The organism is Amycolatopsis sp. 3B14, from assembly GCF_050958625.1.
GTDB lineage: Bacteria > Actinomycetota > Actinomycetes > Mycobacteriales > Pseudonocardiaceae > Amycolatopsis_E > Amycolatopsis_E thermoflava.
This window is the reverse complement of sequence record NZ_JBHZEN010000034.1, coordinates 1-55,366: the sequence shown is the minus strand read 5'-3', so window position 1 is coordinate 55,366 and position 55,366 is coordinate 1. Positions and strand designations below refer to the sequence as shown.

Annotated in this window: 55 protein-coding genes and 1 pseudogene (1 of these 56 cut by a window edge); 24 read left to right on the top strand and 32 right to left on the bottom strand. The window is 71.5% G+C overall.

Annotation, left to right across the window (positions count from 1 at the left end; genetic code table 11):
- The 4 genes from ACCP09_RS20225 to ACCP09_RS20210 form a co-directional block, all read left to right on the top strand.
- A protein-coding gene (locus tag ACCP09_RS20225; protein ID WP_433748864.1) for a peptidase C39 family protein crosses the window boundary here: on the top strand, positions 1-459 show its 3' portion. Its footprint begins 723 nt before the window's first position; the window shows 459 of its 1,182 coding nt (coding positions 724-1,182); the start codon falls outside the window, past its left edge; the stop codon is at positions 457-459.
- A 217-nt stretch (positions 460-676) separates the two neighbouring features.
- Positions 677-1,330: a TetR/AcrR family transcriptional regulator gene (locus ACCP09_RS20220; protein WP_027933889.1), complete on the top strand. Its 654-nt coding sequence runs from the start codon at positions 677-679 to the stop codon at positions 1,328-1,330.
- A gap of 8 nt (positions 1,331-1,338) precedes the next feature.
- Positions 1,339-2,241: an ABC transporter ATP-binding protein gene (locus tag ACCP09_RS20215; RefSeq protein WP_433748860.1), complete on the top strand. Its 903-nt coding sequence runs from the start codon at positions 1,339-1,341 to the stop codon at positions 2,239-2,241.
- A complete protein-coding gene (locus ACCP09_RS20210) occupies positions 2,238-3,425 on the top strand; it encodes an ABC transporter permease (RefSeq protein ID WP_433748857.1) in 1,188 nt (395 codons plus the stop codon). The genes ACCP09_RS20215 and ACCP09_RS20210 overlap by 4 nt, the downstream gene beginning before the upstream one ends.
- Positions 3,426-3,588: 163 nt before the next feature.
- On the opposite strand, the pseudogene ACCP09_RS20205 reads toward ACCP09_RS20210, so the two are convergent.
- The 3 genes and pseudogenes from ACCP09_RS20205 to ACCP09_RS20195 form a co-directional block, all read right to left on the bottom strand.
- Positions 3,589-4,005 (bottom strand): annotated as a pseudogene (locus tag ACCP09_RS20205) (transposase); the annotation flags it as partial.
- Between the two features lie 75 nt (positions 4,006-4,080).
- A complete protein-coding gene (locus tag ACCP09_RS20200) occupies positions 4,081-4,245 on the bottom strand; it encodes a transposase (RefSeq protein ID WP_433748889.1) in 165 nt (54 codons plus the stop codon).
- 192 nt (positions 4,246-4,437) lie between these two features.
- Positions 4,438-5,760 carry a cryptochrome/photolyase family protein gene (locus ACCP09_RS20195; RefSeq protein WP_433748854.1) on the bottom strand — a complete coding sequence of 441 codons (1,323 nt, stop codon included), beginning with the start codon at positions 5,758-5,760 and terminating at the stop codon, positions 4,438-4,440.
- 99 nt (positions 5,761-5,859) lie between these two features.
- On the opposite strand from ACCP09_RS20195, the gene ACCP09_RS20190 reads away from it, so the two are divergent.
- Positions 5,860-8,604 carry a hypothetical protein gene (locus tag ACCP09_RS20190; protein WP_123684761.1) on the top strand — a complete coding sequence of 915 codons (2,745 nt, stop codon included), beginning with the start codon at positions 5,860-5,862 and terminating at the stop codon, positions 8,602-8,604.
- A 147-nt stretch (positions 8,605-8,751) separates the two neighbouring features.
- Here ACCP09_RS20190 and ACCP09_RS20185 read toward each other — a convergent pair whose 3' ends face one another.
- From ACCP09_RS20185 to ACCP09_RS20175, 3 genes are all read right to left on the bottom strand, one after another.
- Positions 8,752-10,062: a citrate synthase gene (locus tag ACCP09_RS20185; RefSeq protein ID WP_020416854.1), complete on the bottom strand. Its 1,311-nt coding sequence runs from the start codon at positions 10,060-10,062 to the stop codon at positions 8,752-8,754.
- 193 nt (positions 10,063-10,255) lie between these two features.
- Positions 10,256-11,176 (bottom strand): carbohydrate kinase family protein, encoded by a 921-nt coding sequence (locus tag ACCP09_RS20180; RefSeq protein WP_400988820.1) that lies wholly within the window; start codon positions 11,174-11,176, stop codon positions 10,256-10,258.
- Positions 11,173-11,778 carry a TetR/AcrR family transcriptional regulator gene (locus tag ACCP09_RS20175; protein ID WP_027933881.1) on the bottom strand — a complete coding sequence of 202 codons (606 nt, stop codon included), beginning with the start codon at positions 11,776-11,778 and terminating at the stop codon, positions 11,173-11,175. Before ACCP09_RS20175 ends, ACCP09_RS20180 begins: the two co-directional genes overlap by 4 nt.
- A gap of 70 nt (positions 11,779-11,848) precedes the next feature.
- Between ACCP09_RS20175 and ACCP09_RS20170 the strand changes: the two genes are divergently transcribed.
- Positions 11,849-12,985 (top strand): acyl-CoA dehydrogenase family protein, encoded by a 1,137-nt coding sequence (locus ACCP09_RS20170; RefSeq protein ID WP_027933880.1) that lies wholly within the window; start codon positions 11,849-11,851, stop codon positions 12,983-12,985.
- Positions 12,986-13,055: 70 nt separating this feature from the next.
- Here ACCP09_RS20170 and ACCP09_RS20165 read toward each other — a convergent pair whose 3' ends face one another.
- The 3 genes from ACCP09_RS20165 to ACCP09_RS20155 are packed head-to-tail and all read right to left on the bottom strand — an operon-like array spanning position 13,056 to position 15,644.
- Positions 13,056-14,267 (bottom strand): amidohydrolase, encoded by a 1,212-nt coding sequence (locus ACCP09_RS20165; protein WP_027933879.1) that lies wholly within the window; start codon positions 14,265-14,267, stop codon positions 13,056-13,058.
- Positions 14,268-14,278: 11 nt separating this feature from the next.
- A complete protein-coding gene (locus ACCP09_RS20160; protein ID WP_433748849.1) occupies positions 14,279-14,743 on the bottom strand; it encodes a GNAT family N-acetyltransferase in 465 nt (154 codons plus the stop codon).
- Positions 14,736-15,644 carry an aldose 1-epimerase family protein gene (locus ACCP09_RS20155; protein WP_123687196.1) on the bottom strand — a complete coding sequence of 303 codons (909 nt, stop codon included), beginning with the start codon at positions 15,642-15,644 and terminating at the stop codon, positions 14,736-14,738. The genes ACCP09_RS20160 and ACCP09_RS20155 overlap by 8 nt, the downstream gene beginning before the upstream one ends.
- A gap of 67 nt (positions 15,645-15,711) precedes the next feature.
- On the opposite strand from ACCP09_RS20155, the gene ACCP09_RS20150 reads away from it, so the two are divergent.
- Both ACCP09_RS20150 and ACCP09_RS20145 read left to right on the top strand, forming a co-directional pair.
- Positions 15,712-16,287: a TetR/AcrR family transcriptional regulator gene (locus ACCP09_RS20150; RefSeq protein WP_027933876.1), complete on the top strand. Its 576-nt coding sequence runs from the start codon at positions 15,712-15,714 to the stop codon at positions 16,285-16,287.
- Positions 16,284-17,114 (top strand): MBL fold metallo-hydrolase, encoded by an 831-nt coding sequence (locus ACCP09_RS20145; RefSeq protein WP_433748844.1) that lies wholly within the window; start codon positions 16,284-16,286, stop codon positions 17,112-17,114. The genes ACCP09_RS20150 and ACCP09_RS20145 overlap by 4 nt, the downstream gene beginning before the upstream one ends.
- On the opposite strand, the gene ACCP09_RS20140 is transcribed toward ACCP09_RS20145, so the two are convergent.
- The 10 genes from ACCP09_RS20140 to ACCP09_RS20095 form a co-directional block, all read right to left on the bottom strand.
- Positions 17,056-18,411, bottom strand: a complete 1,356-nt coding sequence (locus ACCP09_RS20140) for an APC family permease (RefSeq protein ID WP_378364045.1) — start codon at positions 18,409-18,411, stop codon at positions 17,056-17,058. The genes ACCP09_RS20145 and ACCP09_RS20140 overlap by 59 nt on opposite strands.
- Before the next feature lie 307 nt (positions 18,412-18,718).
- The gene (locus ACCP09_RS20135) at positions 18,719-19,438 is read right to left on the bottom strand and encodes a VOC family protein (RefSeq protein ID WP_433748841.1); all 720 of its coding nucleotides are present in this window, start codon (positions 19,436-19,438) and stop codon (positions 18,719-18,721) included.
- Positions 19,439-19,476: 38 nt separating this feature from the next.
- Positions 19,477-20,763 carry an MFS transporter gene (locus ACCP09_RS20130; RefSeq protein ID WP_400988814.1) on the bottom strand — a complete coding sequence of 429 codons (1,287 nt, stop codon included), beginning with the start codon at positions 20,761-20,763 and terminating at the stop codon, positions 19,477-19,479.
- Positions 20,764-20,852: 89 nt separating this feature from the next.
- Positions 20,853-21,524 carry a pyridoxamine 5'-phosphate oxidase gene (gene pdxH / locus ACCP09_RS20125; RefSeq protein ID WP_027933871.1) on the bottom strand — a complete coding sequence of 224 codons (672 nt, stop codon included), beginning with the start codon at positions 21,522-21,524 and terminating at the stop codon, positions 20,853-20,855.
- A gap of 37 nt (positions 21,525-21,561) precedes the next feature.
- Positions 21,562-22,314, bottom strand: coding sequence for an urease accessory protein UreD (locus ACCP09_RS20120; protein ID WP_433748837.1), 753 nt, complete (start codon positions 22,312-22,314; stop codon positions 21,562-21,564).
- Positions 22,311-23,009: an urease accessory protein UreG gene (ureG, locus tag ACCP09_RS20115; protein ID WP_027933869.1), complete on the bottom strand. Its 699-nt coding sequence runs from the start codon at positions 23,007-23,009 to the stop codon at positions 22,311-22,313. The genes ACCP09_RS20120 and ureG overlap by 4 nt, the downstream gene beginning before the upstream one ends.
- Positions 22,999-23,664, bottom strand: coding sequence for an urease accessory protein UreF (locus tag ACCP09_RS20110; protein WP_433748833.1), 666 nt, complete (start codon positions 23,662-23,664; stop codon positions 22,999-23,001). The genes ureG and ACCP09_RS20110 overlap by 11 nt, the downstream gene beginning before the upstream one ends.
- The gene (locus tag ACCP09_RS20105) at positions 23,664-25,370 is read right to left on the bottom strand and encodes an urease subunit alpha (RefSeq protein ID WP_433748830.1); all 1,707 of its coding nucleotides are present in this window, start codon (positions 25,368-25,370) and stop codon (positions 23,664-23,666) included. Before ACCP09_RS20105 ends, ACCP09_RS20110 begins: the two co-directional genes overlap by 1 nt.
- On the bottom strand, positions 25,367-25,663 hold the full coding sequence (locus tag ACCP09_RS20100; RefSeq protein WP_433748827.1) for an urease subunit beta: 297 nt from the start codon (positions 25,661-25,663) through the stop codon (positions 25,367-25,369). Before ACCP09_RS20100 ends, ACCP09_RS20105 begins: the two co-directional genes overlap by 4 nt.
- Positions 25,664-25,673: 10 nt before the next feature.
- Positions 25,674-25,976, bottom strand: coding sequence for an urease subunit gamma (locus ACCP09_RS20095; protein ID WP_123684750.1), 303 nt, complete (start codon positions 25,974-25,976; stop codon positions 25,674-25,676).
- A 242-nt stretch (positions 25,977-26,218) separates the two neighbouring features.
- Here ACCP09_RS20095 and ACCP09_RS20090 point away from each other — a divergent pair, with 242 nt between their 5' ends.
- The gene (locus ACCP09_RS20090) at positions 26,219-27,361 is read left to right on the top strand and encodes a citrate synthase 2 (protein WP_433748823.1); all 1,143 of its coding nucleotides are present in this window, start codon (positions 26,219-26,221) and stop codon (positions 27,359-27,361) included.
- A 22-nt stretch (positions 27,362-27,383) separates the two neighbouring features.
- On the opposite strand, the gene ACCP09_RS20085 is transcribed toward ACCP09_RS20090, so the two are convergent.
- On the bottom strand, positions 27,384-28,583 hold the full coding sequence (locus ACCP09_RS20085; protein WP_433748820.1) for an MFS transporter: 1,200 nt from the start codon (positions 28,581-28,583) through the stop codon (positions 27,384-27,386).
- Between the two features lie 54 nt (positions 28,584-28,637).
- Here ACCP09_RS20085 and ACCP09_RS20080 point away from each other — a divergent pair, with 54 nt between their 5' ends.
- Genes ACCP09_RS20080 through serC form a run of 3 tightly spaced genes read left to right on the top strand, consistent with a single transcriptional unit; the run spans position 28,638 to position 31,788 of the window.
- Positions 28,638-29,252, top strand: coding sequence for a TetR/AcrR family transcriptional regulator (locus ACCP09_RS20080; RefSeq protein ID WP_027933863.1), 615 nt, complete (start codon positions 28,638-28,640; stop codon positions 29,250-29,252).
- Between the two features lie 4 nt (positions 29,253-29,256).
- A complete protein-coding gene (locus tag ACCP09_RS20075) occupies positions 29,257-30,609 on the top strand; it encodes a serine hydrolase domain-containing protein (RefSeq protein WP_123684748.1) in 1,353 nt (450 codons plus the stop codon).
- Between the two features lie 54 nt (positions 30,610-30,663).
- Complete coding sequence (gene serC, locus ACCP09_RS20070; RefSeq protein WP_020416879.1) at positions 30,664-31,788, top strand: phosphoserine transaminase; 1,125 nt, start codon at positions 30,664-30,666, stop codon at positions 31,786-31,788.
- Here the strand turns inward: serC and ACCP09_RS20065 are convergent.
- Positions 31,696-32,925, bottom strand: a complete 1,230-nt coding sequence (locus ACCP09_RS20065; protein WP_433748815.1) for a glycosyltransferase 87 family protein — start codon at positions 32,923-32,925, stop codon at positions 31,696-31,698. The genes serC and ACCP09_RS20065 overlap by 93 nt on opposite strands.
- Positions 32,926-33,009: 84 nt before the next feature.
- Between ACCP09_RS20065 and sepH the strand changes: the two genes are divergently transcribed.
- A complete protein-coding gene (gene sepH, locus ACCP09_RS20060; RefSeq protein WP_433748812.1) occupies positions 33,010-33,792 on the top strand; it encodes a septation protein SepH in 783 nt (260 codons plus the stop codon).
- Between the two features lie 125 nt (positions 33,793-33,917).
- On the opposite strand, the gene ACCP09_RS20055 is transcribed toward sepH, so the two are convergent.
- The 4 genes from ACCP09_RS20055 to ACCP09_RS20040 all read right to left on the bottom strand — a co-directional run bounded on the left by ACCP09_RS20055 (position 33,918) and on the right by ACCP09_RS20040 (position 36,745).
- Positions 33,918-34,439, bottom strand: a complete 522-nt coding sequence (locus tag ACCP09_RS20055; RefSeq protein WP_433748810.1) for a hypothetical protein — start codon at positions 34,437-34,439, stop codon at positions 33,918-33,920.
- Between the two features lie 511 nt (positions 34,440-34,950).
- Positions 34,951-35,304, bottom strand: coding sequence for an MmcQ/YjbR family DNA-binding protein (locus ACCP09_RS20050; RefSeq protein ID WP_378335063.1), 354 nt, complete (start codon positions 35,302-35,304; stop codon positions 34,951-34,953).
- Complete coding sequence (locus tag ACCP09_RS20045; RefSeq protein WP_433748806.1) at positions 35,304-35,900, bottom strand: DUF2537 domain-containing protein; 597 nt, start codon at positions 35,898-35,900, stop codon at positions 35,304-35,306. The genes ACCP09_RS20050 and ACCP09_RS20045 overlap by 1 nt, the downstream gene beginning before the upstream one ends.
- A gap of 35 nt (positions 35,901-35,935) precedes the next feature.
- Positions 35,936-36,745, bottom strand: a complete 810-nt coding sequence (locus ACCP09_RS20040) for a TrmH family RNA methyltransferase (RefSeq protein WP_433748803.1) — start codon at positions 36,743-36,745, stop codon at positions 35,936-35,938.
- Positions 36,746-36,972: 227 nt separating this feature from the next.
- Between ACCP09_RS20040 and ACCP09_RS20035 the strand changes: the two genes are divergently transcribed.
- The 4 genes from ACCP09_RS20035 (at position 36,973) to ACCP09_RS20020 (ending at position 40,883) form a co-directional block, all read left to right on the top strand.
- Entirely contained in the window at positions 36,973-38,475 is a 1,503-nt protein-coding gene (locus ACCP09_RS20035; RefSeq protein WP_123684745.1) for a glutamate-cysteine ligase family protein, read from the top strand.
- A 76-nt stretch (positions 38,476-38,551) separates the two neighbouring features.
- On the top strand, positions 38,552-39,211 hold the full coding sequence (locus ACCP09_RS20030) for a heme oxygenase (biliverdin-producing) (RefSeq protein ID WP_123684744.1): 660 nt from the start codon (positions 38,552-38,554) through the stop codon (positions 39,209-39,211).
- Between the two features lie 163 nt (positions 39,212-39,374).
- Positions 39,375-39,995 carry a superoxide dismutase gene (locus ACCP09_RS20025; protein WP_017985168.1) on the top strand — a complete coding sequence of 207 codons (621 nt, stop codon included), beginning with the start codon at positions 39,375-39,377 and terminating at the stop codon, positions 39,993-39,995.
- A gap of 99 nt (positions 39,996-40,094) precedes the next feature.
- Positions 40,095-40,883, top strand: coding sequence for an arylamine N-acetyltransferase family protein (locus ACCP09_RS20020; protein ID WP_378335062.1), 789 nt, complete (start codon positions 40,095-40,097; stop codon positions 40,881-40,883).
- 88 nt (positions 40,884-40,971) lie between these two features.
- Here the strand turns inward: ACCP09_RS20020 and ACCP09_RS20015 are convergent, their stop codons facing one another.
- Positions 40,972-41,403, bottom strand: coding sequence for a MarR family winged helix-turn-helix transcriptional regulator (locus ACCP09_RS20015; protein WP_433748796.1), 432 nt, complete (start codon positions 41,401-41,403; stop codon positions 40,972-40,974).
- 78 nt (positions 41,404-41,481) lie between these two features.
- Here ACCP09_RS20015 and ACCP09_RS20010 point away from each other — a divergent pair, with 78 nt between their 5' ends.
- Together ACCP09_RS20010 and ACCP09_RS20005 are read left to right on the top strand one after the other, a co-directional pair.
- Positions 41,482-42,351, top strand: coding sequence for an MBL fold metallo-hydrolase (locus tag ACCP09_RS20010; RefSeq protein WP_433748793.1), 870 nt, complete (start codon positions 41,482-41,484; stop codon positions 42,349-42,351).
- Between the two features lie 35 nt (positions 42,352-42,386).
- Positions 42,387-43,373: a hypothetical protein gene (locus ACCP09_RS20005; RefSeq protein WP_433748790.1), complete on the top strand. Its 987-nt coding sequence runs from the start codon at positions 42,387-42,389 to the stop codon at positions 43,371-43,373.
- A gap of 138 nt (positions 43,374-43,511) precedes the next feature.
- On the opposite strand, the gene ACCP09_RS20000 is transcribed toward ACCP09_RS20005, so the two are convergent.
- The 3 genes from ACCP09_RS20000 to ACCP09_RS19990 form a co-directional block, all read right to left on the bottom strand.
- Positions 43,512-44,786, bottom strand: coding sequence for an MFS transporter (locus tag ACCP09_RS20000; protein WP_433748885.1), 1,275 nt, complete (start codon positions 44,784-44,786; stop codon positions 43,512-43,514).
- A gap of 173 nt (positions 44,787-44,959) precedes the next feature.
- Positions 44,960-45,382: a MarR family winged helix-turn-helix transcriptional regulator gene (locus tag ACCP09_RS19995; protein ID WP_037322880.1), complete on the bottom strand. Its 423-nt coding sequence runs from the start codon at positions 45,380-45,382 to the stop codon at positions 44,960-44,962.
- A 63-nt stretch (positions 45,383-45,445) separates the two neighbouring features.
- Positions 45,446-46,033, bottom strand: coding sequence for a dihydrofolate reductase family protein (locus tag ACCP09_RS19990; RefSeq protein WP_433748787.1), 588 nt, complete (start codon positions 46,031-46,033; stop codon positions 45,446-45,448).
- A 67-nt stretch (positions 46,034-46,100) separates the two neighbouring features.
- Between ACCP09_RS19990 and ACCP09_RS19985 the strand changes: the two genes are divergently transcribed.
- Positions 46,101-46,676, top strand: a complete 576-nt coding sequence (locus ACCP09_RS19985; RefSeq protein ID WP_433748784.1) for a TetR/AcrR family transcriptional regulator — start codon at positions 46,101-46,103, stop codon at positions 46,674-46,676.
- 1 nt (position 46,677) lies between these two features.
- Here the strand turns inward: ACCP09_RS19985 and ACCP09_RS19980 are convergent, their stop codons facing one another.
- Positions 46,678-48,135 carry an NCS2 family permease gene (locus ACCP09_RS19980; protein WP_027933846.1) on the bottom strand — a complete coding sequence of 486 codons (1,458 nt, stop codon included), beginning with the start codon at positions 48,133-48,135 and terminating at the stop codon, positions 46,678-46,680.
- 53 nt (positions 48,136-48,188) lie between these two features.
- Here ACCP09_RS19980 and ACCP09_RS19975 point away from each other — a divergent pair, with 53 nt between their 5' ends.
- Positions 48,189-48,479, top strand: a complete 291-nt coding sequence (locus ACCP09_RS19975) for a DUF2530 domain-containing protein (protein WP_378335056.1) — start codon at positions 48,189-48,191, stop codon at positions 48,477-48,479.
- A 137-nt stretch (positions 48,480-48,616) separates the two neighbouring features.
- Here ACCP09_RS19975 and ACCP09_RS19970 read toward each other — a convergent pair whose 3' ends face one another.
- Both ACCP09_RS19970 and ACCP09_RS19965 read right to left on the bottom strand, forming a co-directional pair.
- Positions 48,617-51,367 (bottom strand): sacsin N-terminal ATP-binding-like domain-containing protein, encoded by a 2,751-nt coding sequence (locus ACCP09_RS19970; RefSeq protein ID WP_433748779.1) that lies wholly within the window; start codon positions 51,365-51,367, stop codon positions 48,617-48,619.
- Entirely contained in the window at positions 51,351-52,172 is an 822-nt protein-coding gene (locus tag ACCP09_RS19965; RefSeq protein ID WP_431909675.1) for a DUF3027 domain-containing protein, read from the bottom strand. The genes ACCP09_RS19970 and ACCP09_RS19965 overlap by 17 nt, the downstream gene beginning before the upstream one ends.
- 49 nt (positions 52,173-52,221) lie before the next feature.
- Between ACCP09_RS19965 and ACCP09_RS19960 the strand changes: the two genes are divergently transcribed.
- Genes ACCP09_RS19960 through ACCP09_RS19950 form a run of 3 tightly spaced genes read left to right on the top strand, consistent with a single transcriptional unit; the run spans position 52,222 to position 55,293 of the window.
- Positions 52,222-52,998, top strand: coding sequence for a glutaminyl-peptide cyclotransferase (locus ACCP09_RS19960; protein ID WP_433748776.1), 777 nt, complete (start codon positions 52,222-52,224; stop codon positions 52,996-52,998).
- A 41-nt stretch (positions 52,999-53,039) separates the two neighbouring features.
- Positions 53,040-54,770, top strand: a complete 1,731-nt coding sequence (locus tag ACCP09_RS19955; RefSeq protein ID WP_027933841.1) for an MFS transporter — start codon at positions 53,040-53,042, stop codon at positions 54,768-54,770.
- Between the two features lie 22 nt (positions 54,771-54,792).
- Positions 54,793-55,293: a DUF2771 family protein gene (locus tag ACCP09_RS19950; protein ID WP_431909669.1), complete on the top strand. Its 501-nt coding sequence runs from the start codon at positions 54,793-54,795 to the stop codon at positions 55,291-55,293.
- The last annotated feature ends 73 nt before the right edge of the window (positions 55,294-55,366 follow it).

The window sequence follows — 55,366 nt, the reverse complement described above, 5'->3', positions numbered from 1 at the left end:
GACATGACCTGGATCCCGGCCGGCTACCCGGACCGGACGGTCGACTACGCGGCCCGGCACACCTACGACCACTCCTACGAAGGCACCGGCAACTGGCCGTTCAACACCGCGTACGCGGCGACCTTCGGCCTGCGCGGGCACGTCACGCGCCTGCACTCGCTGACCGAGCTGGAGGACTACATCGCCCGGGGCATCCCGGTGATCACGTCGCAGTCCTTCCGCGCCGACGAACTGGACGGCGCGGGTTACGGCACAGCGGGGCACATCATGGTCGTCGTCGGGTTCACGGCGGACGGCGACGTCATCGCCAACGACCCGGCCGCGAACAGCAACGCGAACGTGCGCACGATCTACCCGCGGGCTCAGTTCGAGAACATCTGGCAGCGCACCAAGCGGCACACCGAGGACGGCTCCGTGGCGAGCGGCCCCGGCGGCGTCGTCTACCTGATCACCCCGTGACGACGCGGACGAGGACATCGAGGTCAGAGCGCTTACTGGTAACTGGTGAACCCGTTCGGGTCACGGCGATGACCTCGTCCGCGATCGTCTAATATCGCCCGCCTACAAAAGGCACCGCGCCTCACACCGGATTTCCCGATACCCTCGGTACCGGTGGGGGCAACGAACCACGAGGCATGGTGGTCAACAATGGCGGCAACGGGCTGCAGTGCGACAGATGGACGATGAGAGTCGCGCTGTGATCGGCGAGGCCCGGCCCTCCAGCGCGCTCGCGAACGCCCGCGGACGTCCCACGGCGGCACGCGTGTCCGACGACGTCCTGCTCGACGCCGCGCGCCGGTGCGTCCTCGCCTCCGGGCTGCGGCGCACCACGCTGGCCGAGATCGCGCGCACGGCGAAGGTCAGCCGGATGACGCTCTACCGGCGGTTCCCGGACGTGCGCAGCGTGCTGTCCGCGCTGATGACCCGCGAGTTCGGCGCGCTGCTGCACCAGGCGACGGTGAGCGGGGCCGACGCCCCGACCGCCCGCGCGCGCCTGGTGCGCAGTTCGGTGACCGCGGTGCGGCTGCTCAACGCCGATCCGCTCATGCGCACGGTCCTCGACGTCGACACCGCGCTGGTGGTGCCCTACGTCCTGGAGCGGATGGGCGGCACCCAGCGGCTCGGCGAGAAGTTCATCGTCGCGCTGCTGGAGGCGGGGCACCGGGACGGCTCGATCCGGCGCGCGGCCACGGCCGTGCAGGCGCGGTCGGTCCTGCTCGTGGTGCAGTCGTTCGTGCTGTCGCTGCGGCCGGCCACCGCGGACGTCGCGGCCGAGGCGCTGCTCGGCGAGCTGGCGCACCACCTCAACGCGGCCCTGCGGCCGCTGTGACCCCAGGGATGCCCGCACCGGCACTGAAAATTGACCGGTTGTCCAAACGCTACGGATCGGTGGTGGCCCTCGACGAGATCTCCTTCGAGGTCGCGCCGGGTGAGCTGTTCGGGTTCGTCGGCAGCAACGGCGCGGGCAAGACCACGACGATGCGCATCGTGCTGGGCGTGCTCGCGGCGGACAGCGGCGCGGTGCGGTTCGGCGGGGAGCCGGTCACGCACGCGACCCGCACCCGCATCGGGTACATGCCGGAGGAACGCGGCCTGTACCCGAAGATGCGGGTGCTCGACCAGCTCGTGTACCTCGCCGAGCTGCACGGGCTCGACAACACGCGGGCACACCAGGCGGCGGAGGTCTGGATCGAGCGGCTCGGGCTGCGTGAGCGGCGCCGGGACGAGGTGCAGAAGCTCAGCCTCGGCAACCAGCAGCGGGTGCAGCTGGCGGCCGCGCTCGTGCACGACCCGGCGGTGCTGGTGCTGGACGAGCCGTTCTCCGGGCTGGACCCGATCGCGGTCGACGTGATGAGCGAGGTGCTGCGCGAGAAGGCGGCGGCCGGGGTGCCGGTGGTGTTCTCCAGCCACCAGCTGGATCTGGTCGAGCGGCTGTGCGACCGCGTCGGCATCATCCAAAAGGGACGGATGGTGGCGTGCGGGACGGTGGCGGAGCTGACTTCCGCGGCGCTGCTGGTCGTGTCCGCGCCGGACGCGCCGTGCAGCTGGGCCGGGGAGCTGCCCGGGGTGCGGGTGGTGGCCGACGAGCCGGGCCGGACCGTGCTGGAGCTGGGTCCCGGGGTGGACGACCAGCGCGTGCTGTCGGCCGCGCTCGCGACCGGCGCGGTGCGAGAATTCCGGTGGCGGCGGCCGAGCCTGGCCGAGCTGTTCCGGAACGTGGTCACGGGGAGCGGGGAATGACGGTCTCACCCGTCAAGGGTGTCGTCCTGGTCGCGCGGCGGGAGCTGAACACCCGCCTGCGGACGCGGTCGTTCGTGGTCGGGACCGTGGTGATCCTGCTGGTGCTCGGCGGGTACCTGCTGCTGCAGGCGACGCTGATCAAGGACGCGGACACGTCGAAGGTCGGGCTGACCGGGCAGGCCACGGCCGTCGCGGAGCAGCTGCGGGAGGCGGCCGACGCGGCAGGCGCACAGGTCGAGACGGTGCCGGTGGCGAACCCGGAGCAGGGCGAACAGCAGGTGCGCGACGGCGACCTGGACGCGCTGGTCTCCGGCAGCGCGGCCGATCTGGGCGTGGTGGTGAAGGCGGAGCTGGACCAGCAGCTGCGGGCGGTGCTGAACGGGATCGCGCAGCAGCAGGTGCTGAACGCGAAGCTGCTGGAGGCCGATCTCGACCCGGCGCAGGTGATGCGCGAGGTGGGGCAGGCGCAGGTCCGGCTGACCGAGCTGGAGCCCCGCGACGCCGACAGCGGCCAGCGGCTGGCGATCGGGCTGGTGATCGTGTTCCTCATGTTCTTCGGCATCCAGGCTTACGGCGGCATGGTGGCGCAGGGCGTGGTCGAGGAGAAGGCCAGCCGGGTCGTGGAGATCCTGCTGTCGACGTTGCGGCCGTGGCAGCTGATGCTGGGCAAGGTGATCGGGCTCGGGCTGGTCGGCCTGGTGCAGCTGCTGATCCTGGCGGTGGCCGGGCTCGCGATGGCGGTCGGCAGCGGTGCCGTGACGCTGGGCGGGGTCGCGATCGGCACGGTCGCCTGGGGGCTGTTGTGGTACCTGCTGGGCTTCTTCCTGTACGCGACGGTCTACGCCGCGGCCGGCTCGCTGGTGTCGCGGCAGGAGGACACCGCGTCCGTGGTGACGCCGGTGAGCCTGACGCTCATGGTCGGGTTCGTGGCCGGGTTCAACATCCTGATCCAGGACCCGGATTCGGCCGGGGCCCAGGTGCTGTCGCTGATCCCGGTGTTCTCGCCGATCCTGATGCCGGGCCGGATCGCCGCCGGGGTGACCGCGTCGTGGGAGGTGGCCGCGGCGCTGGTGCTGACTGTCGTGTTCGGGGCGCTGCTGACCTGGGTGAGCGGCCGGGTGTACCGGAACGCGGTCCTGCACACCGGCAGCCGCATGCGGTTGCGAACCGCGCTGCGGTCCTAGGAAGTGTCCTGTAAGTCATCGGAGCCAGAGGATGATGGCGGCGATGGTGAGTTCGGCTTGGTAGTAGGCGGCGCGTTTGGCGTAGCGGGTGGCTAGGTCGCGGAACTGTTTGGGCCGGTTGAAGCAGCGTTCGACCACGTTGCGCCGCTTGTAGGTCTCGGCATCGAAGGCAGGTGGGCGTCCGCCGCGGGAACCTCTGGCGACGCGGCGAGCGATCTGATCCTCGCGCAGGACTGACGAACCGGATCCGCCGATCTCGCATCGCTTGCCGAGTTGAGGGGTGCGAGTAGGCCTTATCCGCGACCACCAGCGCGGGTCGGCATCGCGGTCTGCCTGGTCCGATCCGGGCGACCGCGATGCCATCGAGCAGCGGCAGCAGTTGCGGATTGTCCCCGGCCTGGCCCCCGGTGAGCAGCACCCGCATCGGCAGCCCGCGGCCGTCGACGGCGAGGTGGATTTTGGTGCTCAGTCCGCCGCGGGAGCGTCCGAGTCCTTCCCCGTCGACCGCGAGCGTCTCGACGCCGGGGCGCAGCCCCCCTTTTTTCCGGGCGCCCGCAGAATGCTGGTGCGCCCGGACCACGCTCGAATCAACCGAGATGACCCACTCGACGTCGCCGACCGAGTCGTCTTTGACGATCACCTCGTCCAGGATCTTCTACCAGGTGTCATCCGCGGTCCACAACCGCAACCGCTCGTGCGCGGTCTTCCACGGCCCATACCGTTCGGGCAGGTCACGCCACGGAGCGCCGGTGCGAAGCTTCCACAGAATCGCGTTGAGCACCTGCCGGTGATCCCGCCACCGCCGACCCCGACCCGACACCGGCAACAACGGCTCGATCCGCGCCCACGCCCGATCCGTCACCTCACCCCGACCCACCACAACCCAAGATCAAACCAGAACCGCAGCTAGATCAATTACAGGACAGGACCTAGGCGCCAGGCTCGAGGTCGAGGGGACCGTCGAGGTCGCGCAGGCAGGCCTCGAAGCTCAAAACCTCCGCCGCGGGGACAGCTAGGTGATGGCGTTGAAGCGGTCCAGCGCGACCTTGCGTTCCTGCGCGTGGTCGACCATCGGGGCCGGGTAGTCCTTCGGCGGGCGCGGCAGCTTCCACGGCTGGTGCACGGCCTTGCCGGGGATCTCGCGCAGTTCCGGGACGTACTTCCGCACGTAGGCGCCGTCCGGGTCGAACTTCTCGCCCTGGGTGGTGGGGTTGAAGACGCGGAAGAAGGGCGCCGGGTCGGTGCCGGTGCCCGCCACCCACTGCCAGTTCAGCTGGTTGGACGCCAGGTCGCCGTCCACGAGGTGGTTCATGAAGTGCCGGGCGCCGAGCCACCACGGCTGGTGCAGGTCCTTGACCAGGAAGCTCGCGACGATCATCCGGACGCGGTTGTGCATCCAGCCCTCCGCGAGCAGCTGACGCATCCCGGCGTCGACGATCGGGTACCCGGTGCGGCCGGCGCGCCAGCGGTCGAAGGACTCCCGGTCGGTGTCGTACTCCAGTTCGTCGAAGCGCTCGTCGTAGTTCTTGCGCGCGGTTTCGGGGCGGTGGTGGAGCACGTCGGCGTAGAACTCGCGCCAGGCCAGTTCGCTGCGCAGGGATTCGACGTCCTTGCCGTGCCGGGTGTCGAGGTCGGCCAGCAGGGTGCGGGGGTGGAGACAGCCCCAGCGCAGGTACGGCGAGAGGCGGGTGGTGGCCGGCCGGTCCGGGCGGTCGCGATTGGTCGCATAGCCGTCCAGGCCGCCGTCGAGGAACTCCTCCCACACCTCATGCGCGGCGGCTTCACCCGGCCGCGGCAGGGCCATCGGGCCGAGGTCGGGTTTTTCAGGGAGGCGGAAGGGTTTCCCCGGCTCGATCCAGTCCACTGTGGAGTGAGGCGCCGGCGCGCGCCAACCGTGCCGGCACCAGGCGCGGTAGAACGCGCTGAAGACCCGGTAGGGCTCGCCGTCGGGTTTCGTGACGCGTCCCGGGGTCACCGCGTAGGGCGAGCCGCATTCGACCCAGTCGATTTCGCCGAGCGCCTCGGCGACCGCCCGGTCCCTGCGGCTGCCGTAGGGGCCGGTGTCGGTGCTGACATGGACACTGCCCGCGCCGACCGCCCGCGCCACCCGGGGCACCTCGCGGACCGGGTCGCCGTGGACCAGCATGAGCCGCCCGTCGAGGCTGTCGGCGAGCGCTTCGAGGCACCCGTACAGGAACGCCTGCCGTGGCTTGCCCGCCGGCTTCAACAACGCGTCGTCGAGCACGTACAGCGCGAGCACCCGGGAGGCGCGCTCGGCCGCGCTCACCAGGGCGGGCAGGTCGGCGAGCCGCAAATCGCGCCGAAACCATAACAAGGCGGTACTCACGGTCGCCGACTCTAGGCGATCTGGGGTAATCCGGCTCAGCGACTACTCGATCGGGAACGCCGGTGACCCTGGGTACGTCTAGATCATGTGCGGCAGACACCGGAGGACCCCGTGTTCGAGGGCGCCCATGCCCTGGTCGACCTCGTCCGGACGCTGTACCGGCGCCCCGGCCTGAGCAGGCGGGATCCGGAGCTGCGCGTCCGCGGCGACGTGCCGCTCCCCCTGGTCTGCCTGCTGCGCAAGCCGGGCTCGGCGAAGTTCCTGCCGCGGCTGGGTGCCCAGCTCGACGTCGAACTCCGGCAGGTCCCGCACGCCTACCTCGACGCGAACGCGGTGCGCAACCCCGCGGTCCTGCCGCTGTTGGAGGAACTGCACGACCGCCTCGGCACGGACGCGTTCGGCCGCGGCCACCTCAAGCACTTCGACCACTACCGGCTAACGACCTGGCTGACCGAGCGCTCCCTGCCGCGCGCGGAGGGCAAGGGCGACCGGCCGATCGTGCGGTTGCTGCGCGACTGGACCGGCCAGCGCGGGCCGGGTGGCGCGGACGCGACGGTCGACCACGTGCCGGTCGGCGGGTGGAGCAAGGCCGCGCTGAGCGTGCTGTGGTGGATCCTGCGGTACTTCGGGTTCCGGTGGGGTCGTCACCGCGTGCCCGGGCTGGGCCGGGAGAGCCGCTGGTTCATGCGCCAGCCGTTCATGGTCCCGCGTCACTCGGCGGACTTCCTCGGGTTCGCCGAACGGCTGACCCGGGACCGGCTCGGATCGGAGAACCCCGAGCAGCTCAAGAAGCTGCTCGTGCACGCGTTCCTGCAGGACCTTCGCGAGGCGTACCGCCGCCGGAAGCTGCGGTTCCTGCCGCGGCGACGGGGCTGGCGGCGCACGGCGTACGTGACCGTGCTGCTCGACAACGTCACCGAGGCCAACGGCGGCTGGGAGCTGCTCCGGCTGATCAACGAGGTGCGCAACGAAACGGGTGACCTGGACCCGCTGCTGATCATCACCGCGAGCGACGAGCGCCCGCCGCCGGCCGCGGAGTCGGTCGCCGGGGCCGAGCCGGCCGCCCGCGCCACCCGGGCCTGGTCGACGTGGAAGCACCGGCTGCCGGGCAGGCGGCAGATGCTGGCCGGCGACGCGCGGTACCTGTTCATCGACCTGCCCAAGCCGTCGCCGGCGATCACGCCGGAGGACGCCGGCGTGTGGGAAGACCGGCAGGCCGGGCCGGTCGCGCCGCCGTGGATCGCGCGTCGCGGAGTGCTCGAACTGGCTGTGGCCGCCCTGTTGGTGGTGAGCCTCGCGCCGACCGCGGTGAAGGTGGACGAGTACTGGGGCGCGCACTGCTCGTTCTTCCGGGCCGGGTTGTCCTCGGGCGTGGCCACGAAGGTCGTGGACGGGCAGTGCGTCGGCTACAGCGACAACGCGCGCCAGGTCTTCGGGGAGAACGAACGCCTGCGGCAGGCGCAGTTGCTGGTGTTCGCGGAGAACGCGAAGGCCGAGGAGCTGCACCGCGCCAACCCGGGACGCGCGTACGTGAGCGTGGTGTACCTGGCGGGGCTGACGAACAACGAGCACTCGCCCGCGACCGCGCACGCCGTCGCCGAGGAGCTGGAAGGCGTGGTGATCCGGCAGCGCGAGCAGAACGACCCGTCGTCGAGCGTGAAGCCGCTGCTGCGAGTGGTCGTGGCCAACGGCGGGACCGGGATGTCGGCCGCGGACGTGGTGACCCGGGACATGCTGGTTCCGTTGATCGAGGGCGATCCAGGGATCCTCGGGGTGCTCGGGTTCGACCGGAGCGTCGCGCAGACCGAGCAGGCGATCGCGGAGCTGGGTGCGCACGGGATTCCCGCGCTGGGCACGACGTTGACGGCAGTGGGGCTGGCGGACCGGTCGCCGCTGTACTTCCAGCTGGTGCCGGACAACACCCAGCAGGCCGAGTTGCTCGCCGGGTACGCGCGGTACGTGGGGGCGCCGAAGGTGACGATCTACCACCCGCCGCTCGATCCGGGGAACAGTTACGTGAGCACCCTGGTCGAGGTGGTGCGGCAGCGGCTGGCCGGGATCGAGGTGGCGAGCCAGGGCTGGACCACGAGCGTCGGATCGCTGCCGTCGCTGTGCCGGGATCCGGCCGATCGGAGCCGCGAAATCGTGTTCTACGCGGGGCGGGAGACCGAGTTCGGTGATTTCCTGCGCACGGTGCGAAGCAATTGTGCCGAGCCGCGGAAACTGCCGCGAATCGTCGCCGACGACGCGGTGTCGCGGTTCGTGGCGCACGCGCCGGACCGGAATCGCAGCGAGCTGAACGGGATTCCCGTCTCCTACGTCGGGATGGGCAGCCCGGTGGTGCTCGGCGGGCAGGCGTGCGTGGACGGACGGCCCGGGGCGCTGCCCGGTGGCGGGCCCGCGCTGGACGCGTTCTGCGCCGGCTACGCCGATCTGTTGCGGGACTTGCGGAAGCTGCCCCCGGAGGAGGCGCCGACCACGCCGTGGGCCGGGGAGCGGGTGGGCGGCCTCTACGACGCGGCTGGATTCTTCCTGGACGCGGCCCGGCGGTTGCCGCTCCTCGGGGGTGGTGCGGGTGCGTCCGGTCCGGTTGCCCCGAACCGGGCGGCGGTGGCGCAGCAGTTCCGCGAGATGACCTTCCAGGGCGCGACGGGCGAGATCAGCTTCGAGAGGTCCCGGATCGCGAACGACCGGAGCCTGGCGATCCTGACGATCGCGAACATCTCCCGGCTCGACGGCCCGGACGGGGTGCCCACCTGCGCGTACCTGGTGGGCAAGCTGTACAGCGAAAGCGAGCCCCGCGAGGCGAACGGGTGCCCGGTGACGGGGTGAGGTGTTCGGTTCGGGGGTTGCTCGGGAGACATACCCACGAAATGGCCAACGGTGCCCGCATCAACGGACCAACCGCGCAAACGCCCCACCGACCAAAACAGAACGGCGCGCCCCGCCAGGGACGCGCCGTCAGGGAACGCAGCAGACTCAGCGCTCGGAGATCGCGGTGTACTCGCGCTCCTTCTCGCCGATGTAGATCTGCCTCGGGCGGCCGATCTTCGTCTGCGGGTCGTTGATCATCTCGCGCCAGTGCGCGATCCAGCCGGGCAGCCGGCCGAGCGCGAACAGCACAGTGAAGAACTGCGTCGGGAACCCGAGCGCGCGGTAGATCAACCCGGTGTAGAAGTCGACGTTCGGGTAGAGCTTGCGCTCGATGAAGTAGTCGTCCGAGAGCGCGGTCTCTTCCAGGCGCTTCGCGATGTCCAGGAGCTCGTCGTTCGGCGCGAGCTTGCCCAGGATCTGGTCCGCGGTGCGCTTGATGATCTTGGCGCGCGGGTCGTAGTTCTTGTACACCCGGTGGCCGAAGCCCATCAGGCGCACGCCCTTTTCCTTGTTCTTCACGCGGTTGACGAAGTTCGCCACGTCACCGCCCTCGGCCTTGATGCCGTTCAGCATCTCCAGCACGGCACTGTTGGCGCCACCGTGCAGCGGCCCGAACAGCGCCATGATCCCGGCCGAAATGCTCGCGAACAGGTTGGCCTCGGACGAGCCGACCAGCCGCACCGTCGACGTGGAGCAGTTCTGCTCGTGGTCGGCGTGCAGGATGAACAGCAGGTCCAGCGCCTTGGCGACCTCGGGGTCGACCTCGTACGGCTCGGCGGGCAGGCCGAACGTCATCCGCAGGAAGTTCTCCACCAGGCCCAGCGAGTTGTCCGGGTACAGGAACGGCTGGCCGATGGACTTCTTGTAGGCGTACGCCGCCAGCGTCGGCACCTTGGCCAGCAGCCGGACGGTGGACAGCTCCACGTTCGGTTCGTCGAACGGGTTGAGCGAGTCCTGGTAGAAGGTGGACAGCGCGGACACCGCGGAGGACAGCACCGGCATCGGGTGCGCGTCACGCGGGAAGCCGTCGAAGAAGCGCTTGAGGTCCTCGTGCAGCAGGGTGTGCCGGTTGATCTTCTGCGTGAAGTCGTCCAGCTGCGCCTGGGTCGGCAGGTTGCCGTAGATCAGCAGGTAGGAGACCTCGAGGAAGCTGGAGCGCTCGGCCAGCTGCTCGATGGGGTAGCCGCGGTAGCGGAGGATCCCGGCGTCACCGTCGATGTAGGTGATGGCCGAGGAACACGACCCGGTGTTGACGAACCCCGGGTCGTACGTGATGTACCCGGTCGACGCCAGCAGCTTCCCCAGCTCGATGCCGGGAGCACCCTCGACGGCATTGACAACCTTCAGCTCGTGCTCGCCAGTCGGTAGGCGCAGCGATACGGTGCCGCCACCGGTCGCCGCAGTCGCGTCGGACATGCAGGTCGTCCCTCTCACGGTCACACGGGCCGGCAGCTCCTGCAGGTCACACAGGCAGCTTCGTGAACGCGCGTGACCGGAAATCGTCCGCGCACACCGCCCCGCTGGGGTATTAATTCTCCCATTACGCTAGTCGAACAACGGGCCTTCGCGCAGCCATTGTGTTACCTAGAGCAAACCGTTGGGATCAGGTTCACACCATCTCGGCCGCGGTGGGCGGCTCGGCGCCACTCCGGGAGACGGTGATGGACGCAGCCTTGGCCGCGAAAGTCAAGGCCTCGCGCCAGCCGGACTCGCCCAGATCCGTGAGCGTGCCCACATTCCGATCGTGCAGCCACGACAGCAGCGCGCCCTGCACCGTGTCGCCGGCGCCGATCGTGTCCACCAGCTGCGCGGGCGCGGACGGTACCGAAACGGTCACGGATCCGGTGTGGACGGCCAGACCGTCGCCGCCGCGGGTCAGGACGACGGCGTCGACCCCGGCGTCCAGCCACGACTTGATCGCCGCGTCCAGCCCGGCGGCGCCGGCCAGCCACTCGCCGTCGTCGTCGGACAGCTTCAGCAGGCGCACGTCCGGCAGCCACGAGGTGAACCGGCGGCGGTAGGCGTCGGCGTCGGCGATGAGGTCGGCCCGGATGTTCGGGTCCAGCGCGGTCAGCACACCGCGGGCGGCTTCGCGGCGCAGCACCGTCTCGTAGCTGGTGGCGCCGGGCTCCAGGACCATGCCAAGCGTGCCGAGGCACAGCACGGTGACGTCGCCGGGCAGCGGGCCCGGGTCGGCGACGAGCCGATCGGCCGTGCCCTCGGTGTAGAAGGTGTAGCTCGCCGACCCGTTCGGCGCGAGCGCCACGACGGCGAGGGTCGTGTTTTCCGGACCCTCCTGCACCATCGATATGTCGACGTTCGAGGCCGTCAGCCGGTCCCGCAGGGCCTGCCCGAAGCGGTCGGTCGAGATCCGGGACAGGAACGCGGTCGGCGTGCCGAGCCGCCCGGCCGCGAGGGCCACGTTGTAGGGGCCGCCGCCGAGGCGCGGCACCAGGGACGTCAGGCCGTCGTTCGTCTTCTCGGCACCCGGCACCAGGTCGACCAGCGCCTCGCCACCCACCACGATCACGGGCGAGATGCTAGCCCGCCGAGCAACAACTCAGACAGAGCCGTGAACGCCTCCGCGTCCGACACCCCGGTCCGCGAGCCGACCACCCCGGTCTGGATGGCCTCGACGAGCACCGCGGCCATCTCCGCGATGAGCGTCGCGTGGACCTCGCGGAACACCCCGTCCGCGACGCCCTTGGCGATGAACGACCGGATCTTCGCCGCCGCGGCCCTGCTGTTCAGCTCGTAGGCCGCGCGGGCCGGGGCGAAGTCGTTGATGTCCCGCATGAACGCCGGGGACGCCCGGTTCAGGTACTCGGCGATGCCGCTCAGGTAGACGCCGATGATCTCGCGCGCGTCCTCGATGCCGGCGGTCCGCTCGTCGAGCAGGTCGGCGGCGCCCTTGAAGTAGTGCGCCACGACGCGGACGGCGAGCTGCTCCTTGCTCGGCGCCAGCGCGTACAGCGTCGACTTCGAGCAGTGCGTCTTCGCGGCCAGGTCGTCGAGCGTGAAGTGGACGAAGCCCTCGACCAGGAACAACTCCTCCAGCTCGGCGAGCAGCGCCCGCTGCCGGGCGGTCAGCGCCTTGCCACCCGGGGGTCGTAGCGCCTCGCGACTGGTCATCGGACCACCGTATGTGCTGTACTGGAGACGATTACAGAGTACTGCCGTGAGTACACCCCCGGAGGCGATGATGCCGGTCGACCGCCTGCTCCCCGGCCGCGAGTACGAGGACCTGCTCGCGCTGGCGACGGAACTGGCCCGCGACGAGCTCAAGCCGCTCGCCGCCGAGTACGAGGAGGCCGAGCGCTTCCCGCGCGAGCAGTTCCGGCTGCTCGGCAAGTCGGGCCTGCTCGGGCTGCCGTACTCCGAGCGCTGGGGCGGCGGCGAGGTGCCGTACGAGGTGTACCTGCAGGTGCTGGAGGAGATCGCGGCCGCGTGGATGTCGGTCGGCGTCGGGCTCTCGGTGCACACCATGTCCTGCTACGCGCTGGCCCACTACGGCACGGACGAGCAGCGCGACCGGTGGCTGCCGGACATGCTCGAGGGGCAGCTGCTAGGCGCGTACGCGCTGTCGGAGTCGCACGCCGGGTCCGACGCGGCGGCGCTGTCGACGCGGGCGCGGCTGGACGGCGACCAGTACGTCGTCAACGGCACGAAGGCGTGGATCACGCACGGCGGCGAGGCCGACTTCTACACGACGATGGTGCGCACCGGCGAGTCCGAGATCTCGTGCCTGCTGGTGGACGGCCGGACGCCGGGCCTGTCCGCGGCGCCGCCGGAGCGGAAGATGGGACTCACCGGGTCCACCACCGCACAGATGATCTTCGCCGACGCGCGGGTGGACGCCGACCGGCTGATCGGCCCGGCAGGCGCCGGGATGCGCATCGCACTGTCCTCATTGGACTCCGGGCGACTCGGGATCGCGGCCTGCGCGGTGGGTCTGGCGCAGGCCGCCCTCGACGAGGCCGTCGCGTACGCGAAGGGGCGCACGCAGTTCGGCAAGCCGATCATCGACTTCCAGGGCTTGGAGTTCCTGCTCGCCGACATGGCCGCCGCGGTCGACTCGGCCCGCGCGACGTACCTGGACGCCGCGCGGCGGCGCGACCGCGGGATGCCGTTCGGCCGCCAGGCGTCGGTCGCGAAGCTGATCGCGACCGACGCGGCGATGAAGGTGACCACCGACGCCGTCCAGGTCCTCGGCGGCGCCGGGTACACGCGCGACTTCCCGGTGGAGCGCTACATGCGCGAGGCGAAGGTGCCGCAGATCTTCGAGGGCACCAACCAGATCCAGCGCATGGTGATCGCGCGCCACCTGAAGCGCGCCTGAGCCATCGCAGCACCCCTGAACGCAGAACTCGCGCGGTCGGGCGCGAGTTCTGCGCTCGCGGGCGCGGGACCTACTCGGCGTAGCGGCGGGGCGTCACGACGCCCTCGCCGCTGGTGTCGTCGAAGCGGTAGACCTCCTGGCCGCGCACGAAGACCCGCATCGCGCGGTTCATCACGTCCAGCGGGTCGCCCGACCACAGCACGATGTCGGCGTCCAGGCCCGGCTTCAGCGAACCGATCCGGTCGTCCAGCGACAGCATCGCCGCCGGGTTGACCGTCAGCGCCCGCAGCGCGGTCTCCGGGTCCAGCCCGTCCTTCACGGCGAGCGCGGCCTGGTAGACGAGGAAGTTGATCGGCACCACCGGGTGGTCCGTGGTGATCGCGATCTTCACCCCGGCCCGCGCCAGGATGCCGGCCGACCGCAGCGTCCGGTTCCGCAGCTCGACCTTCGACCGCGTGGTGAACAGCGGCCCGAGGATCACCGGGACGTCCTTCTCCGCCAGCACATCCGCGATCAGATGCCCCTCGGTGCCGTGGTTGACGACCAGCTTGTAGCCGAACTCCTCGGCGAGCCGGATCGCGGTCACGATGTCGTCGGCGCGGTGGGTGTGCTGGTCCCAGTACAGCTCGCCGTCGAGGACCTTCGCCAGGGTCTCCAGCGTCAGGTCGACGTCGAACGGCTTGCCCTCGGCCCGCGCGTGGTCGCGCTGGGCGGCGTAGTTGCGGGCCTTCGTGAACGCCTCGCGGATGATCGCCGCGACACCGAGCCTGGTCGACGGCGTCTGCTGCTTGTCGCCGTACACGCGCTTCGGGTTCTCGCCCAGCGCGCTCTTCACGCTGACCGCCTCGTCGAAGACCATGTCGAGCGCGGTGCGGCCCCACGTCTTCACCGCGACGGTCTGCCCGCCGATCGGGTTGCCGGAGCCGGGCTTGATCACCACGCTGGTGACCCCGCCGGAGAGGGCGTCGTCGAAGCCGATCTCGAACGGGTCGATGCCGTCGATCGCGCGGAAGCGGGCGCCGTTCGGGTCGGTCATCTCGTTCGTGTCGTTGCCGGCCCAGCCCTCGCCCTCCTCGTGCACGCCGAGGTGGGTGTGGGCGTCGACGAACCCGGGCAGCACCCAGGTGCCCGAGGCGTCCACCAGCTCCGCGTCCTCCGGAACGTCGACCTCCGCGGCCGTGCCGACCGCGGTGATCCTGCCGTTTTCGACCAGAACCGTGCCGCCGTCGATCGGGTCACCCTCGACCGGCACCACGTATCCGCCAACAATCGCCTTCACCATGGTGAGCCACGCTAACGGAACCGCTTCGCCAGGTGCACGAGGTGGTAGTGCGCCTCGGGGGTTCGTCCGGTTTCGACGTATCCCAGCCGGGCGTACAAGCGCAGCGGGCCTTTGCTGAGCTCGCCGGTGAACAGCCGCAGCACCCGCACCTCCGGCGGCAGCCGGTCCTCCGCGGCCTTCATCAGCGCCGAGCCGAGTCCCGCGCCCTGACGATCAGGCGCGACCACCAGCCGTCCGACCTCGCCCACCTCACCCCGGAAACGGATCCGGACACTCGCGACCAACCGCCCCGACTCGCGGACGCCCCACGTGACCACGTCGGGATCGGACAACACGGCGCGCAGCTCGTCGAGGGTCTCGCGCAGCGGCGGCAGGTCGAAGTCGCGGTGGGCCCGCGCCTCGGTGAGGAACGCGGCGCGCTGCAGGGTGAGCAGCTCGCCCGCGTCCGCCGCGCCGAGCCGGACGGGGTCAGCCATGGACGCGGATGCCCCAGCTGCCGGTCCACGAGCCGCCCGGCTCCAGCTCGATCAGATCGGTGCCCGAGTTCAGCGCGTCGGCGGGGCACGTCATCGGCTCGATCGCGACGGCGCGGCCGCGGCCGACCAGGTCGGTGGGCGTGAACACCTGCACCCAGCCGAAGTCCGGCCCGGCCCACACGTCGACGCTGCGTTCGCCGTGGGACAGGACGTGGTGGAACCGGCCGTCCTCGGCCGCGACGAGACCGCCGAACGCCGTGTCCAGGTCGACCTCGGCGAGCACCCGGCCCGCGCGGAAGTCGTACTCGGTGCCCGCGGTGTCCTGCTCGTCGCCGTAGGGCAGCTGCTGGTCACCCACATAGGGGCGCACCCGGGTCGCCGGCAGGGTCAACGTCAGCTCGTCGGTCGGCACGTCGCCGATGCGGAAGTACGGGTGCGCGCCCACGCCGACCCCGATGGCGGATTCGCCCTCGTTGCGGATCTCGTGGGTGACGGTCAGCTCGCGCGGCGCCAGGTCGTAGGTGATCCGCGCCTGCAGCGGCACCGGCCAGCCCGGCTGCTTCCCGACCTCGATCTCGAACGTGATCGACGATTCGGCGTGCTCGACGAGCGTCCACTCGCGGTGCCGGGTCAGGCCGTGGATGGCGTTGCCGCGGGCCTCCTCGGTGACCTCCAGCTGCTGCTCCTCGCCCTGGTAGGTCCACCGCGCGGCCTTGGTCCGGTTGGGCCACGGCAGCAGAATCTGCCCGGCGCCCTTCGGCGGGTGCTCGTCCTCGGCGAAGGTCTCCAGGTAGGGCACGCCGCTGATCTCGAACGCCCGCAGGCCCGCACCGATCTCGGTGACGACGGCGCGCGCGTTGCCGCGGGTGATCTCGAACTGCTGTCCCGTGGGGTTGGCCATGCCGACGAACATAGCGCCCGAAGAACTAACTAGACCGGTCGTCATAGTTTGCGCTACGGTGATCGACATGGTCCGGAGAACCGACACCCGCAACCGCATGGTCGCCTCGGCCGCGGAGCTGTTCCACACGCAGGGCTACCACGCCACCGGGCTGAACCAGCTGGTCAGCGCCGGAGGTGCGCCGAAGGGTTCCCTCTACTTCCACTTCCCCGGCGGCAAGGAGCAGCTGGCCGCCGAGGCGGTCGCGTTCTCCAGCGAGAACATGGCGGCCCTGCTGCGCTCGACGCTCGACTCCGCGCCGGACGCCGCAACGGCCATCACGCGGGTGATCGACGCGCTGGGCCGCAACCTGGTCGACACCGGCTACCGGTCCGGCTGTCCGATCGCGACAGTCGCACTCGACGCAGGCGACAGCGAACCGATCCGGCAGGCGTGCACGGACGGGTACACGTCCTGGCACGCCGTCATCACCGAGTACCTCACCGGACAGGGCATCGCGGCGGAGAAGGCGGCGACGCTGGCGACCATCGCGCTCAGCGCCATCGAGGGCGCCCTGCTCCTGGCCAAGACCCAGCACGACCTCGCGCCGCTGCACGCCGTCGGCGAGCACCTGCGCGCCACCTTCGAACGGGAGCTGTCATGAAGGTCCACCACCTCAACTGCGGCACCATGCGCCCGCTCGGCGGGCGTCTGATCGACGGCCGCGGCGGGTTCCTGCACCGCGCCGAGCTGGTCTGCCACTGCCTGCTCGTCGACACCGGCGCCGAACTGGTCCTGATCGAGACCGGCATGGGGTCGCCTGCCGTCGACCGCGCCGACGAGTGGCTGGGTGCGAAGTTCGTGCGCATGGTCGGCGTGCGGACGTCGGTGGCGGAGACCGCCGCCGAGCAGGTCCGGCGGCTCGGCTACGACGTCGAGGACGTCCGGCACGTCGTCCTGACCCACCTCGACCTCGACCACGCCGGCGGCTTGGTCGACTTTCCGCACGCCACCGTGCACGTCTACGCCGAGGAGCTGCGTGCGCTGCAATCACCGCGTGACGCGAAGGAACGCCTGCGGTACAAGCAGGTCCACTTCGCGCACGGTCCACAGTGGAGCAGCTATCCGGACACCGGCGAGGAGTGGTTCGGCTTCGGTGCGGTGCGCGAGCTGAAGGGGCTGCCACCGGAGATCCTGCTGGTCCCGCTCGGCGGGCACACGCGCGGGCACGCCGGGGTCGCGGTGGACACCGGCGACGGCTGGCTGCTGCACGCCGGTGACGCGTTCTTCCACCACGGTCAGATCGATCCGTTTCGCGCGCACGCCACCCCGGGCCTCGCGTGGTTCGAGGCCCGGGTGGAGACCGTGCCGGGCGCGCGGCGGGAGAACCACCGGCGGTTGCGCGAGCTGGTGCGCGACCACGGCGACGAGGTCACGGTGCTGTCGGCGCACGATCCCTGGTTCCTGAAGCACGCATCGCGAACCAGTTGACCAGCCACAACAGGATGCCGACGCCGAGCAGGATCGCCGCGATCGTGTAGTCCCGAGCCGGGCGGCCGGACAGCGGGCTCACCAGGTACAGGCAGAACACCGCGGCCAGCGCCGGGATGATCGTCGGCGCGCGGAAGTGCGGGTGGTCCACCTTCTCCCGGCGCAGCACCAGCACCGCGACGTTGACGATGGCGAACACCACCAGCAGCAACAGCGCCGTCGTCCCGCCGAGCACGCTGATGTCCACCGTGGACACCAGCACGATCGCGATGAGGCTGGTGAACACGATCGACACCCACGGCGTGCGGCGCAGCGGGTGCACCCTGCCGAGCACCTTCGGGATGATCCGCTCGTTCGACATGCCGTAGAGCAGGCGGCTGGCCATCAGCATGTTGATCAGGGCCGAGTTGATGACCGCGAACAGGCCGATCGCGGAGAACACCTCGCGCGGGAAGCCGGGCGCGCCGACGTCGAGCACCTTCAGCAGGGCGTTGCTCTTCGCGGCGGCCAGCTCGTCGGCCGGTACCAGCAGGGAGGAGGTCAGCGACACCAGCACGTAGATGGTGGCCGCGACGACCATGCCCCACAGCATCGCCTTCGGGAAGATGCGCACCGGGTCGCGGCACTCCTCGGCCATGTTGACCGAGTCCTCGAACCCGACCATCGCGAAGAACGCCAGCGAGGTCGCCGAGGTGATGGCGACGAGCGCGGTCTGGTCGGCGGTGTCGATCTCGACCAGGCGGCCGGCGTCACCGGAGCCGTTGAGCACCGCCCACACCCCGACGCCGATGATGATCAGCAGACCGGACAGCTCGATGCAGGTGAGCACCACGTTGGTCTTCACCGACTCGCTCACGCCGCGGAAGTTGATGGCAGCCAGGCCGACGATGAACAGCGGCGCGATCAGCCAGCCCGGGAGGTCGACGAACTCCTTCAGGTAGGTGTCGGCGAACGCGATCGCGGCCGAGGACGCGGACGTGATGCCCGAGCACATCACCGCGAACGCGACCATGAACGTCAGGAACGGGATCCGGAAGGCGCGGTTGGTGTAGAGCGCGGCGCCTGCCGCTTTCGGGTACTTCCCGACGAGTTCCAGGTAGCTGAACGCGGTCATGAACGCGACCACGAACGCCAGGAGGAAGGGTAGCCACAGCGCGCCGCCGACGCGGCCGGCCACCTGCCCGGTCAGTGCGTAGACGCCGGTGCCGATGATGTCTCCGACCACGAAGAACAGCAGGAGCTTCGGGCCGATGACCCGTTTGAGGGCCGGTTCCTGAGTAGCGCTCACCTCAGCCATGCCCGAGAAGTGTGCCGCAATCCGATTTGCCGGGCCACGCTTTCGGGGGAATGCCCGCCGTTTGGATCAACGCTGGGAGGTAACACCGGTGCGTCGACGGCTTTCGACGGGAGACCGGGATGACACGCCTGCCGGAGATCTGTTGAACCACGGGCCGGAGGATGGCACCCCGAACGCCTCCGGCCCCGTGCCGGCTGCTCGACGAAGAGCAGCCCCTGCCGAATGGCCGAGCGCGTCCGCGCCGCGCCTGCCGCGGGGCCGGCGGTGTCCCGAGATCCGCCGGCCCCGGGGTGACCACACCGGACGGTCAGGCCCGCGCGATGACCCCGAACTCCACTCCGGACGGATCGGTGATCGTCGCCATGCGGCCGTACACGAAGTCCTCCGGTTCGGTGGACTTCCCGCCGGCCGCGAGCGCCCGCGCGATCGTCTCGTCCGTGTCGGCCACCTCGAACGTCGTCGCCCACCTGGAGTCCGCGGGGCCCGGCACGCCCATGATCCCGCCGACTTCGTGCCCGTCGGGCCGGCGGAGGAACGTGAAGTCCAGCTCGGGCAGGTCGGCGTTGCGGTCCAGCGTGAAGCCGAACACCTGCGGGTAGAAGGCGCGCGCGTGCTCGGGCCGGGCCGTGGTCAGGTCGTTGCGGACGAGCGAGCCGGGCTCGTTGACCACCTGGCAGCCGGGCAGCTCACGGCCCTGCCACAGCCCGAACCGGGCGCCGACCGGGTCCACCGCCAGCGCGATGCGGGCGCGGCCGCCGAATTCGGTGGGACCCTCGACGACCTGCCCGCCCGCGGCGCGCACCCGCTTGGCGGTGGCGTCGCAGTCGGCGGTCGCGAGGTACGTCGTCCAGGCCGGGGCGCCTTCGGCGAACCCGGCGGCCACGCGGTCGCCCAGCAGGAACAGGTCGTCGCGCGTGGTCCACCCGAACACGGCGCGGTAGAACGCGGCGGCGCGCGGCAGGTCGGGGGCGGTGAGGGCCATCCAGGTCGGGGTGCCCTCGGGCTGGTTGGTGTCGACGGAGCTCATACCGCGAACGGTAGGAGCCGAGCAGGTCAGTTCCCGTCCTACTTGGTGACCGCCGCGGCCCGGTAACGCCAGAACGCGGGCAGCAGCGCGACGGCGATCGCGATGAACACGATGACCAGCACGCCGCCACCGGTCGCGGCGGCGGCCGTACCGACCGCGGCCGCGGTCCAGCCGTGCGTGAGGTCGGCGATCCGGGGCCCGCCGGCGACGACGACCGTGAACGCGCCCTGCATCCGGCCACGCATCTCGTCGGTCGCGGCCATCACCAGGATCGCCTGCCGGTAGATCGCGCTGACCATGTCCGCGGCGCCGGCCAGGCACAGGAACACCACGGCGAGCCACAACGAGCTCGACAGCCCGAAGCCGACCACGGCCAGGCCCCACGCGCAGATCGCGATCGTGACGGCGACGCCCTGCCGGCGGACGCGGCCGAGCCAGCCGGAGAACAGCCCGATGACCACGGAGCCGATCGGGATCGCCGCGTACAGCCAGCCCAGGGCGAGGCCACCGCCGGGCGGGTCGCCGAACGTCCGCTCGGCCATCTCCGGGAACAACGCGCGCGGCATGCCGGCGACCATCGCGATGATGTCGACGACGAACGACGCGAGCAGGACCTTCTGGGTGCCCATGTAGCGGAAGCCGTCGAGGACGTCCTTCAGGCCGGCGGCCCGGACGGTGCCGGACAGCGGTGGCAGCGGGGGCAGCCGCCAGACCGCGTACAGCGCGATGACCAGGGCGATCGTGTCGATGAGGTAGAGCGTGGGCAGGCCGATCACCGGCATCAGGGCGCCGGCGGCCATCGGCCCGAACACCATGCCGAACGTGTTGACGGTGCCGGACAGCGCGGCCGCCGCGGGCAGCAGTTCCGGTTCGATCAGCCGGGCCACGATCGCGCTGCGGGTCGGCATGTTGATCGCGAAGAACGCCTGGTTGAAGGCCAGGAGCACGAAAACGAGCCACACCGAGCCGACGTCGAAGAACGCCTGCGCCCAGAGCAGGGCGGACACGACGGCGATGCCCGCGTTGCCGAAGATGAGCAGCTTCCGGCGGTCGACGGTGTCGGCGATCGCGCCGCCCCACAGCCCGAAGACGAGCAGCGGCACCAGCGCGACGATGCCGGTCAGGCCGACGTACCCGGACGAGCCGGTGAGGTCGAAGACCTGCTTCGGCACGGCGACGGTGGTGAGCTGACTGCCGATCGCGGTGATCGCGGTGCCGGTGAACAGGCGCCGGAAGGCGGGCGTGCGCAGCGGCCGCACGTCCACGACGACCGATTTCAGCAGTTTGCGCTTCTTACCCCGTTGCGACCCCGCCTCGACACTCACAACCGACCAGTTTAGCCGCGCTAACTAACTGCCGCCGGTGATTTAGCTCGCCGGCCGCAGGACGGGAACGTGGGACTCGCGCGCGGGGGTCAGGGGGCGACACGCTCGATGTGCCATCCGTCCGGGGTGCGCACGTAGCGGAGCCGGTCGTGCAGCCGGTTCTGCTGTCCCTGCCAGAACTCGACGATCTCGGGCCGGATGCGCCAGCCACCCCAGTGCGGCGGCAGCGGCACCTCCTCGACGTCGCCGAAGCGGCGCTCGATCGAGGACAGCGCGACGTCCAGGTCCCGGCGGCTCGTGACGACCTTCGACTGCGGCGACGCCCACGCCCCGAGCTGCGAGCCGCGCGGGCGCTGCTTCCAGTACTCGGCGGTCTCCTTGACGTTGACCTTCTCCACCTCGCCGCGCACGGTCACCTGCCGCTGCAGCGCGTACCAGGGGAAGGTCGCCGAGGCGTACCGGGTCACGGTCAGGTCGTGGCTCTTCTTCGAGGTGTAGTTCGTGTAGAACACGACACCGCGCTCGTCGAGGCCCTTGCAGAGCACGGTGCGGGAGGAAGGTCGTCCTTCGGCGTCGGCGGTCGCCAGCACCATGGCGTTGGCTTCGGCGACCCCGGCGGCGATGGCCTCGTTGAGCCAGTCCTGCAGCTGCTCGGTCCAGCTGCCGGCCAGGTCGGCCTCGTCCAGCGCCTCGCCGTCGTAGGCCACCCGCATGCCGGGAAGGCGTACCGCAACGTCGTCGATGTTTTCGACCTCTGGCATGTGCCAACCTCCGACCCGCTTACTCACCCGTAACAGCTCACGTTAGGGCCTGGGGGGCCACTCCGAAAGCCAGCGAACGGTGACACCTGCCACGGCCCAGCAGCTCCTCGGCGGTGACCGCGTCCGGGGCGAGCGCGGTGATCAGGCAGCCCGCGACCGGCAACGGCGTCACCGCCCACCAGTCGCCGCTCGACGGCTCCACCACCTCGTCGCCGACCAGCAGTTCGGTCGCCAGCACCCGGTGCCCGGCCAGGACGGCGACGCTGGCGTCGAGGGCCGGGTCGCCGACGGTGAGGGTCTGGTCCAGCACCGGCCTGGCGCCCGAGGTGACGCGCTGCGACGTGGTGAGCCGTCCGGGTGCTTCACCCGCGCGGCCGAGAACCAGCACCTCGCGCGTGCGGAAACGTGCGGTCTCGTCGAGCGTCGCGACCAGCTCCGCGGTGTGCCGCGCCCGCGCAGTGACCACGGTCGGCTCCGGCAGGTACGCGAGCGACCCACCGGCGCCGACCTCGACGCGCACGGACGACCGGCTGGCCGCCGCGGCAGGCCCGGGCAGCGCGAGCGTCGCGGCGACACCGGACAGCCGCAGGTCCGCGCCCGGCCCGACGAAGACCTCCAGCACCAGCTCGTCCCCGCCGAGCGGGGAGGTCGCCGAGTTGACCAGGTGGACCTGGGCCGCCGGACCGGACCTCCGCCGTGGCACCAGGGTCAGCGGCGCCATCGACTTCAGCTCCCGCAGCACCGTCCGCCCGCCGGCGACCTCGGCGACGAGCCGGGCGTGCGCCTTCACCCGGCCAGCTGCTTGCGCACCCAGGCCGCCACGTCGGGGGCGTCCGGCGTGCGCACCAGCGACTGGGTGATCACCGGCAGCTCCCCGCGCATGCGGTGGGCGTCGGAGGTCATCACGTCCATGTCGGCGTTCACCAGATGGGCGATGTCGATCTTGTTGATCACCAGCAGGTCCGCCGTCGTGACGCCCGGCCCGCCCTTGCGCGGCACCTTGTCCCCGCCCGCGACGTCGACCACGAAGATCTGGCTGTCCGCCAGCCCACGGCTGAACACCGCCGTCAGGTTGTCCCCGCCGCTTTCGATGATCACCAGCTCCAGGCCGGGGAACCGCTCCTCCAGCCGTTCCACCGCGTCCAGGTTGGCGGTGATGTCGTCGCGGATCGCGGTGTGCGGGCAGGCGCCGGTCTGCACGGCCTCGATGCGCGCGGGGTCGAGCACGCCGGCCTTGCGCAGGAAGTCGGCGTCCTCAGTGGTGTAGATGTCGTTGGTCACGACCGCGAGGTCGATCTCGTTCCCGAGCGCGCGGCACAGCGCGGCGGTCAGCGCGGTCTTGCCGCTGCCGACCGGCCCGCCGATGCCGATGCGGAAGGCCCGGCCGCGGGACGGCGGCGCCTCGTAGCGGTCGGGTTCGGTGGCCGTCGGGTCGAAGTTGACCGGGTGCACGTGGCCGTGCCCGTGTCCGTGTTCAGCTGGCAAAGAGACGCACCTCTTCCTGGTGGTGGCGCAGGTGTGCTTCGGCGAGCAGGTCCAGCGCCGGTGATCCCGGGGACGGCAGCCGCGCCGGATCGGTTCCGGCGCAGTCGGCCGCCTTGTCCGCCACGGCGTCCAGGTCGGGCGCGAGCGCCGCGACCACCGCGTTGACCGCGAACGGGTCGAACCCCAGCAGCCGCACCGCCGCGCTCGCCGGCCCGCTCACCGCGAGGTAGGCGACGGCCAGCGCCGCGTCCCGCGGTGTGCCGCCGGAAACAGCGGTGAGCGCGCCGGTGATGATCGGATGGTGCGGGCGCGGGGTGGCCGTCAGCAGCTCGTCGATCACCGGTGACGGCCAGGCGATCCGGCCGGCGCGCGCGGTGCCGCGGCCCTGGGCGCGCGAGGCCGCGCGCTGCGCCGGGGACGGCGTGCGCGCATCGAGTTCCTCGTCCAGCCGCGTCCACTGCCTGCACACCACGGACGCGGCGGCGAAGGCGGCGGCGAGGTACCCGGCCGTCCACAAGCGACCGTGCAGGAACCCCGGCAGGTCGCGCACCTCGCGGATCAGCCCGCGGGCCACGGCTTCCTCCAGGCCGCCGGAGTGCACGTGGCCGCCGCCCGGGAACCGGGAATCGGCCAGCAGGATCGCGGAGGTGCCCATCAGAACAGGAAGTACCGCTGGGCCATGGGCAGTTCGGCGACCGGCTGCGGCTCGATCAGCTCGCCGTCCACGTGCACCGCGAAGCTGTCCGCGTCGACCTGGATGTCCGGCAGCGCGTCGTTGAGCACCATGTCGGCCTTCGTCACGCGGCGCACATTGCGCACCGGCACCAGCGGCCGGGTGACCGGAAGGCCGGTGTCGAGCGCTTCCGGCGCGACGAAGTACAGACTGCTCGCCGCGGCCACGGACGGCGCGGCGCCGAACATCGGCCGCGCGAGCACCGGCTGCGGGGTCGGGATGGACGCGTTCGCGTCGCCCATCGCGGCCCACGCGACGAACCCGCCCTTCAGCACCACGTGCGGTTTGACGCCGAAGAATTTGGGCTCCCACAGCACCAGGTCGGCGAGCTTGCCGACCTCGACCGAGCCGATCTCGCCGTCCATCCCGTGCGCGATGGCCGGGTTGATCGTGTACTTGGCGACATAACGACGGGCCCGCAGGTTGTCCGCCGCGCCGTCGCCGGGCAGCGCACCGCGGCGGCGTTTCATCACGTGCGCGGTCTGCCAGGTGCGGATGATCACCTCGCCGATCCGGCCCATCGCCTGCGAATCCGAGCTCATCATCGAGATGGCGCCGAGGTCGTGCAGCACGTCCTCGGCCGCGATCGTGCTCGGGCGGATGCGGCTCTCGGCGAAGGCCAGGTCCTCCGGCACCGACGGGTTGAGGTGGTGGCACACCATGAGCATGTCGAGGTGCTCGTCGAGGGTATTGACGGTGTGCGGGCGCGTCGGGTTGGTCGACGACGGCAGGAAGTTCGGCAGCCCGGCGACCTTGATGATGTCCGGCGCGTGCCCGCCGCCCGCGCCCTCGGTGTGGTAGGCGTTGATCGACCGGCCGGCCACCGCGTCCACAGTGGACTCCAGGAACCCGGCCTCGTTGAGCGTGTCGGTGTGGATCGCCACCTGCACGCCGGATTCGTCGGCCACCGACAGGCACGCGTCGATCGCGGCCGGCGTGGTGCCCCAGTCCTCGTGCAGCTTGAACCCGCCGGCGCCGGCGGCGAGCTGCTCGCGCAGCGCTTCCGGCCGGACCGTGTTTCCCTTGCCCAGCAACAGGACGTTGACCGGCTGGCCGTCCATCGCCTGCAGCATCCGGGCCAGGTTCCACGGCCCCGGCGTGACCGTGGTGGCCTTCGTGCCCTCCGACGGGCCGGTGCCGCCGCCGACGAGCGTGGTCAGGCCGGAGGCCAGTGCGGTGTCGACGAGCTGCGGGCAGATGAAGTGGACGTGGCAGTCGACGCCGCCCGCGGTGAGGATCTTCCCGTTGCCGGAGAGGACCTCCGTGGCCGGCCCGATCACCAGGGCCGGGTCGACACCGTCCATGGTGTCCGGGTTGCCCGCCTTGCCGATGCCGACGATCCGGCCGTCGCGCACGCCGACGTCGGCCTTGACCACGCCCCAGTGGTCGAGCACGACGGCGCCGGTGATGACCAGGTCCGGCGCGCCCTCGGCGCGGGTCGCCATGCCCTGGCCCATCGACTCGCGGATCACCTTGCCGCCGCCGAAGATCACCTCGTCGCCGGAGCCGGCGCCCATGCTGCGGTCCTCGGTGACCTCGATGAGCAGGTCGGTGTCGGCCAGCCGGATCCGGTCGCCGGTCGTGGGCCCGAACAGCTCGGCGTAGCGCTCGCGGTCGATGCTGGTCACTCGCTGTCCTTTCGCAGGCCCGGCACCACCCGGCGGCCGGCCAGCGGCACCAGGTCGACCTCGCGCTCGACGCCCGGCTCGAAGCGGACGGAGGTGCCGGCGGGGATGTCCAGGCGGTGACCGCGGGCGGCCGCCCGGTCGAATTCGAGCGCCGGGTTCGTCACCGCGAAGTGGTAGTGCGAGCCGACCTGCACCGGCCGGTCACCGGTGTTGCTCACTCGCAACCGCACGCGTGGGCGACCGGGGTTCATCTGCACGGGTGACTCCGCCGGGATGATCTCTCCTGGACGCACTCGGTGCTCCTCAGACGATCGGGTCGTGCACGGTGACGAGCTTCGTGCCGTCCGGGAAGGTGGCTTCGACCTGGACCGAGTCGACCATCTCGGGCACGCCGTCGAGCACCTGTTCCCTGGACAGCACCGACCGGCCGCTGGACATCAGCTCGGCGACGGTGCGGCCGTCGCGGGCGCCCTCCAGGACGTGGTCGGTGATGAGGGCGACGGCCTCCGGGTAGTTCAGCCGGACGCCGCGCTCCAGCCGCCGCCGTGCCACGTCGGCGGCGACGTGGACCAGCAACTTGTCGCGCTCCTGGGGGCTCAAGTGCATGCGCTCAGGTCTATCACCGCGCGGACGGCGACACGCAGGCGCGAAACACAGGATTTACGTGCGAACGGCTCATCCGGCTGAATCGTTCTCGTAATCGTGACCGAAACCACCGCTTTCTTCGATTGCCCCTAGGCCGTTCGAGGGGCATGGTGTGGTCACCGTGCGACGAGGCGCCCCCGAGCGCGTCACGCGCGCGTAACAACTCCATGTCGGGGAAAAATGCGCAGCGAAAGGTTTCACCAGTGACTACCTCAGCGCCCGTTGCGAACAACACTGAACCGGACGACGGGTTCAAGCCCGGTCTGGAAGGCGTGGTCGCCTTCCGCACTCAGATCGCCGAGCCGGACCGCAACGGCGGCGCGCTGCGCTACCGGGGCGTGGACATCGAAGACCTGGCAGGCAAGGTCAGCTTCGGCGACGTCTGGGGCCTGCTGGTCGACGGCAGGTTCGGCAACGGACTGCCGCCCGCCGAGCCGTTCCCGATCCCCGTGCACACCGGCGATGTCCGGGTCGACGCGCAGGCCGCGCTCGCGATGGTCGCGCCGATCTGGGGTTTCCGGCCGCTGCTGGACATCAGCGACGAGGAGGCGCGGGAAAACCTCGCGCGCGCCTCGGTGATGGCGTTGTCGTACGTGGCGCAGTCCGCGCGCGGGGTCGGGGTGCCCGCCGTGCCGCAGTCCGCGGTCGACGCGGGGCAGACGATCGCCGAGCGGTTCATGATCCGCTGGCGCGGCGAGCCGGACCCGGCGCACGTCAAGGCCGTCGACGCGTACTGGGTGTCGGCGGCGGAGCACGGCCTGAACGCCTCGACGTTCACCGCGCGCGTGATCGCGTCGACGGGCGCGGACGTCGCGGCCGCGTTGTCCGGCGCGATCGGCGCGATGTCCGGGCCGCTGCACGGCGGCGCGCCCGCGCGAGTGCTGCCGATGATCGAAGCGGTGGAGAAGGAAGGCGACGCGCGCAAGGTGGTCAAGGGGATCCTCGACCGCAAGGAGCGCCTGATGGGCTTCGGGCACCGGGTGTACCGGGCCGAGGACCCGCGGGCCCGCGTGCTGCGGCGGACGTGCCGCGAGCTGGGCGCCGCGCGGTACGAGGTGGCCGAGGCGCTGGAGCAGGCCGCGCTGGCCGAACTGCGCGAGCGGCGCCCGGACCGCGCGATCGAGACGAACGTGGAGTTCTGGGCGGCGGTGATCCTGGACTTCGCGCAGGTCCCGACGCACATGATGCCGGCCATGTTCACCTCGGCGCGCACCGCGGGCTGGGCGGCGCACATCCTGGAGCAGAAGCAGACCGGCCGCCTGGTTCGCCCGTCGGCGAGCTACGTCGGCCCCGGCCCGCGTTCGCCGGAGGAGGTCGAGGGCTGGTCGGCGGTCAAGCCGCTGTAGTCCGTCGCGGAAGGCCCCGGGATCACTGCGGTTCCGGGGCCTTTTCGCGTGCTGTCACCGCGCGCAGCACCGGGCGCACCAGGGCCGCGCCGGCCAGGAGGATCACCGCGGCGCCGAGGCAGGCCGCCCGCCAGCCGGAGCCGGTGCCGTAGAGCAGGCCGGCGGTGAAGGCGCCGATGGTGGCGCCGAGCAGCGTCGCGCTCTCGTAGATGCCCATCGCCCGGCCGAGGCTCACCCCCGCGGCCTCGGCCACGATCTCCTGCTCGACGGGGATCGCCGCGGCGAACGCGGCCGCCGACAGCACCCACATCCCGGTCAGCACCAGCGGGTTCGGCGCGAACGACAGCCCCACCGCGAAGACCGCGCTGCACCCCATCGCCAGCGACAGCACCGTCGTGCGGCCCAGCCGCCCGGTCACCTTGTGCAGGTACTCCGGCAGTGTCGTGTAGACGATGAAGCCGGGCAGGAACACCCCGGCGATCTCGCCCAGCTGCAGGTGGTGCCCGCGCTGCAGGTGCATCAGCAGCAACAGCGCCACGCCCGCCTCGGCGAGCGCGGTGATCACCACGAGCAGCAGCATCGGCCGCAACCGCCGGCCCAGCTGGCCGAACCCCTGCCCGGCCGTCGTCCCCTGCCCGGCCGTCGTCCCCTGCCCGGCCGTCGTCCGAGGTGCGGCCGGCCCGGTCGGCGCGAGCATCACCACCGCCGCGACGGCGCAGGCGGCCGCGCCGAGCCAGAACACGCCGCGGTAGTCGATGCGTGGCACCAGTGTCATGGCGGCCACGAAGGCGATCCACGTGCCGCCGCCCTCGGCCGAGAACAGTTTGCTGAACGCGGCTTTGTCGCCGTCGAGCCCTTCGCCGACGCGGGCACGCAGCGCCACCCAGAAAATCGCCCCGCCGGCCCCGCCGAGCACGGCCGCCGCGAAAGCCGGCCCCAGCCCCGGGGTGACCGCGTACCCGGCGAACGACAGTCCATAGAGGACAGCGCCGATGGCGGCCAGCCGCCCGCGGTCGAAGCGGTCGGCCAGCGCCCCCGCGAGCGGCCGCACCGCGAACGACACCAGGGTCTCCAGGGCCGTCAAGGCCCCCACCCCGGCCGCGCTCGCGCCCAGCGCGCTGCCCGCCCACAGCGGCAGGAAGAAGTCCAGGACCTCGACCGGCCCACGCGTCAACGCCGCGGCCAACTCGTTCTGACTCGCGCGGCGTTTCCCCTGCGCCATCGCCACCCCTCAGGTTTCGAGATACGATCGTATCCTAAAGCGGCCGAACCTAGGATGGCAACCGTGCCCAAGATCGTGGACCGCGAGCAGCGCCGCCGGGAGATCGCGGAAGCCGTGCTCCGGCTGATCGCCAGGGAGGGCATCGAAGCGGTCAGCGTCCGCACCGTCGCCACCGAGGCCGGGCTCTCCGCGGGCGCCGTGCAGAAGTACTTCGCCACCCGCGACGAGCTGTTCCGCTTCGCGTTCGACCTCACCGGCGAGTACATCGAGCAGCGCTGGATGCGGGTCCCGCAGGGCCACCTGCTCACCATGCTGCGCGCGCTGGTCGCCGAGGCCCTGCCGCTGGACGACCAGCGCCGCGCCGAGGTCATCGTCGTCCTCGCGTTCGCCGCGCGCGCCGCCGTCCTCCCGGAGTGGGCCGACCACCTGCGCGAGGGCTACGAGTTCATGCGCGCGCAGACCGCCGACTTCCTCGGCCAGGCCCAGCGCCACGGGCACGTCCGCGACGACCTGGACGCAGGCAAGCTCGCCGACGTCGTCGTCGCCCTCACCGACGGCTTCGCCCAGCACCTGCTGCAGGCCGCACCCGGATCGGAGCTGCACCGCCGCCTGCTCGGCTCCCTCGAGTTCGCCCTCACGGAGCTCCTCGCGCCCCGCGCGGCAGAATGACGGCATGCTGCCCAGCACCGAGTTCGCCCTGCTCCGCCGCCTGTCCCTGGAACAGGTGAACGGCCGCGCGCCGTCGATGGTCGCCGCTGTCGTCCGCGACGGCGAGGTCGCCTGGTGGGGCGCGCGGGGCTCAGTCGAGGGCGCCGCGCCCGACGACGACACCCAGTACCGCCTCGGCTCGATCACCAAGTCGATCGTGGCCGCGCTCGTGATGCGCCTGCGCGACGAGGGCCGCCTCGACCTCAACGACCCGCTGGACAAGCACGTCCCCGGCACGAGCTTCGGCGCCTCCACCGTCGGGCAGCTGCTCTCGCACACCGGCGGCCTGACCTCGGAGTCCCCCGGCTCGTGGTGGGAGCGCAGCGAAGGCGGCGACTGGGCCACGCTCGAAGCGAGCCTCGCCAAGGACGCGCTGAAGAACCGCCCGGGCAGCCGGTTCCACTACTCCAACGTCGGCTACGGCGTGCTCGGCGAACTGGTCGCCCGCCACCGCGGCACCGACTGGCTGACCGCGCTCAACCGTGAGGTCCTCGAACCGCTGGGCATGTCGCGCACGACGCCGCACCCCACCGGCAAGCACGCGCGTGGCTGGGCGGTGCACCCGTTCGCCGACCTGCTGCTGCCCGAGCCCAGCCCGGACGCCGGCGCGATGGCCCCGGCCGGGCAGCTGTGGTCGACCGTCCGCGACCTGGCCCGCTGGACCGCGTTCGTCGGCGGCGACAGCGCGGACGTGCTCAGCCCGGACACCGTGGCCGAGATGCGCGCGGTCGCCACGGTCGACGACGCCGACGCCTGGACCTCCGGCTACGGCCTGGGCCTGCAGGTCCTGCGCCACCAGGGCAGGCGGCTGGCCGGGCACACCGGGTCGATGCCCGGGTTCCTCGCCTGCACGCTGGTCGACGAGGTCACCGGCACCGGCGCGCTGACCTTCGCCAACACCACCTCCGGCCCGGCGATCCTCGGCCTGGCGGTCGACCTGATCTCGATCGCCGACGAGCAGGAGCCGAACCTGCCCGAGGAGTGGCGCCCGTCCGAGGTGGACCGGTCGCTGCTCACCCTCACCGGCCTGTGGCACTGGGGCCCGACGCCGTACCACCTGCGGCTGATCCCGGGCGGCATGTTGAGCCTCGCCCCGGTCAACGGAATGGGCCGGGCGTCCCGGTTCCGCCCGGTTGCGCAGGACGAGTGGCTCGGGCTGGACGGCTACTACGCGGGCGAGACGCTGCGCGTCGGCCGCGACACGGACGGCACGCCGCGGCACCTGGACCTGGCGACGTTCGTCTTCACGCGCACCCCGTACGACCCGGCGGCGCCCGTCCCCGGCGGCGTCGACCCGGAGGGCTGGCGTACCGCATAGTGGGACCCGCCACCGCCGTCACGCGGCGGAAACACGACCTGCGAGACTGGGGCCATGACCGATGAGCTGACCATTCCGGCTGAACTGAAGCCCTCCGACGGGCGCTTCGGCTGCGGACCGTCCAAGGTCCGGGCGGAGCAGCTGGCGAACCTCGCTTCCGAGGGCGCCGCCTACATGGGCACCTCCCACCGGCAGAAGCCGGTGAAGTCCCTCGTCGGACGGGTGCGCTCCGGTCTGTCCCAGCTCTTCTCCCTGCCCGACGGCTACGAGGTGGTGCTCGGCAACGGCGGCACCACGGCGTTCTGGGACGCCGCCGCGTTCGGACTGGTGAACGAGCGGGCGCAGCACTTCACCTACGGCGAGTTCTCGTCGAAGTTCGCCAAGGTGACCTCGGACGCGCCGTTCCTTGGCGACTCGATCGTGGTCAAGGCCGAGCCGGGCAGCGCCCCGGAGATCGCCTACGAGCAGGGCGCGGACCTGGTCGGCTGGGCGCACAACGAGACCTCGACCGGTGTCGCGGTGCCGGTGCGCCGCCCCGCGGGCAGCGAGGGCGCGCTCGTCGCGATCGACGCCACCTCGGGCGCAGGCGGCCTGCCGGTCAAGGCCGAGGACTTCGACGTCTACTACTTCGCGCCGCAGAAGTGCTTCGCCTCCGACGGCGGCCTGTGGCTGGCGCTGATGTCGCCCGCGGCGATCGAGCGGGTCGAGAAGATCGGCTCCAGCGGCCGGTGGATCCCCGAGTTCCTGTCGCTGACCACGGCGCTGGACAACTCGCGCAAGGACCAGACGTACAACACCCCGGCGGTGGCGACGCTGTTCCTGCTGGCCGACCAGATCGAGTGGATGCTGTCCAACGGCGGTCTCGACTGGGCGGTCTCGCGCACGCAGGACTCCTCGACGCGGCTGTACGAGTGGGCCGAGGAGACCAGCTACACCGTGCCGTTCGTGAAGGACCCGTCGCTGCGCTCGCAGGTCGTCGGCACCATCGACTTCGTGGACGAGGTCGACGCGGCGCAGGTCGCCAAGGTGCTGCGCGCCAACGGCATCGTCGACGTCGAGCCGTACCGCAAACTGGGCCGCAACCAGCTACGCGTCGGCATGTTCCCCGCGATCGAGCCGGGCGACGTCACGGCGCTGACGAGCTGCATCGAGTGGGTCGTCGAGCGGCTTGGCGACTAGTCCCAGCACGAGGAGCAGCAGCACGCCGGTGAGGACGTAGCTCTCGGCGAGCGGCCAGACGCTCCGGTGGTCCCACAGCGGGCTGACCACGAACACCACTGTCGCGAGGGCGGCGGTTCCGAGCACGAGCGGCCGGAACCGCCGCCCTCGCCACGTCAGGACCCCGATCACCGGCGCCGCCCACACCCAGTGGTGGGTCCAGGACACCGGTGAGACCAGCAGCGCGCCCACCGCGCACGCCAACAGCGCGACCACGGCGTCGGCGCGCCGCATCACCAGCGCGGTGACGACGAGGGTGACGGCCACCGCGACCAGCCACGCCCAGGTCGGCGCGCCGAGCCGGGCGAGCAGGCCGTGCAGCGACTGGTTCCCGATGTAGCCCGGGTCGCCGACCCGCTCGCCCTGGAAGACCAGCTTCGTCCAGTACGTGACCGAGGCCTGCGGCGCGATCGCCCACGCCAGGGCCGCGCAGCAGGCGAACGTCGCGACCGCTCGTCCGGCGGCGCGGAAGTCCTTGCGCAGCAAGAAGAACAGCACGAACGCGGCCGGGGTCAGCTTGACCGCGGCGGCGAGCCCGACCAGGAATCCGCGGCGGCGGACCGGGGCGAGCGCGTCGACCGTGACGAGCAGCACGAGCAGCAGGTTGATCTGCCCGAACCCGAGCGTGGCGCGCACCGGCTCGCTGAACAACGCCACCGCCTGGACGATCAGCGCGGCGCCGCCGAACACGTGCAGCCGCCGGTCGTACGGCGAAAAGCACAACGCGAGCACCGCGCCGAGCGCGACGACGGACACGACGGTGATCCCGACGAGCGCGACATCGGGCGGAATCACCAGCAACGGCGCGAAAACGAACGCGGCGAACGGCGGATAGGTGAACGGCAGGAGTGTTCCGTTCCGCGTAGGCGGCAATGGGCCGTACGGGTCACCGCGGTCGAAGAACGCCTGCGCGCCGAGCCGGTAGACGTCCAGATCCAGGCCGTCCAACCGTTTCCACGCCAGCAGGATCCCGACCAGCACGACTTCGATCGCCACTCCCGTGGCCAGCACCCTCCGCCCCACCGCGCAATACTCGCGGATCCTGATCACCGGGGTCGCGTCCGGGTGGCCGAACGGGTGGAATTGCTGCAAGATCAACCAAAAAGTGTCGGCGCGCCTGCCCCGTCAAGCGGACGCGCCGACCTACCGTGAACATCCGAAGGTGAAGTCAGGAGGAAGCGGATGCGGACGCTGAGAGTGGTCGGGCTGCACGAGGACGGTAAGTCCATCGTGTGCGAAGACCCGGCGCGGCGCGAGCGTTTCCTCCTGCCCGCCGATGAGAAGCTGCGCGCGGCCGTCCGGGGCGACGTGCCGAGGCTCGGGCAGATCGAAATCGAGACGGAGAGCCAGATGCGACCACGCGAGATCCAGGCCCGGATCCGGGCCGGCGAGTCGGTGCAGCAGGTCGCGGACGCCGCCGGGGTTTCGGTGGAACGGGTGGAGCGGTTCGCGTACCCGGTGCTGCTGGAGCGGTCCCGCACCGCCGAGCTGGCGCAGTCGGCGCACCCGGTCCGCGAGGACGGCCCGGACCTGCGGACGCTCGGCGAGATCGTGGCCTACGCGTTCGGCGTGCGGGGCCAGGACTACTCGCAGGCGTCGTGGGACGCCTGGCGCGGCGACGACGGCCGGTGGATCGTGGCGCTCCGGTGGACCGCGGGGCGCTCCGACAACGCCGCGCACTGGCAGTTCTCGGCCGGCGCGCACGGCGGCACGGTCACGGCGCTGGACGAGCACGCCGAGGACCTGCTGGACCCGCACCGCACGCCGCGGACGCTGCGGGCGGTGGGCGCCGAGGCCGAGCCCCTGCCGGAGCCCGAGCCCGAGCCGGTGGACGAGCACCCCACGCTCGACATCGACGCGCAACCGGACCCGTCGGCCGCCAAGCCGAAGCCGAAGAAGAAGGCCCACCCAGCGGTCCCGGCCTGGGAAGACGTCCTACTGGGAGTCCGCAGCCAACGCGGCTGAGCGCTTCGGTGCTGTGCAACTGTGGTGCGAGTTCCGCAACTCGGGTTCCGACGGTCGAGGACGATCTGGCGAGCGGCGCAGTCGTCGTGCTCGCCGACGGTTGGCTCCGCGTGCGTCGTCTCCCATTACTGCCCTGATCGACTGCGCGGCACCGGCCCCACATCAGACCGCCGCCCCGGCAGCAGCGACGCATGCCGCTGCCCCGGCCCCTCCCCATAACGCGAAGCCAGCCAATCCGCCACCACGCCGGTCCCCGCCGCGTAAACGCCCTTGTGCGCCAGATCCACGACGAGCTCCCGCCGCGGCCAGGTCCACGGCGGCGCCCCCACTCCGGTCGCGTTCTCCAGCGTCTGGTCGTTCGTCAGCCGCACCGCCCACAACATCGCCGATGCCCACGGGCCGCGCAGCCCGGCCGTCGCCATCACGCCGCGCAGCGCCCCCAGGAGCGCGCCCTGCCCGAAGTGCATCGCCAGGTTCACCGACCGCCGCCTGCCGTCCGGAAGGCCGAGCAGCCGCGCGAGGGTCCGCCCCGGCACGTGCGAGTCCGGCCGTCCGGTGAACCGCTGCTCGACCTTCTCCGCCGCCGTCATCACGAGCACGCCCGCCAGCCCGGCGACCGCGCCGTGCGCCACCGCTCGTCCCCACATGCGGGCACGTCTACCCGCGCCAGCCGAATCGAACCGCCGCCGCGGGGTACTGGAAGCCAGCTCACCGCCGCCGAGTCCCTCCGCGCCGTGGACCCCGCCGCCTCCGCAAAGTGATCGGTCCCGGCGCCGCGGACCGCCTGCTCCGGGGCGCCTGGCTCGGCCATCCCGTGCGCCCGCTGCTGGTCACGTTGCCGATCGGGGCGTGGCTGTCCTTGGCGGCGCTCGACCTGACCGGCCAGCCCGAAGCCTGGTCACGATCGGCCTGGCCGCGACCCGCCGACGGTCCTCACCGGCCTCGCCGAGTTCGCCGGACTGACCACCGAACAGCGCCGCGTCGGGGCGATCCACGCGGTCGCCAACACCGTCGCCGCGGGGTGCTTCCTCGCTTCGAACCGCTCCGGCCCCGACAACGCCCGCTTCTGGGCCGCGGCCGGTCTCCTCGCCATCGGCGCCGGTGGCGCGCTCGACGGCCACCTGCCCTACGCGCAGGGCGCCGGGCGTCGGCCGCTGGTCATCCCTCCAGCCGGGCGGCCAGTGACTTCGGCGCCACCACCCGGTACGCCTCCCGCACGACAGCCCGCACCTCGGCCCAGTCCACCGGCACGTCGAGGTACACCCCGAGCCACCCGCGGTGCCCGACATAAGGCGGCCGGAAGAACCGGTCCGGCTCGGCCGCGACCATCTCCTCCTGCGCTCCGGGCGGCGCGGCGCACCAGCACGCCACCCGGTCGTCGTGGTGGTGGTCGGCGTACATCACGAACGCCTTGCGGCCGCGGACGAACCACGTCGGCTCGCCGTGGCTGAGCCGCTCCTCCACCTCCGGCAGCGCCAGGCAGGTCTCACGAAGCAGCGAGAGCGGGTCCATCAGAACACGACGGCCAGCACGCCGAACCAGGACAGCACGACCCCGGCCGCCGCACCCAGCGCGACCCACCGGATGATCGGCAGCTTCCGCGCCAGCCACAGCGACGGCGCGATCCCGGCGGTGACCACGACCGCCGCCAACAGGACCAGCCAGCCCGCGGTCTCCGCGGCCAGCGCGATCGCGAGCGCCATCATCGCGACGATCACCACCGCCGCCACGAACCCGGCCACCACCAGCCCGGTCGCCCACGGCGTCGGCTCGTCCCCGACCCCGGCGAACAGCCGCGGCGGCTCATCGGCGCGCGGTGGCGGCGGCACGACCACCTGCTCACCGGTCACCGGATCCACGTAGTGCACCGGCGTGCCCATCACCCCGGCGACGCGGGAAGCCAGCTGCTGCCCGCGCCGGGACACCACGGTCGCGGCCTCGCTCGGGTCGTTCGCCGACCGCCGCAGCGCCGCGGCGACCTGTGCCCACTCGTGCAGCGCGTCGGCCAGTTCGACACCCAGCGCGAGGCTGTGGGGGTCGATCTCGCGCGTGTACACGTCGCCGTGCCCCTTGAGCACGGCGCGGTCGCCGCGGACCCGCAATTCCACGCATGCACCTTTCCGGCCGTCACGCCAGGACGTCGTCAATTTACCGCTGCGGCGAGCTCGTAGAAGGCCACCGCCGCGGCAGTGGCCACGTTGAGCGAGTCGACGCCTTCGCTCATCGGGATCCGCACCGCGACGTCGGCGCTGTCCAGCGCTTCCGCGGTCAGGCCCGGCCCCTCCGAGCCGAGCAGCAGGGCCGTCCGGCCACCGGCGGCGGCCACCTCGCGCAGCGTCCGCGAGTCCGCGCGCGGGGTCAGCGCCGCCACCCGGAACCCCGCCGCCCGCACCCGCTCCAGCCCGGACGGCCACGGCGTCAGCGGGGCGAACGGCACCCGCAGCACGTTGCCCATCGACACCCGCACGCTCCGCCGGTACAGCGGGTCCGCGCAGCCGGCGCCGAGGAGCACGCCGTCGACCCCGAGCGCGGCCGCGTTGCGGAACAGGGCGCCGATGTTCTCGTGGTCGCCGACGCCCTCCAGCACGGCGACCACCCGCGACCGCGCGAGGATCTCGTCGGCGTCCGGCTGGGGCGCGCGGTCGGCCACCGCGAGCACGCCCCGGTTGAGGTGGAACCCGACGACCTTCGCCATCACCTCGGCCGACGTGACGTACGCCGGCACCGGCACGTCCGCCAGGTCGGGCGCGAGTTCGGCGATCCGCCGCTCGACGCCCAGCAGGGCCCGCGGCGGGTACGCTGACGCGAGCAGGCGCCGGACCACCACGGTGCCCTCGGCGATCACCAGGCCGCGCCCGCCGGGCCGGTCCGGTCGCCGGTCGGCCGTGGAGAGGTCCCGGAAGTCGTCGAGCCTGGGATCACCCTCGTCTTCGGTTCGCACGATCTGCGCCACGGCATGAAGTCTGCGGCTTCGGGGTAGATCCTCCGTCGTCGGGGTGGGTGCTCCGAACGTCATGCGTACCACTGGGCCGAACGGACCAGCGGGGGCCGCGGTGGGGCGCGTCGTGGCGGAGCCACCGTTTTGGCCGATGACCTCGTGACGATCGTTGTGCGACCGTTGTCGGCCGGGGTGCCGCGGCGATCACCACAGCAGCGGCCGAGGACAAGAGCAGGGATGGCATGGGCAAGGACGTGTCGGCGGAAGCCTTCAGCCCCCGGGACCGGGCGCGGTACCGGCACAAGCTCCAGCGGTGCCTGGACACCCTGGCCAGGATGCTCGCCGACGACAGCTTCTCGTTCCCGCGAAGACACATCGGGCTCGAGGTCGAACTGAACCTGGTGGACGACCGGCTGCGGCCGTCCATGTCGAACAGCGCCGTGCTGGAGGCGCTGGACGACGAGTCCTTCACCACCGAACTGTCCCAGCACAACATCGAGCTGAACGTGCCGCCGCGCCCGCTCGCCGGGAAGTCCGCGATCGAGTTGGAGCACGATCTGGTCGGCTACCTGGGCGAGGCCGACCGGAACGCGACCGCCGCGGGCGCTCGGCTGGCCGTCATCGGCATCCTGCCGACACTGGCGGAGGACCACTTCGACCAGAAGTGGATCACCAACAACACCCGGTACACGCTGCTCAACGACCAGATTTTCGCCGCCCGCGGGGAGAACATGACGCTGTCCATGGACGGCGCCCCGCTCGGCGGGCACAACCCGGAGCGGTTGCGCGCCTACTCGGAGTCCATCCTGCCCGAGGCCGCGTGCACGTCGGTGCAGTTGCACGTGCAGGTGGCGCCGGAGGAGTTCGCCACCCACTGGAACGCCGCGCAGTGCCTGGCCGGCGTGCAGGTGGCCGTCGGCGCGAACTCGCCGTTCCTGCTCGGCAAGGCGCTGTGGCACGAGACCCGCATCCCGCTGTTCCTGCAGGCCACCGACACACGCCCGGAGGAGCTGCGCAACCAGGGCGTGCGGCCGCGGGTGTGGTTCGGCGAGCGGTGGATCACCTCGATCTTCGACCTGTTCGAGGAGAACGTCCGCTACTTCCCCGGTCTGCTGCCGGAGACCGACAGCGAGGACCCGCTGGAGACCCTCGAGTCCGGGCAGGCGCCGAAGCTCACGGAACTGATGCTGCACAACGGAACCGTGTGGCGCTGGAACCGCCCGGTCTACGACGTGGTGGACGGCAAGCCGCACCTGCGCGTGGAGAACCGCGTGCTGCCCGCCGGCCCGACGGTGCTCGACATGATGGCCAACGCGGCGTTCTTCTACGGCACGCAGCGGGCGCTCGCCGAGGCCGAGCGTCCGGTGTGGACACAGATGTCGTTCCAGGCGGCGGAGGAGAACCTGTACGCCGGTGCGCGCAACGGGTTCGACGCGCAGCTCTACTGGCCCGGCCAGGGCTGGGTGCCGCCGGACGAACTGGTGCTGCGCGTGCTGTTGCCGCTCGCGGTGGAGGGCCTGCGCAGCGCGGACGTGTCCGAAGCGGCCATCGACCGCTACCTCGGCGTCATCGAGCAGCGCTGCCTGACCCGCCGCAACGGCGCGTGGTGGCAGCGGGCGGTCGTCACCGGAGCGGAGGACCGCGGCGCCGATCGCGACACCGCGCTGAGCACGATGCTCGGCCGCTACCTGGAGCTGAGCCGGAGTGGCGAGGCCGTGCACACCTGGCCCGTGGACACTCCGTGATCAACCGGGCTCTGTTCGGGTCAATCCGGCCTTGTTAGGGTAGCCTAAGTGACCGATGTCGCTTACAGTGCCACTCATGGCGGCTCCCCTCGCGGTTGACTCGGACCTGACCCAGACCCCGTTCTCGACCACCCTGAGGGAGTCGACACGGCGGGCGCACGACCGGGCGCACCACTCCCGGTACATGCGGGACCTGTTCAACGGCGACCTGGACCTGACCGAGTACGCCCGGCTGGCGGCCCAGTACTGGTTCATCTACCAGGCCATCGAGGAGGCCGCGGACGCGATGCGCCGCGACCCGGTCGGCGGCCGGTTCGTGTTCGACGAGCTGCGCCGGGTGCCCGCGCTGGCGGCCGACCTGGAGTTCCTCTACGGCGAGCAGTGGCGGGACCGCGTCACGCCGGTGCCCGCGACCGAGGACTACGTGCGCCGCATCCGGGCGGTCGCGTTCGACTGGGCCGGCGGCTACGTGGCCCACCACTACACGCGCTACCTCGGCGACCTCGCCGGCGGCCAGGCGGTGCGCAAGCTGCTGGCCAAGGCCCACGGCGTCGAGGGGCCGGGCGCGCTGTTCTACCACTTCGACGACATCGACAACGTCCCCGCGTTCCGGAAGCGGTACAAGGCGCTGCTCGACGACACCCCGTGGACCGGGGCCGAGCGCGACCGGATCGTCACCGAGACGCTGGTGGCCTTCGAGTTCAACATCGCGGTGCTCGACGACCTGGTGCAGTGATCATCCGCACACCCCGTTGACCTCCATCTAGCTGGAGATTGCAGGCTTGCCGCATGACCGGTTCCCGCAGTGCGGACAGCGGCTCCCCAGTTAGCTTCCTGCGCGCGCGAGGACTAGGTTTTGATACCGCAAGGGACTCTGCGTCAGACAAGAAGGAGGGCTGATGGCCCGCTACGAGCTTCCTGACCTCGACTACGACTACGGCGCGCTCGCCCCGCACATCTCGGGTCAGATCAACGAGCTGCACCACAGCAAGCACCACGCGACCTACGTCAAGGGGGCCAACGACACCCTGGACAAGCTCGCGGAGGCTCGGGACAAGGGCGACTTCGGCTCGATCGTCGGCCTGGAGACCACGCTGGCGTTCAACCTGGCCGGGCACGCCAACCACGTGGTGTGGTGGAAGATCCTGTCCCCCGAAGGCGGCGACAAGCCGACCGGTGAGCTGGCCTCGGCGATCGACGAGGCGTTCGGCTCGTTCGACAAGTTCCAGGCGCAGTTCAACGCGGTCGCCACGACGATCCAGGGCAACGGCTGGGCCGCCCTGTCGTGGGACCCGATCGGCAAGACGCTGATCACGCAGCAGCTGCGCGACCACCACAACAACCTGATCCTGCCGACCGTGCCGATCCTGCTGGTCGACGTGTGGGAGCACGCCTTCTACCTCGACTACAAGAACGTCAAGGCGGACTACGTCAAGGCGCTGTGGAACGTCTACAACTGGGGCGAGATCAGCAAGCGCTTCGACAACGCCGTTTCCGGCGGCAACGGCCTGCTCCTCTGAGCGAGCCTGATCGAGGGGTCCTTCCGCGCACCCGCGCGGACAGGGCCCTTCTTTTTTGCGCTTGACCTCGACCACAGTGGAGGGTGCAGGCTGGCTGCCATGGATGTCGACGCGTACCTGGCCCGCATCGGAGCCGGCCGTCCCACCGCCCCCACCCCGGCGGCGCTGCGGGAGCTGCACGAAGCCCACCTGCTGACGGTTCCGTTCGAGAACCTCAGCGTGCACCTGCCTGAGCGGATCGTGCTGGACGAGGACGCGTTGTTCGACAAGGTCGTCCGGCGCCGCCGCGGCGGGTTCTGCTACGAGCTCAACGGCCTGTTCGGGGCCCTCCTGCGCGAGCTGGGCTTCAGCGTGACCCTGCTGGGCGCCCGCGTGTTCGGCGGCGGCCGGTGGGGCCCGCCGTTCGACCACCTCGCCCTCCAGGTCGACCTGGAGGAGCCGTGGCTGGCCGACGTGGGCTTCGGCCGCTTCGCCCGCCACCCGCTGCGGCTGACGGCGTGCGAGCCGCAGACCGACCCCGAGGGCGAGTTCCTGGTGGTGGACGCGCCGGACGGGGACATCGAGGTGCGGCTGAACGGCGAGCCGGCCTACCGGCTGGAGAAGCGCCCGCGGCAGTTGTCCGACTTCGGCCCGACCTGCTGGTGGCAGGCCACTTCGCCGGAGTCGCACTTCACGCAGAACGTGCTGAGCACGATCTCGACGCCGTCCGGACGGGTCACCCTGGCGGGCGACAAGCTGATCGAGACGGTCGACGGCAAGCGGGCCGAGCGCGAGCTGAGCGACGCCGAGAAGGTCGAGGCCTACCGCGTGCACTTCGGGATCGACATGAACGAAGCCCCGGTGCTGGGATCCTTCCCGGCACCGGGGCTCCGCCCGTTCCCGAACTGACTGCCGCTCCCACCACGAAGCGGACAAGCATTAGGTTAGCCTAACTTCACCAAGCCTCGCAAGGGGCCGGTTCCGGGAGATCGTCCGTTCACCCGTCGGTGTGATCGCGGCGGACGATCGCCCGCTCCAGCAGCCCGTGGAGCGCGCGCTGCTCGCCGACGTCGAGAGCGGCGAGCGGCGAGTCGCGCACGAGGAGGTCGAGGAGCTTGCCGCGCAGCTCCTCACCCTTGGCGGTGAGGACGAGCTGACGGGCGCGGCGGTCGGTGGGGTGCGGCCGGCGTTCGACCAGCTCCAGCTTCTCGAGCTTGTCCACGACGAACGTGGCGTTGGACGGCTCGCAGCTCATGCGCTCGGCCAGTTCGCGCATGGTCATCGGCCCCGTCATCTCCCGCAACGCGGTCGCCTGTGGCGCGGTGAGCCCGAGAGCGGCGGCGCGCTCCCGGACGTGGTCGGCGATCTGCTGGGCCAGCCCGTTCACCAGCCCGCACAGCTCCCGTTCGGCGATGACCTGCGGTTCCATGCTCCCATCGTAGTGATCCGTCAAGTCAGTACATTTTCAGCTTGAATGTTTCAAGCTTGATGCTTTACGGTCGGATGCATGATCACCTCTTCCGACGAGCGCCTGCGACGGCAGGCCGGCATCCACTCACTGCGGCTGGGCGACACGAGGGTGACGTTCGTGCCGGACGGCGTGGTGCACCTGCCGCCGCGCGGCTGGCTGCCGGACACCACCGACGACTTCTGGCTCGCGCACCCGGAGTACCTGGACGACTCCGGTCACCTGGTGGCGAGCCTCGGCGGGCTGCTCGTCGAGCACGGCGACCGCGCGCTGCTCATCGACGCCGGCTTCGGGCCGGAGTCCCTGCCACCCGATCCGGGCACGCCGCGCGGCGCGATCCGCGGCGGTGCGCTGCCGGCGAACCTTGCCGCGCTCGGCCGGTCCCCCGCCGGCATCGAGGCGGTGGCGTTCACGCACCTGCACCCCGACCACACCGGCTGGGCCTGGCACCTCGCTCCCGACCGGCCCCTCTTCGCGCACGCCGACTACCTGGTCGCCGAACCGGAATGGGCCGCGCGCGACGCGACGGCACGCGACATCGCCGCGCTGGCGCCGCGGGTCCGCACGGTGCGCGACGGGCAGGAAATCTTCCCCGGCGTGCGGATCCGGACCAGCGCGGGCCACACCGCGGGGCACGCCGAGTACGTGATCACCGGCGGCGGGCAGCGGCTCATCGCGTTCGGCGACGCGCTGCACTCACCGGTCCAGGTGGACCACCCGGAGTTCTCGGCGGCGGTCGACCACGATCCGGCCCGCGCCGCCGCGCACCGCGCCCGCCTCGTCGCCGAACTGTCCGAACCGGACACGATCGGGTTCGGCATCCACTTCGCTGACGTGGTGTTCGGGCGGGTCCGGCGGGGCGGCGGCGCACCGGCGTGGCAGCCCCTTCCGCCAACCGGGGATCACTGATCGAACTCGCTCGGTCACCGGATAGCGTTTGCCGTGTGAAGACGTCGACAGTGATCGCGATCGTGCTCGGCGTGCTGCTGTCCTTCGCCTCCGTCGCCGGCGCGGCCGGCTACCTGTGGTCGCAGGGCAGCGACGCGCCGCCGCCCGCCCCCGGCCTGCCCGCCGTGTGGCCGGGCAAGGACGGCGAACTGCCGCGCCGCGTGCCGATGCCCTCCGGCGAGATGCTGGCCGCGCTGCCCGCGGGCAGTTCCGGTCACGTGCTGTGCCAGGCGTTGTCCGAGCAGCGCTGGGAGGCGGTGCTCGGCGGCGCCACGTTGCGCGAGGTGCGGGGCAGCGTCTGCCACCTCGTCACTGGGAGCCTCGACGTCAGCCTGCGCCTCGACAACGTGCCCGCCACCCTCCGGTCGCCGCAGTCGGTGACGGTGTCCGGGCGGGCTGCGGAGGTCGAGTCGAGCGGCACCGTCAACGCGCGGCTCAACGTCCACCTGGTCGACGACGCGCCCAGTGGCGAGGTCCACCCGTACCTGCGCCTCGACATCACCCGCTACGCCGTCACCCGCCCGGGCCTCACGCTGGACGACCTCGCCACGTCGATCGCGCGGGACGTCATCGACGCGACGATGGCGCCCGGCCCGGACCTGCCCGCACAGGGCCGCGACGCGGTGATCGCCATGCGGGTGACCGAGCCGATCCCGGGTTACGGCATCCAGGACGCGCCGTGGCCGGTGGTGTCGTGGCAGCTGTGCACGCAGCTCGCGAGGGCGATGGGCACGAGCCCGTCGGCGGCGAAGCCGAGGTTCGACGGCCGCTGCACGGTGCGCACCGTGCAAGCCGCCCTGACGGACGACGTGACACCGCGCGCGTACCCGGACACGCTGGCCGGCCGCCCCGCCCTCATCACCGACGAGGTGGTGGCGGTGAAGCTCGATCAGGGCTCGAGCCAGGAACTGGCGTTCACCGGCACAGGCCGCGACCTGAAGTCACTCGCGGAAACGGTGCTACCCGCCCTCCTCGGACGCTGAGCCCCAGCGCCCGAGCACCCGTGCCCGACGGGGTGCGGACAGTCAGGTCACTCGCGTGATCCCGGGCGTTGCACTCCGCACGGAGGTCCTCCGCACCCAACGAGTCACGACACCGAGCGGCGCCCGGGCACCAGCGCGTCAGGCGGCCTGCGACCGGTCCGAGCGGCGGCGCGCGTTGAGCACCCGCAGGCCGGCCAGGCGCACCGGCCGCGTCATGCCGCCGCGGCGGGCCAGCACCGCCGCGCACGCCACGGCGGCCACCGCGGAGATCACGCCGCCGATGAGGAACGGGGACCGGCCGCCGAAGGTGTCGGCCATCCAGCCGACCATCGGGCCGCCGATGGGGTTCCCGCCGATCAGCACGAGCACGTAGAGCCCCATGACGCGGCCGCGCATCTCCGGGCTCACCGACGTCTGCACCAGCGAGTTCGCCGTGTTCAGGAACGTGATCGTGGCGAACCCGAGCGGGATCAGCGCGATGCCGAACGCCAGGTAGGTCGGCATGAACCCGGCGACGAACTCGACCGCGCCCAGGCTGAACGCCGCGATCAACAGCAGCCGCACCCGCGGACGGCCCCGCGCCCCGCGCCGGGCCGCCATCAGCGAACCCGTGAACGTCCCGACCGCGAGCAGCGTCGACAACAGCCCGTACCCGTCGGCCTGCGTGCCGAACACGTTGCCCGCCACGATGGCCAGCGACGTGAAGAACGTGATACCGAAAGTGCTGACGAAGAACACCAGCACCATCAGCGAAACCAGGTCCGACCGCCCGCGCACGTGGGCCAGCCCCTCGCGCAGCTGCCCCTTGGCCCGCGCGACGGCCGGGCCGCGGAACAGCTTGTCCGGGTCCATCAGCAGCAACCCGGTGATCACGGCCAGCGTGCTGACCGCGTTCGCCAGGAACATCCACCCGGTGCCGACCCACGTGATCGCGAACCCGGCGATGGCGGGCCCGACGATCCGCGCCATGTTGAACACCGACGAGTTCAACGCGACCGCGTTCGTGATCTGCTTGCGCCCCACCATCTCCGCGACGAACGACTGCCGCGCGGGCACGTCCAGCGAGCTGAAGACGCCCAGCACGAAACACAGGACGTAGACCTGCCACAGCGTCACCACACCGGACACGTCGAGCAGCCCGAGCACCAGCGCCTGCACGCCGATGCCGCTCTGGATGGCGATGCAGAGCTTGCGCTTGTCCACCCGGTCCGCCAGGACACCAGCCCACAGGGACAGCATCAGCGTCGGCAGGAACTGCAGCGCCACCGCGATCCCCAGCGCCACCGGGTTGTTCCCGGACAGCTCGAACACCAGCCAGTCCTGCGCGATGCGCTGCATCCAGGTGCCGATGTTGGAGATGATCTGGCCGGAGAAGAACAACCGGTAGTTGGGCACCCGCAGCGAGGCGAACATGCTCGCCTTCGGCTGCGCCTTCTCCCCGGGCTCCGCGGCCGGGGCGGCGGGCTTGGGACGCATCCGGCCGGAGGGCGCGGTGCAGGCGGCGCGGTCGGCGGGTGGCGCCTGGCCCCGGGTACCTGTGTTCGTCAGTTCGGACTGTCCGTCAGTACCCGTGTTGAGCCCCACCGTTATTCGTTCCCCGCCATCCTGTCGATGATCTCGGCGGCACGGGCGAGCACTTCCCGCTCGTCGCCGCTCAGTTCTGCCAGCTTCCGGTCCAGCCAGGCCTCGCGCACCGAAATCGTCTCCCCGACGAACGCCAGGCCCCGCTCGGTGAGGGCGACGATCGACTGCCGCCCGTCCGTCGGGTGCGGGCTCCGCTCGACGAACCCGAAGTCCTCCAGCGCCGCGATGACCCGGGTCATCGACGGGGGCTGGACACCCTCCTTCGCCGCGAGCTTGCCCGGCGTGAGCGGTCCGCACTTGTGCAGCGTGGACAACGCCGCCAGCTGCGTGAGCGAGACGTTCTCGTCGGTGCGCTGCGCCCGGAGCTTGCGGTTCAGCCGCACCACCGCGAGCCGCAACCGGCTCGCCAGGGCGCGCTCCCGCATATCGGACACATAGTTAGCATACCTTACGATCAATCGACCTCGCGGGTGAAATCGATCGCACCTTTACTTTCGGCTGAACCAGCTCACGACCACGCCGTTGTCGAACACCCTGCGGTCGGTCACCTCGAACCGCGTCGGGTCGAACTTCCCGTCCACCATGGGGATCCCGTCCCCGGCGACCACGGGGTAGCTCTTGATCACCAGCCGGTCGACCTCCGGCCAGACCGCCCCGGCCAGCTTGCCCCCGCCGGAGAGCCAGATGTCCTTGCCCTCCTCCTGCTTGAGCGAGCGGACCAGGCCGAGCGGGTCGCCCCCGACCACCGTGACGGCGGGGTCGGGGCTTTCGCGCAGGGTGCTCGACACGACGTACTGCCGCAGGTGGGCGTACGGGCTGGTGACACCGATGCCCAGCGCCGGCCGGTAGGTGCCGAGCCCCATGACCAGCGTGTCGATGTTCTCGTTGGGGGCGTCGGCGATCCCGGCCGCCTCCCGGATCATGGTCGGCACGGTTTCCGGGAAGGTCTTCAGCATCCACCCCCGGTAGGCCTCGAACTGGGCACCCTCGCCCTCGGGGTAGAAGTCGAACTCGCCGCCCGGGCCCGCGATCCGGCCGTCGATGCTGACCCCGACGTAGTAGACCAACTCTCGCATATCGCTCCGTTCGTAGTACTCTGTCTGTAGTGGTTCGACCGTAGTACTACAACTGGAGTGGTGTCAAATGGTGCGCAGGAACGAGGAGCGACGGGCGGCTCTGCTGGACGCCGCGATCGAGGTGCTGGCCGCCGAGGGCGCGCGCGGGCTGACGTTCCGGGCCGTCGACAAGGAGGCCGCCGTGCCGGCCGGCACGGCATCCAACTACTTCGCCAACCGTGACGACCTGCTGCACCAGATCGCCCAGCGGTTCTACGAGCGCATGGAGCCGGACGCGGCGACGATCGAGCGGCAGCGGACCGCGCCGCGGGACCGGGCGACCTACACCCAGCTCATGCGTGAACTCGTGGCGCGGATCACCGCGTTCTCCAGCGGCTACCTCGCGCTGCTCGAACTACGCCTGGAGGCCACCCGCCGCCCGGAGCTGCGCAAGCTGCTGACCGAGCGCGTGCGCGCCGACGTCGACGCGAACGTTACCTACCACGAGCAGTCCGGGCTGCCCGGCGACGCGACCGCGGTGCGGCTGCTGATCCTCACCCTCAGCTGGATGATCGTCGAGCAGCTCACCCTGCCCGACGTGTACGGCGAAGCCGAGCGGGACGAGCTGATCGCGGCCGCGGTCGAGCGGCTCGTGGTGGAGTGACTCAGCCGATCGCGTCCTGGATCGGCCCGACCGCGAAGTAGGCCACGAATGCCACGGCGATGACCCACAGCAGCGGGTGCACCTTGCGCGCCCCGCCCGTCACGGCCTGGATCACGACGTAGGAGATGAACCCGACGCCGATGCCGTTGGTGATCGAGTAGGTGAACGGCATGACGACGATCGTCAGGAACGCGGGCAGCGCGATCTTGAAGTCGGTGAAGTCGATCTCCCGCACCTGGCTGATCATCAGCGCGCCGACGACCACCAGCGCGGGCGCCGCGGCCTCGACCGGGATCACCTCGTACAGCGGCGTGAAGAACATGGCGCCGAGGAACAGCAGCCCGGTGACCACGTTGGCCAGCCCGGTGCGCGCGCCCTCGGCGATGCCGGACGCCGACTCCACGAACACGGTGTTGGAGCTGGACGAGCCGGCACCGCCGGCCACCGCGCCGAGGCTGTCCACGAACAGGGCCTTGCCGGTGTTGGGCAGCTCGCCGTCACGGTCCAGCAGCCCGGCCTCCTTGCCGAGGCCGGTCATCGTGCCGATGGTGTCGAAGAAGTCGGTGAGGATCAGGGTGAACACGATCAGCGCGGCGGTGATGGCCGGGACCTGCACCCACGCGTCGAAGTTCACCTGGCCCAGCAGCGACAGGTCCGGCCAGCCGGCGATCCGGTCCGGCAGCGCCGGGTACCCGAGGTTCCAGCCCTTCGGGTTGGTGCCGCCGGCCGGGCCCGCGTTGACGAGCGCCTCCAGGATGATCGCGATCACCGTCGTCACCAGGACGCCGATGAGGATCGCGCCGCGGACCCGCCGCGCCACCAGGACACCGGTGATCAGCAGCCCGATCACGAACACCAGCGTCGGCCAGCTCGCGATCGACCCGCCGATGCCGAGCCCGACCGGCACGGTGGTGTTCGCCGCGTCCGGGATGCGCCGCACGAAACCGGCGTCCACCAGGCCGATCAGCGTGATGAACAGGCCGATGCCGACCGCGATCGCGGCCTTCAGCGCGGGCGGCACGGCGCGGAACACCATCGTGCGGATGCCGGTGAGCACCAGCACCAGGATGATCAGGCCGTTGAGCAGGACCAGGCCCATCGCGGCGGGCCAGCTCATCTGCGGCGCGACGCTGACCGCGATCAGCGAGTTGATGCCGAGCCCGGTGGCCATCGCGAACGGGTAGTTCGCCACGACGCCCATCAGGATCGTCATGACGCCCGCGATCAGCGCGGTCACGGCCGCCACCTGCGGGACCGGCAGGATGTTGCCGAACAGGTCCTTGTGCGCGCCCGCGTCCTGGGCCGAGAAGCTGCCGATGATCAGCGGGTTGAGCACCACGATGTAGGCCATCGTGACGAAGGTGACCAGCCCGCCGCGCACCTCGCGGCCGACGGTCGACCCACGCTCGGTGATCTTGAAGAACCGGTCGAGTCCGGTCCTGCCGCCCTGCACAGCCATGCAACCTGCCTTACCTGGTGCCACTGGGATGACCCGCGGGTAGCCTTCCTGACGTGGCCGATCCGATCAACGCCGGGGATGTTAAACGTCCGTTGCTTCCGGTGCCCGAGTTACCCGAGCGGCTGGTGGTGCTCTACCCGGTCGTCGCGGTCGGCACACTCGTGTGGTTCGCGGGTTTCCTCGTGCTCGGCGGGATTCGCCTGTTCGGAACGGGCGGGCCGGCGAGCGTGTGGATGTGGACCTGCCTGTCCGGCGGCGTGCTCGGGCTGATGGGTATGGGCATCATGAGCTGGCAGCGCTGGGCGCGCCGCCACGGCAGCCGCAGCGCGCAGACCGGTCTCTGACGGGCGACGTAGAGCGCGGCGGGGTTGCCCGGCGGCCGGCCCGGCAGGGGGTCGATCGAGTCGATGTGGACGAACCCGTGCCGCTCCCGGAGCCGCCGCGTGGCCACGTACGGAGCGGCCGTCGCGTTCAAGGCGTTCTACAGCAGGTAGGTCGTCGTCGCGGGGTCGTTCAGCACGGCCTCCACCAGGTGGCGCTCGGACCAGCGACCGGCAGCCCAGGCGAACGCGCGGGCCAGCCCTTCGGGCGAGTCCTCCGCGTGATGTTCCCCGTGAAACGTCCCACTTTCGACCCACCACGGCGTGGCGCGCTTGACTCCGTCGACCTCGACGGTCAACTCGTCGTGCACCACGAGCCCGCCCTCGGGCAGTGGGATGTCCAGCAGCTCCGCGGCCAGGACCAGCGCGGTCATCTCCGCCCACGGCACGAACTCGCCGTCGCTACTGACCCGGGCGTCGGCGTGTTCGGACAGCAGCGGGATGTCCAGCAGCTCGGCGAGCGCGGCCACGTCCGCGCCCGGCGCGGCGGCGACCAGGCGTTCCGGTGCCCACACCGCGCCCAGCCACGGCAGGTCCAGCACCGCGGTCCGCTCGGCGTCGACCACGGACCCGTCGACCGTGCGCACCCGCTCGGGCGCGTCCAGCTCGGCCCACTCCAGGTCCGCGGCGGCCAGCAGGGCGTGCGCGCGCAGGATCAGGCCCGGCGGGACCTCGCGGTCCGGGTCGCCGAGCCGGTCGAGCAGGTCGGCGGCGTCGTCGAGGTTGCGCACGGCCAGCTCCGCCCGGACCCCGGCGGCGGCCAGCACGTCCGGGCGCACCCCGACGTCGGGCACCGGGTCGTACAGGCCGGTCAGGCTCGCCGCGTCCGGCAGCCGCCACTCGGCCGGCGCGCGGCCGGCCAGCAGCGCGTTGCGTTCCAGCCAGGCCGCGGACGGGCTGTCCGGCATCGTCAGCGCCTGCCAGGTCTCGCGCTGCCCGGCGATCAGCCGCAGCGCCTGCGGCCAGGCGTCGTCGGCGACGAGGTCGAGGTCGCGGATCTCCGGCTGCTCGTCGGAGTTGTCCACCACGAGGAACTCGTCGAGCACCCCGAGTTCGGTGAGCACCCGGGACGGCCACTGCTCGGCGAACTCCGCGTCCAGCACGGAGAACGGACCGTCCTCTTCGAACACCTCGGGGTCGAAGACCTCGCGCAGCGGCGAGTTCGGCAGCACCAGCTCGTCCGCGCGCCGCCAGCCGTCCGCCGACGGCAACGCGAGCGCGCCCAGCCCCTCCGCGGAGGTGTCGGAAACCAGGCGCAGCACGGCTTCCGCGAGCGGGCGGGTGTCCAAACCGGACTCGGCGTCGGCCACGCTGCGCTCGATCGCCTCACGCAGCGCGGGCGCGTCGAGCAGGTCCGCCGCCTCCGCCTGCTTCGCGCCGAGGCGCTCCAGCAACGGGTGCGCCGCCTCCGGGTGGACCAGCCGCAGCCCGCCCACGTCGGCGTCGGCCAGCAGGTCGAGCAGCTCCGACGCGCCGAGCAGCAACGCGCCGCGCGGGCCGGGCAGCGTCCGCCCGTCCGCCAGCGGCACCGGCAGAGCGCCCAGCTCGTCCGCGGTCACCTCGTGGTTGTCCAGCAGCGGCAGGAAGGCGTCGTACAGCGAACGCCACCACTCCGGGTCCCGGTCCACGCCGATCAGCAGGTCGACCAGGTCGGCGACGTCGAGCCGGTCGGCGTCGACGGTCGCGAGGAGCTGCGCCGGCTCGTAGCCGCTGATCCCGGCGAGCCCGGGCACGACACCGGCGAGCAGTTCCAGCAGCCGCGGCGACTCGACCGACAGCACCCGGGCGCTCGACGGCACGAGGTCGTCACCCTCGGCCGCGGGCAGCCATGCCTGCGTCGCGAGCTGCCTGCCGACCAGCTCACGCAGCTTACCGTCCACTTCGGACAGCGGGAAACCCGCTTCGGGCACCAGCTCCAGCCGGTCCTCCGGCGCGAGCTCGCGTACCAGCGCCGGGTACTCGCGGGCGGCCGCGGCGAGCGCGTCGTCGGCGCCGGGCAGCACCCGGCGGCGGGACGGCTCCAGCGGCACCGTCGCGATCAGCCGGGCAGGCAACGACAGCCGCTCGTCGGTGGGCGTCGGGGCGTGCAGGACGTCCTCGGTCAGGCGCCCGTCGACCGGCTTCGCCCACACCACGTTCTCGCCGACCCTGGTCAGCCAGCGGACCGTCCCGGACGGGGTGGACAGCTCCACCACACCGTCCACTTCGGATCTCGTCCACTCCGCGCCGGGCGCCTCGATCCGCGCCAGCCAGGGCAGCGACAGCAGCAGGTCCTCGGCTTCGTCGTGCAGGCGGGCCAGCAGCTCGTCCGCGTCCACGCCCTCGCGCAGGGGCAACCGGACCTCGGTGTCGAAGCCGGCGGGCAGGTCCTCGTCTGCCGGCCACGGCAGGCGCAGCACCGGCACCGCGCCGTCGCGCCCGGCGGCCTCCCGGGTGCGGGTCTCGGAGAACGCGACGCCGCCGGTCCGCGAGATCACCCGCGGTTCGCTGCTGACCGCGAGCACCGCCGCGAAGCCGACGCCGAACTGCCCCACCGTGTCGCCCTGCTTGGCCGACGCCCGCAGCGAAGCCAGCGACGCCACGCCGGCGGCGTCGAGCGGCGCGCCGGTGTTGGCGACGCGGAGCTCGCGGGCGGCCACGGACACCCGCAGCGTGCCGGGGGCGCCGGCCAGCGCGGCGGCGTCGGCCGCGTTCTGCGCCAACTCGACGAACAGCCGGTCGCGGTAGCCGCCGACCCGCAGGTCGGTCTCGGCGTTGGTGTCTTCGGTGAACCGGGTCGGCGAGTCCCGCCAGGCCCGCAGCACCGAGGCCCGCAGCGCCTCGGTGCCGAACGGATCACTCAGCTGACTCACTCGCCGTCTCGACGTCCGCGGTCGCGCCCGTCTCGGTCTTCGGCTCCTCGACCGGCTCCATGTCCAGCAGCGAGTCGTCGTAGACCAGCTCGGCGACCGGCACCGACGAGGTCACCTCGACCTCGACCTCGGAGTGCGCGCCGCAGCCGTACTCGGCGTGCACGACGTTGCCGTCCGCCGGGGCGATCTCGTTGCCACACACGCCGAAGGCGGCGCGCAGCGATCCGGCCAGCGGGAGGTAGAAGCCACACGTGCCGCAGTGGGCGGGCGCGCTGCGGGCCATGTCCGACCGCGGCCCGAACTCGCCGCGGTGCCACCGCGTGGCGGCCTCCTCGCGGCCGAAGCGGGACAGGACGTGCACCCGGCCGAGCCCGGCCTCGTGCGCGACCTCCTCGACCGCCGGGTCGTCGGACTGCAGGTACGCCGGGACCAGCCGCGGGTCGTCCTTGTCCGGGGGGAGGATGTCGCCGACGCCCAGGTCGCCCGCCCGCACCCGACGTTCCCACGGCACCCACTGCGGGGCGATCAGGGCGTCCGGGCCCGGCACGAGCACGACCTCGCTGACCGTCACCGGGGCGTCCGCGCCCGCGCTCGCGACCGTCACCGACCAGCGCCAGCCGCGGTAGCCCGGCACGTTGGCCTCGAAGAGGTGGCTCGCCGACACCGCGTCCTCACGCGACACGCCGACGTGCGCCCCGACCTGCTCGGCCCCCGCCTCTTCGACCGCGGCCTCGCGCGCGAGGTCGACTGCCTCGGCGAGAGCGCGCTCCACGGAGCCGTCGTCCAGGGTGAGCAGCAGCGTCATACCCCAATTGTGCCCCGCGCGCCTCCGGCGGCCGTGTCAGGGTGGAGGCGTGCGCACCCTGATCACCTTGACCCTCGCCACGGTCGTCGCGCTCGCGGGCTGCGCGGCGGCGGCGCCGCCCGCGCCTGCCACGGTTCCGCAGCTCACGGTGCAGGTGCTGGAGACGCTGCCGCACGATCCGGCGGCGTTCACGCAGGGCCTCGAGTTCTCCGGCGCCACCCTGTACGAGGGCACCGGGCTGGTCGGGCAGTCGTCCGTGCGGGCCGGCGCGCCCGGGCAGCCGCCCACCACGCGCGTGGACCTGCCCGCGCCGCTGTTCGGCGAGGGCATCACCGTCACCGGGCCGACCCTGTGGCAGCTGACCTGGCAGAACGGTGTCGCGATCGAACGGGACGCGCGGACGCTCGCCGAGCTGCGGCGCGTGTCCTACGACGGCGAGGGCTGGGGGCTGTGCCACGACGGCGGCCGTCTGGTGATGAGCGACGGCTCCGACCGGCTCACCTTCCGCGACCCGGCCACGTTCGCGGAGACCGGCGAGGTCACCGTCCACCACGGCGAGCAGACCTTTTCGCAGCTCAACGAACTGGAGTGCGCCGGCGGCGCGGTGTACGCGAACGTGTGGCAGACCGACCGGATCCTGCGGATCGACCCGGCGACCGGCGAGGTCACCGGGCAGATCACCGCGGCCGGGCTGCTCACCCCGGCCCAGGCGTCGGCCGCGGACGTGCTCAACGGCATCGCCGCGGTTCCCGGCACGGACGAGTTCCTGATCACCGGGAAGCTCTGGCCGGTGATGTTCCGGGTGAAATTCGTGCCCGCTTCCTGATCACCGAGCGCGTCGGCGCAGGAATACGGCAAGATTGACGTGTGGGGCGCAAACGGAAGTGGACACCGGCACCGGGTGCCGGGCAGCCGTGGCGCGCCCAGGGGCGCTTCTACCCCGAGTCGGCCGCGGTGCCGAACGCGGACGAGGCGCCGACGAGCGCGTTCCCGGCAGGCGGGCGCACATCACCGCCGCCACCGCCGCGTGGCGCGCGGCCGTACCCGCCGCGGCAGAGCCCGCCGCCGCAGCAGCGGCCGTGGCACAGCGAGCCGCCGCCCCGCCGCACGGAGCCGCTTTACGAGCACTACAACACCGACGGGTACGCCGACCACAACGCGCGTCCCGAGCCGGAGCCGGCCGCGGAGCACCGCACGGAGGCGACCGCAGGGCCGCTGCCCCGGATGCCGAAGAAGCTGACCGTCACCCGCGTCGCCGCGCTGCGCAGCCGTGAGCTGGGCGGCCGCGCGGTCGGCATGTTCCAGCGCGCGACGAAGGCCGACGGCGCGGACAAGTCCGGCCTCACCTCGCTGACGTACGCGGTGATGCTGAACTACGCCAGCGACGCGGCGATGGCCATCGCGCTGGCCAACACCCTGTTCTTCGCGGCCACCAGCGGTGAGGGCCGCGGCAAGGTCGCGCTGTACCTGCTGATCACCATCGCGCCGTTCGCGCTCGTCGCACCGGTCATCGGCCCGCTGCTGGACCGGATCCAGCGCGGCCGCAGGCTCGCGATGTGCCTCACCTCGGTCGGCCAGGTGCTGATGGCCGTGCTGATGGCGCTGCACTTCAACGACTGGGGCCTCTACCCGGCCGCGCTCGGGAAGATGGTGCTGTCCAAGTCGTTCACGGTCCTGAAGTCGGCGGTCACCCCGCGGGTGGTGCCGCCGGACATCACGCTGTCGAAGACCAACGCGCGGCTGACGGTGTTCGGGCTCGCGGCGGGCGGTGTGTTCGGCGCCATCGCCTCCGGCGTGAACTCGCTGTTCGGGTCGGCGGGCGCGTTGTGGTTCACCGCGTTGATCTGCGCGGCGGGCGCCGTGCAGGCGATGCGGATCCCGGCGTGGGTCGAGGTGACCGAGGGCGAGGTCCCGGCCACCCTCAAGGCGCACCCGGCGAAGAAGAAGAAACGACAGCCGCTCGGCAGCGACGTGGTCCTCGCCCTGTGGGGCAACGGGACCATCCGCATCCTCACCGGGTTCCTGATGATGTTCGCGGCGTTCGCCGTGAAGGCGCAGGCGGAGCAGACCGGGCAGAGCCCGTTCATGCAACTGCTGCTGCTCGGCCTGATCGGCGGCGCGGCCGGGGTCGGCGGGTTCGTCGGCAACGCGCTCGGCTCGCGGCTGAGCTTCGGGCACCCCAGCCAGGTCGTGCTCGGCTGCGTGGGCGCGGCGCTGGCCTCGACGATCCTCGCGACGGTCATGGCCGGGATCGTCACGGCCGCGATCGTCGGTCTCGTCGGCGCCACGGCCAGCGCGCTGGCGAAGATCAGCCTCGACGCGGTGATCCAGCGCGACCTGCCGGAGGAGTCGCGGGCGTCGGCGTTCGGCCGGTCGGAGACGGTGCTGCAGCTGGCGTGGGTGTTCGGCGGCGCGATCGGGCTGCTGCTGCCGCCGACGTACTGGATCGGGTTCCTGGTGGTGTCGATCCTGCTGGCGGTGGGGCTGGTGCAGACGTTCCTGCTGGAGCGCGGCTCGTCGCTCCTGCCAGGGCTGGGCAGCAGGCGGGACCGCAGGCCGGCGCGGACCGGCAGCGGGGCCGCTCCCCGCGTGCAGTGAGCCGACCCGTAGGGTTTCCGGCATGCGGCGAACTTTGCTGTTGCTGTCGGCCGGTGTGCTGGCGCTGACCGGGTGCTCCGCCACGGTCGGCCCGCCCGAGGTCACGTTCTTCGGCGACGGTCACACGGTCAACGCCGAGCCGATCGTGAACTGCGACGCGCTGTTGAAGTCGTGCTCGGAGAACCCGGACGCCGCCGTGACGCTCAAGGTGCGGCCCGGCAAGCCGGTGCAGATCTCCGTGCCGTCCGAGATCGGCGACACGCCCTGGCTGGTGAACGTCCAGTACGCCAACGCCAAGGGCGAACTGCAGCCGGTGAAGCAGCAGTTCTTCTCGCCCGGGGACAAGCTGGCCTACACCGCTACCGGAGCCGCGCCGGACGACCAGCTGGTCGTTGTGGAGGTGCAGCAGCTCGGAGCTGCCTATGCGGCTGATCAGGCCGGGAATCCGATTCTGGACGAGAACGGGAATCCGCAGTTGGTGGCGCGGGCTTTCTGGTCTTTGCAGGTTGAGCCGGGTTCGTAGCCGCTACGCGGGTTGTTAGGGCGCCGGGCTTCGCTTCGCTACGCCGCGATTGAGCCCTCCCGAACCCGATCTT

What these genes read in the sequence shown, in the direction of transcription:
- ACCP09_RS20220 (WP_027933889.1), top strand. Translation starts at nt 677, where the DNA reads ATGGACGATGAGAGTCGCGCTGTGATCGGCGAGGCCCGGCCCTCCAGC.
- ACCP09_RS20215 (WP_433748860.1), top strand. Translation starts at nt 1,339, where the DNA reads ATGCCCGCACCGGCACTGAAAATTGACCGGTTGTCCAAACGCTACGGA.
- ACCP09_RS20210 (WP_433748857.1), top strand. Translation starts at nt 2,238, where the DNA reads ATGACGGTCTCACCCGTCAAGGGTGTCGTCCTGGTCGCGCGGCGGGAG.
- ACCP09_RS20185 (WP_020416854.1), bottom strand. Translation starts at nt 10,062, where the DNA reads ATGTCCGACGCGACTGCGGCGACCGGTGGCGGCACCGTATCGCTGCGC.
- ACCP09_RS20175 (WP_027933881.1), bottom strand. Translation starts at nt 11,778, where the DNA reads ATGACCAGTCGCGAGGCGCTACGACCCCCGGGTGGCAAGGCGCTGACC.
- ACCP09_RS20170 (WP_027933880.1), top strand. Translation starts at nt 11,849, where the DNA reads ATGCCGGTCGACCGCCTGCTCCCCGGCCGCGAGTACGAGGACCTGCTC.
- ACCP09_RS20165 (WP_027933879.1), bottom strand. Translation starts at nt 14,267, where the DNA reads ATGGTGAAGGCGATTGTTGGCGGATACGTGGTGCCGGTCGAGGGTGAC.
- ACCP09_RS20160 (WP_433748849.1), bottom strand. Translation starts at nt 14,743, where the DNA reads ATGGCTGACCCCGTCCGGCTCGGCGCGGCGGACGCGGGCGAGCTGCTC.
- ACCP09_RS20155 (WP_123687196.1), bottom strand. Translation starts at nt 15,644, where the DNA reads ATGGCCAACCCCACGGGACAGCAGTTCGAGATCACCCGCGGCAACGCG.
- ACCP09_RS20150 (WP_027933876.1), top strand. Translation starts at nt 15,712, where the DNA reads ATGGTCCGGAGAACCGACACCCGCAACCGCATGGTCGCCTCGGCCGCG.
- ACCP09_RS20145 (WP_433748844.1), top strand. Translation starts at nt 16,284, where the DNA reads ATGAAGGTCCACCACCTCAACTGCGGCACCATGCGCCCGCTCGGCGGG.
- ACCP09_RS20140 (WP_378364045.1), bottom strand. Translation starts at nt 18,411, where the DNA reads ATGGCTGAGGTGAGCGCTACTCAGGAACCGGCCCTCAAACGGGTCATC.
- ACCP09_RS20135 (WP_433748841.1), bottom strand. Translation starts at nt 19,438, where the DNA reads ATGAGCTCCGTCGACACCAACCAGCCCGAGGGCACCCCGACCTGGATG.
- pdxH (WP_027933871.1), bottom strand. Translation starts at nt 21,524, where the DNA reads ATGCCAGAGGTCGAAAACATCGACGACGTTGCGGTACGCCTTCCCGGC.
- ACCP09_RS20110 (WP_433748833.1), bottom strand. Translation starts at nt 23,664, where the DNA reads ATGGGCACCTCCGCGATCCTGCTGGCCGATTCCCGGTTCCCGGGCGGC.
- ACCP09_RS20095 (WP_123684750.1), bottom strand. Translation starts at nt 25,976, where the DNA reads ATGCACTTGAGCCCCCAGGAGCGCGACAAGTTGCTGGTCCACGTCGCC.
- ACCP09_RS20085 (WP_433748820.1), bottom strand. Translation starts at nt 28,583, where the DNA reads ATGGCGCAGGGGAAACGCCGCGCGAGTCAGAACGAGTTGGCCGCGGCG.
- ACCP09_RS20080 (WP_027933863.1), top strand. Translation starts at nt 28,638, where the DNA reads ATGGCAACCGTGCCCAAGATCGTGGACCGCGAGCAGCGCCGCCGGGAG.
- ACCP09_RS20075 (WP_123684748.1), top strand. Translation starts at nt 29,257, where the DNA reads ATGCTGCCCAGCACCGAGTTCGCCCTGCTCCGCCGCCTGTCCCTGGAA.
- serC (WP_020416879.1), top strand. Translation starts at nt 30,664, where the DNA reads ATGACCGATGAGCTGACCATTCCGGCTGAACTGAAGCCCTCCGACGGG.
- sepH (WP_433748812.1), top strand. Translation starts at nt 33,010, where the DNA reads ATGCGGACGCTGAGAGTGGTCGGGCTGCACGAGGACGGTAAGTCCATC.
- ACCP09_RS20055 (WP_433748810.1), bottom strand. Translation starts at nt 34,439, where the DNA reads ATGTGGGGACGAGCGGTGGCGCACGGCGCGGTCGCCGGGCTGGCGGGC.
- ACCP09_RS20050 (WP_378335063.1), bottom strand. Translation starts at nt 35,304, where the DNA reads ATGGACCCGCTCTCGCTGCTTCGTGAGACCTGCCTGGCGCTGCCGGAG.
- ACCP09_RS20035 (WP_123684745.1), top strand. Translation starts at nt 36,973, where the DNA reads ATGGGCAAGGACGTGTCGGCGGAAGCCTTCAGCCCCCGGGACCGGGCG.
- ACCP09_RS20030 (WP_123684744.1), top strand. Translation starts at nt 38,552, where the DNA reads ATGGCGGCTCCCCTCGCGGTTGACTCGGACCTGACCCAGACCCCGTTC.
- ACCP09_RS20025 (WP_017985168.1), top strand. Translation starts at nt 39,375, where the DNA reads ATGGCCCGCTACGAGCTTCCTGACCTCGACTACGACTACGGCGCGCTC.
- ACCP09_RS20020 (WP_378335062.1), top strand. Translation starts at nt 40,095, where the DNA reads ATGGATGTCGACGCGTACCTGGCCCGCATCGGAGCCGGCCGTCCCACC.
- ACCP09_RS20015 (WP_433748796.1), bottom strand. Translation starts at nt 41,403, where the DNA reads ATGGAACCGCAGGTCATCGCCGAACGGGAGCTGTGCGGGCTGGTGAAC.
- ACCP09_RS20010 (WP_433748793.1), top strand. Translation starts at nt 41,482, where the DNA reads ATGATCACCTCTTCCGACGAGCGCCTGCGACGGCAGGCCGGCATCCAC.
- ACCP09_RS20000 (WP_433748885.1), bottom strand. Translation starts at nt 44,786, where the DNA reads ATGTTCGCCTCGCTGCGGGTGCCCAACTACCGGTTGTTCTTCTCCGGC.
- ACCP09_RS19995 (WP_037322880.1), bottom strand. Translation starts at nt 45,382, where the DNA reads ATGCGGGAGCGCGCCCTGGCGAGCCGGTTGCGGCTCGCGGTGGTGCGG.
- ACCP09_RS19990 (WP_433748787.1), bottom strand. Translation starts at nt 46,033, where the DNA reads ATGCGAGAGTTGGTCTACTACGTCGGGGTCAGCATCGACGGCCGGATC.
- ACCP09_RS19985 (WP_433748784.1), top strand. Translation starts at nt 46,101, where the DNA reads ATGGTGCGCAGGAACGAGGAGCGACGGGCGGCTCTGCTGGACGCCGCG.
- ACCP09_RS19980 (WP_027933846.1), bottom strand. Translation starts at nt 48,135, where the DNA reads ATGGCTGTGCAGGGCGGCAGGACCGGACTCGACCGGTTCTTCAAGATC.
- ACCP09_RS19965 (WP_431909675.1), bottom strand. Translation starts at nt 52,172, where the DNA reads ATGACGCTGCTGCTCACCCTGGACGACGGCTCCGTGGAGCGCGCTCTC.
- ACCP09_RS19950 (WP_431909669.1), top strand. Translation starts at nt 54,793, where the DNA reads ATGCGGCGAACTTTGCTGTTGCTGTCGGCCGGTGTGCTGGCGCTGACC.